We start from the raw sequence: 55938 nt of genomic DNA on the forward strand, positions 1-55938 counted from the left end.
GTCGCGATGGGCTGCAAAGCAGCCCCGGCCATCTCAGCCCCTGAACAGATCCTGCCCCAGCACCAGTGTCTGCCCAACACCCTCCAGCCTTACCCGAGCCCCAGCGGCAAGCACAAATCGCGAACGTCGGGGTAACGCGCCCCTCTGTAGGAGCGGCCTTGTGTCGCGATGGGCTGCAAAGCAGCCCCGGCCATCTCAGCCCCTGAACAGACCCTGCTCCAGCACCAGTGTCTGCCCAACACTATCCAGCCTTACCCGAGCCCCCAGCGGCAAGCACACATTCGGATCACAATGCCCGCTGCGCCACCCGGCCAGCACCGGTACCCCGAGCGGGCCGAAGGTATCCAGCAGCAGTGGCGTCATCGCCGCCACGGTGATCCCGGCAAAGTCCCCCACCAGCACGCCACGCACCCCCTCCAGCTTGCCGGCCAGGCGCAGCTGCGTCAGCAAGCGGTCGACCCGGTACAGCGGCTCGTTGACGTCCTCGATGAACAGGATGCTGTCTTGGGTGTCGACTTGCGCCAGCGTCCCCAGCGTGGAGCCGAGCAACGACAGGTTGCCGCCGACCAGCCTGCCACTGGCCGTGCCCGGCACCACGCAGGTCAGTGGATAAGCCGACGGATGAGCGATCGCGTCTCCCGCCCGCAAGCGCCCGCCCAATTGCTCGAACAATGAGCGAACGGTCGGCTCCTGCTTGCCGCCCAGCAAGTCGGCGTTGAGCATGGCGCCATGAAAGGTGACCAGCCCAGTATGCCGGTTGAGCGCCGAATGCAGAGCGGTGATGTCGCTGTAGCCCACCAGCGGCTTGGGATGGCGACGGATCAGTTCGAAGTCGACCCGGTCCAGCAGGCGCATGCTGCCGTAACCGCCGCGCATGCACAGGATGGCGTCGATGTCCGGGGCACTGAACGCATCGTGCAGGTCACGCAGGCGCTGCTCGTCGCTGCCGGCGAGGTACCCGTCCGCTTGCAGTACGCCGGGGTAGATACGGCATTGCAGGCCACGGCTTTCGAACCACAGCCGCGCCTTGTCAGTATCCAGCCGCGCCGGCCCGGCCGGGGCGATGATGGCGAAGCGGGCGTTGTCAGGCAGGGCCTTGGGCAACAGGTACTCGGCAGTTTCCAGGCAATTCATCACGCCACTCCTTGCAGCTTGTCGCTTGAAACTTCTAGCTCAAAAAAAATGCCGATGCCGCCTTCCAGCGCGCATCGGCATGTCTCGCTCAAGCTCGCTTCAGAGCTTGATCTTGGCTTCGTGAGCCTGCTGGTCGGCGTGGTACGACGAACGCACCAACGGGCCGGAGGCGACGTTCTTGAAGCCCATCTTGTAGCCTTCCTCGGCGAACCAGGCGAAGGTGTCCGGGTGCACGAAGCGCTGCACCGGCAGGTGGTTGCGCGACGGTTGCAGGTACTGGCCCAGGGTCAGCATGTCGATGTCGTGCTCGCGCATGCGCTGCATCACCTCGATCACCTCTTCGTCGGTCTCGCCCAGGCCGAGCATCAGGCCGGACTTGGTCGGCACGTGCGGGACCATCTGCTTGAACTTCTGCAGCAGGTCCAGCGACCAGTCGTAGTCCGAACCCGGGCGCGCGGCCTTGTACAGGCGCGGCACGGTCTCGAGGTTGTGGTTGAACACATCCGGCGGGGTCTGCGCGGTGATTTCCAGCGCCACGTCCATGCGCCCACGGTAGTCCGGCACCAGGGTTTCCAGCTGCACGCCCGGCGACAGCGCGCGAATCTCGCGGATACAGTCGGCGAAGTGCTGGGCACCGCCATCACGCAGGTCGTCGCGGTCCACCGAGGTGATCACCACGTACTTCAGGCGCAGGTCGGCGATGGCCACGGCCAGGTTCTTCGGCTCGTCGAGGTCCAGCGGCTTCGGCCGGCCGTGGCCGACGTCGCAGAACGGGCAGCGACGGGTGCAGATATCGCCCATGATCATGAAGGTGGCGGTACCGCCAGAGAAGCACTCGCCCAGGTTCGGGCAGGAGGCCTCTTCGCAGACGCTGTGCAGCTTGTGCTTGCGCAGCAGTTGCTTGATGCGGTCGACCTCCGGCGAAACCGGGATGCGCACGCGGATCCAGTCGGGTTTCTTCGGCAGTTCTTCGGTGGGGATGATCTTCACCGGGATGCGCGCGACCTTCTCGGCGCCACGCAGCTTCACGCCCGCCTCGACTTTCTTCGGCGCGGGGCGCGGGGTGACGTCTTGCGTCGGGATCAGGTTCGGCACGGCTTCTTGCACAGTTGTCATAATCAGTCGATTCCGCCCGTCAGGGTCGTCTGCTCAGCATAGTCGAGGTGCCTGACCAGCTGTCCGCGCAGCCTTGTCCTGACCTCGTCGAGTTCGATCGGGCCTGCCAGGTCGCGCAGCTGGGTCATGGCCAGCCCCGCATACCCACAGGGGTTGATTCGGCGGAATGGCGCAAGGTCCATGTCCACGTTCAAGGCAAGGCCGTGGAACGAACGGCCGTTGCGAATTCGAAGGCCAAGTGACGCGATCTTCGCGCCATCGACATAGACGCCAGGGGCGTCGGGTTTTGCCAGCGCCTGCACGCCGTAGCTGGCGAGCAGGTCGATGAGGGTCAGCTCGATGCGGCTGACCAGCTCGCGCACGCCGATGCTCAGGCGTCGTACATCCAGCAGCAGGTAGGCCACCAGCTGGCCGGGGCCATGGTAGGTGACCTGGCCGCCGCGGTCGGTCTGCACCACCGGGATCTCGCCAGGCACCAACAAGTGCTCGGCCTTGCCGGCCTGGCCCTGGGTGAACACGGGAGGATGCTCGACCAGCCAGACTTCGTCCAGGCTGTCCGGGCCACGCTGCTCGGTAAAGCGGCGCATGGCCTCCAGCACCGGCTCATAGGGCTGCAGGCCAAGGTCGCGAATACCGAGCACGCCAGGCATCACAGCACCATTTTCACGATGCCGGTAGCACGCAGGGCGCTGTTGATGTCGTGCAACTGGTCCTCACCGGTGGCAACGATATGCAGCTGCACCGTGGTGTACTTGCCTTCCTTGCTCTGGCGTTCGGCCAGGGTCGACAGGTCGACCTTGGCGTACTTGCTGAGGATCTCGATCACCGTGTCCTTGAAGCCGACAACGGTATCGCCGATCACCTTGATCGGGTAATCCTCGCAGGGGAATTCGATCTTGTGCGACTTGACGTCTTCTTCGCTCATGGCGGTAACGGCCTCGTAAGCCGTGGCAGCAACAGCGCCCCCGCCTGGTTCACAGGGGCGTGGCGGTCACGTATCAGTTGAACAAACCGTAGAAGAACAGACGGATGCTGTCCCACATGCGGCCGAAGAAACCCGCTTCCTCGACGCCGTCGAGGGCGATGAGGTCAGCGCTGTGAACCACTTTCTCGTCCAGTTTGACTTCCACTTTGCCGATCACGTCACCTTTGGCGATCGGTGCGGTCAGTTGCGGGTTCATGGTCATCGAAGCCATCAGACGCTTAAGCTGGCCTTTAGGCATGGTCATGGTCAGGTCGTTGGCCAGACCCGCCTTGACCTGGTTGGTCGCGCCTTTCCATACCTGGGCTTGAGTCAGCTCGGTGCCCTTCTGGTAGAAGGTCTGGGTTTCGAAGAAGCGGAAACCGTAGGTCAGCAGCTTCTGGGTCTCGGCGGCGCGGGACTGCTCGCTGTTGGTGCCGAACACCACGGCGATCAGGCGCTGGCCGTCACGCACGGCCGAGGCGACCATGCAGTAGCCGGCTTCGTCGGTGTGGCCGGTCTTCAGGCCGTCGACGGTCTTGTCACGCCACAGCAGCAGGTTGCGGTTGGGCTGCTTGATGTTGTTCCAGAAGAACTCTTTCTGCGAGTAGATGGCGTAGTGCGCCGGGTCTTCGTTGATGATCGCCCGTGCCAGGGTGGCCATGTCGTGGGCCGAGGAGTAGTGCTCCGGGTTCGGCAGGCCGGTCGGGTTCATGAAGTGGCTGTTGGACATGCCAAGGTCGGCGGCAGTCTTGTTCATCATGTCGGCGAAGGCGTCTTCGCTGCCGGCGATGTGCTCGGACAGGGCGACCGAGGCATCGTTGCCCGACTGGATGATGATGCCGTGCAGCAGGTCGCTGACGGTGACCTGGCTGCCGACCTTGATGAACATGCGCGAACCGCCGGTGCGCCAGGCGTTTTCGCTGACGGTGACCGGGTCGTTCTCGCCGATCTGGCCACGACGGATGTCCAGGGTGGCGATGTAGGCGGTCATCAGCTTGGTCAGGCTGGCTGGCGGCAGGCGCTCGTCACCGTTGTTCTCGACCAGCACGTTGCCGCTGGACGCGTCCATGAGTACATAGGACTTGGCGGCCAGTTGTGGTGGTGCTGGCATCATCTGCTCCGCTGCGAAGGCAGCAGGCGTGATCATCAGCAGAACGGGCAGGCAAAGTCGTTTGGCAAGGTTGGTGATGTTCATCCGTCTCTCGTAAATCGCTAATGGTCTGATGTTCCGTGGGCAAGTTCGTTTGCCCAGCGCCCCGTCAGTCTAGTTTTATGGCCGTGGCCTGGCCCGAAAAGTGCGGCGTTATGCCGCTGCGGGCAAAAGCGGCATTGTACATACCTGCGCCCGGCAATTCATGAACAAACCGACAGATCGGCGTGTCGATTCATCGCGGGGCAAGCCCGCTCCCACGCTATCTGCAATGCCGGACGTGGGAGCGGGCTTGCCCCGCGATGGGTCTCAATCAGTGACCACCTTGGCCTGGCCCAGGTTCGCCAGGCGAATGCTGTCCTGGGCCTGCTGGATCTCGCCCTGGCTGTTGATCGGCCCCAGGCGCACGCGGTGCAGGGTCTGCTGGTTGCGCACGATGGAGCTGATGAACACCGGCGCACTGACCATGCTGCTCAACTTCGAGCGCAACAGCTCGGCGGCGTCCGGGTTGGCGAAGGCGCCGACCTGCAGGAAGCTGCCGCCGTTGCCGGCCGGCACGTTGTTGCCCGCCACCTGCACCGGCACCACCGGCGCCGCGTGCTGCTGGGGTGGCGGGGTCCATTGCTCGACCCGGCCGCTGCTGGCCGCGATCGGCTGCGCCTGGGCCACCTGCGGCTCCTTGAGCACCATCGGCGGCTGCTGGCCACGCTGGGCCCACCATTGCTGCGGGTCGATGCCCTCGACGCGCACATGGGCGGTACCGCTCTCGGCGTAGCCGAGCTTCTTCGCCGCCGCGTAGGACAGGTCGATGATGCGGTCGGAGTAGAACGGGCCACGGTCGTTGACCCGCAGGATCACGCTGCGGCCGTTGGCCAGGTTGGTCACCCGCACATAGGCCGGCAGCGGCAGGGTCTTGTGCGCCGCGCTCATGCCATAGAGGTCGTAGAGCTCGCCGTTGGCGGTGTTCTGCCCGTGGAACTTGGTGCCGTACCACGACGCGGTGCCCTCGGCGCGATAGCTGCGCGAGTCCTGCATCGGGTAGTAGGTCTTGCCCAGCACGGTGTAGGGGTTGGCCTTGTAGTTGCCGGTGTGCACCGTCGGGGTGGCGTCGGGGATCTTGTTGACGTCGACGTCCCACCAGGGCGCGCCGTCCTTGTGCGCCCGGTTGATGTCCAGGCCCGGCTGCGCGCGCACGGTATTGCTAGTGCCGCCCTGGGGGCTGCTGGGCCGGCTCGACGAGCAGCTGGCCAGGACCAGGCCGGCGGCGACGCAGGCAAGCAGTTTGAAGCCATTGGCTGTAAAGAGTTCGCGCATTTACTTGACGCCCCGTGCCAGAACCAGCTGTTCGGATAGCTGATGCACCGCCATGGCATACATCACGCTGCGGTTGTAGCGAGTGATCGCGTAGAAATTCTTCAGGCCCATCCAGTATTCCGGGCCGTGCTCGCCCTCCAGACGGAAGGCGGTTACCGCTTGCTCATCGCGCAGCGCATCATCGCCCGACCAGCCCAGCGCCCGCAACTGCGCCACTGTCCTGACCGGCTCGATACCTGTGGTCAGGCCTTCGTCGGCTCGCTCGCCGCGTACCTGGGCGCGACTGACCACAGGCTCCCCGGCAACCCAGCCATGGCGCTTGAAATAGCTGGCAACGCTACCGATGGCGTCGTCCGGGTTGTTCCAGATATTGATGTGGCCGTCGCCGTCGAAGTCCACCGCATAGTTGCGAAAGCTGCTCGGCATGAATTGCGGCAGGCCCATGGCGCCAGCGTACGAGCCCTTGAGGGTCAGCGGGTCGAGCTGCTCCTCGCGCGTCAGCAGGAGGAACTCACGCAGCTCCTTGCGGAAGAATTCGGCGCGCGGCGGGTAGTCGAAGCCCAGGGTCGACAGGGCATCGATGACCCGGTAGTTGCCGGTATTGCGCCCGAAGAACGTCTCCACGCCGATGATCGCCACGATGTACTGCGCCGGCACGCCGTATGCCTGCTCGGCGCGGGCCAGCACCGCCTCGTGCTGGCGCCAGAAGTCCACCCCGCGGGCGATACGCGCGTCGGTGATGAACATCGGCCGGTATTCCTTCCACGGCTTGACCCGCTCGGCCGGCCGCGAGATCGCATCGAGGATCGACTGCTTGCGCTGCACCTCGGCGAACACGCCCAGCAGTTGCTCACTGGCAAAACCGTAGTCGCGGGTCATCTCGCCGACGAACTCGGCCACCTGGGGCGAGCCGTCGTAGTCACCGGCACTGGCCTGCTGGATCGCGCCGCACAGGCTCATCGCGCCGATCCACGGTACCCAACGGGCCGCCCAACCACGTACTGCTTGCATGAAATTCTTCACCTTTTTCAAACCTGTGCAATCCATTTGCGGTGCGTATGGATCGACATCAGAACGCCAAACGCTGACAGCAGCGTCACCAACGAAGTTCCGCCATAGCTGATGAAGGGCAGCGGCACGCCCACCACGGGCAGTAGGCCGCTGACCATACCGATATTGACGAACACATAAACAAAGAAGGTCATGGTCAGGCTGCCGGCGAGCAGCTTGCCGAACAGGGTCTGGGCCTGGGCGGTGATCATCAGCCCACGGCCGATCAACAGCACGTAGATCAGCAGCAGCAGGCAGATGCCCACCAGGCCGAACTCCTCGCCGAGCACGGCGATGATGAAGTCGGTGTGGCTCTCGGGCAGGAAGTCCAGGTGCGACTGGGTACCCAGCAGCCAGCCCTTGCCGAACACCCCGCCGGAACCGATCGCCGCCTTGGACTGGATGATGTTCCAGCCGGTGCCCAGCGGGTCGCTCTCGGGGTCGAGGAAAGTCAGCACGCGCTGCTTCTGGTAGTCGTGCATGACGAAGAACCACATCGCCACCGCCACCGGCACCGCCGCCGCCACCACGCTGACGATCCAGCGCCAGCGCAGGCCGCCCATGAACAGCACGAAGGCGCCGGAGGCGAGGATCAGCAGCGCGGTGCCCAGGTCGGGCTGGCGCACGATGAGGATGAACGGCACGCCGATCATCACCAGGCTGATCGCCACATGCTTGAGGTGCGGCGGCAGGGTGCGCTTGGACAGGTACCAGGCGATGGTCGCCGGCATGATGATCTTGAGGAATTCCGAGGGCTGGAAGCGGATCACCCCGGGGATGTTGATCCAGCGCGTGGCGCCCATGGCGTTATGGCCCATGACGTCCACCACGATCAGCAGCACGACCCCGACCACATAGGCCAGCGGCACCCAGCGCGCCATGAAGCGCGGCTCGAGCTGGGCGATGACGAACATCGACACCAGGCCGATGCCGAACGAGGTGGCCTGCTTCATCAGCAGGTCCCAGTTCTTGCCACTGGCCGAATACAGCACGAACAGGCTGCCGGCGGCCAGGGTCAGGAGGATGAGCAGCAAGGGGCCGTCGATATGGATGCGCTGCAGGAAGCTGGCGCGCCGGCGCATCACGTCCTCGCTGGAGAGCATGCGATCGAAATTGTTCTTCACGGGGCCGATTCCTGGGCAACGGTGGCGGGGGCGAACTCGGGCTTGAGCCGGCCGTTTTCATCGAGCAGCCAGGCATCCATGACCTGGCGGACCACGGGGGCGGCGACGCCGGAGCCGGACTCGCCGTTCTCGACCATCACCGAGACCACGATCTTCGGATCGTCGGCCGGGGCGAAGGCAACGAACAGCGCGTGGTCGCGGTGACGCTCCTGAAGCTTGTTGCGGTCGTACTTCTCGCCCTGCTTGATCGCCACCACCTGGGCCGTGCCGCTCTTGCCGGCGATTCGATACGGCGAGCCGATGGCGGCCTTGCGCGCGGTACCGCGGGCGCCGTGCATCACCTGCTCCATGCCGTGGGTGACCTTGGCCCAGTCGGACTTGTCGCGCAGGACGATGTTCTCCATCGGGTTGTCGTCCACCGGCGGCTGGCCTTCGATGGTCTTGGCCAGGTGCGGGCGGTTCCACACCCCTTTGTTGGCGATCAGCGCGGTGGCCTGGGCCAGTTGCAGCGGCGTGGCCTGCATGTAGCCCTGGCCGATGCCGAGGATCAGGGTTTCGCCGGGGAACCAGGCCTGGCGACGGGTGGCGCGCTTCCATTCGCGCGACGGCATCAGGCCGGGGGATTCCTCGAACATGTCCAGCGCGACCTTTTGCCCGATACCGAACTTGTTCATGTAGGTGGACAACCGATCGATACCCATCTTGTGCGCAAGATCGTAGAAATACGTGTCGTTTGACCGCATGATCGCCACATCGAGGTCTACCCAGCCGTCACCGTAGCGGTTCCAGTTGCGGTACTTGTGGTCGTAGTTGGGCAATTGGTAGTAGCCAGGGTCGAACACCCGGCTCGAGGCAGTGACCACGCCGCTGTCCAGGCCGGCGATGGCCACCGCCGGCTTGATGGTCGAGCCCGGTGGATACAGGCCGCGCAATACCCGGTTGAACAGCGGCCGGTCGATCGAGTCACGCAGTTCGGCATAGGCCTTGAAGCTGATGCCGGTGACGAACAGGTTGGGGTCGAAGCTTGGCTGGCTGACCATCGCCAGCACCTCACCGGTGCGCGGATCGAGGGCGACCAGGGCGCCACGACGCCCGCCCAGGGCCTGCTCGGCGGCTTCCTGCAGCTTGATGTCCAGGCTCAGGACAATGTCCTTGCCCGGTTTCGGGTCGGTGCGCTTGAGCACCCGCAGCACGCGGCCGCGGGCATTGGTCTCGACTTCCTCGTAACCCACCTGGCCATGCAGCTCGTCTTCGTAGAAGCGCTCGATGCCGGTCTTGCCGATATGGTGGGTACCGCTGTAGTTCACCGTGTCGAGGGTCTTGAGCTCCTTCTCGTTGATCCGCCCCACATACCCCACCGAGTGGGCGAAATGCGCGCCCTGGGGGTAATGCCGCACCAGCTGCGCGGCCACTTCCACGCCGGGCAGGCGGAACTGGTTCACGGCGATGCGGGCGATCTGCTCCTCGGTCAGCTCGAACAGGATCGGCACCGGCTCGAACGGCCGGCGCCCCTGCTTCATGCGCTTCTCGAACAGGGCGCGGTCATCCGCGGTAAGCTGCAGCACCTCGACGATCACATCCAGCACGTCCTGCCACTTGCCCGGGTTGCCTGCGCGCTCGCGGGTCATCACCAGGCTGAAGCTTGGCCGGTTATCCGCCACCACCACGCCGTTGCGGTCGAAGATCAGGCCACGGGTCGGCGGAATCGGCTGCACGTGCACCCGGTTGTTCTCCGACAGCGTCGAGTGGTAGTCGTACTGGATGACCTGCAGGTAGTACAGCCGGGCGATCAGCACGCAGACGAGCAGCACCACCGCCACGGCGCCCACGACGACGCGGTTGCGCACCAGGCGGGCGTCTTTCTCGTGGTCCTTGAGGCGGATCTGCTGCGGCATCGGACAGGCTTACAGGTTCATTTGTGGTAGGGATGCCCGGACAACACGGTCCAGGCGCGGTAGATCTGCTCGCCGATGAGTATCCTTACCAACGGGTGCGGCAGTGTCAGCGGCGACAGCGACCAGCGCTGTTCGCTGCGCGCGCAGACTTCCGGCGCCAGCCCTTCCGGGCCGCCCACCATCAGGTTGACCGTGCGCGCGTCCAGGCGCCAACGGTCCAGCTCGCCCGCCAGTTGCTCGGTGCTCCAGGGCTTGCCATGGACCTCGAGGGTGACGATGCGTTCCCCGGGCTGCACCTTGCTCAGCATCGCCTCGCCCTCCTGACGGATCAGGCGGGCGACGTCGGCGTTCTTGCCGCGGGTGTTCAGCGGGATTTCCACCAGCTCCAGCGCAAGCTCCGAGGGCAGGCGCTTGGCATATTCATGCCAGCCTTCCTCGACCCACTTGGGCATGCGCGAGCCGACCGCGATCAGGCGCAGACGCATGGCGCGACCTTACTCGCGACCTTTGAGCTTGTCGGCATACTCGTGGGCATGCTCCGGGCTGTGGTGCTTGCCATCGGCCGAACGGCTCTGCTCGGCGCCCAGCCACAGGCGCTCCAGGTCGTAGAACTGGCGCGCGGCGGCGGTCATCATGTGCACGATGACGTCGTTCAGGTCCAGCAGCACCCAGTCGCTGTCGCCCTTGCCTTCTTCGCCCAGCGGCTGCACGCCCTTGGCCTTGACCGCTTCGCGGACCTTTTCCAGCATCGCGCTGATCTGGCGGTTGGAAGTACCGGTGGCGATGATCATGTAGTCGGTCAGGCTGTGCTTTTCACGCACGTCGATGACCTGGATGTCCTGGGCCTTGACGTCTTCCAGCGCGGCCTTGGTCAGCTCGACCAATTCTTCGCCGCTGATGCCATTGATTTTCTGCTTGGTCATATAAAACTCGTTCAACTCATTGATTGAGGCGCCCATGGGCGCCGTCAGTTGGACGCACGATACAGGTCGTGCGCCTCGATGTAGGCCAGTACTGCGTCCGGCACCAGGAACCGCGCCGACTTGCCGCTGGCCAGCAGCTGTCGGATCTGCGTGGCGGACACCGCGAGCGGGGTCTGCCAGACGAACGAAATGTGCCCCGCCGGGCCGGACATGGCGGTGGGATCGCTCTGCGAACGCGCCGCCAGCAAGTTGCGCAGCGCGTCGGGGGGTTCGACATCGGCATCCGGGCGTTGCAGCACCAGGATGTGACAGTGTTGCAGCAGTTCTTCCCAGCGATGCCAGCTGGGCAGGCCACAGAAGGCGTCCCAGCCCAGCACCAGGAACAACTGGTCATGGGTGTTCAGTTCAGCACGAAGCGACTCGAGGGTGTCGATGGTGTACGACGGCTTGTCGCGGGCCAGCTCACGATCATCGACACTCAGGCAGCCAACCCCGGCCACCGCGCCGCGCACCATGGCCAGCCGGTCCTGGGCCGACACCTGCGGCGTGTCGCGGTGCGGCGGCCGCGCGTTGGGCAACAGGCGCAGTTCGTCCAGGCGCATGAACTCGGCCACTTCCAGCGCGCTGCGCAGGTGACCGATATGCACCGGGTCGAAGGTGCCGCCGAGAATGCCGACGCGGCGGACGGCCACAGGCTCGCTCAACTCAGCACGACTCCTGGCCGCGCAACTGGCCGTCGCCGATCACCACGTACTTCTCGCAAGTCAGGCCTTCCAGGCCGACCGGGCCACGGGCGTGCAGCTTGTCGGTGGAAATACCGATCTCCGCGCCCAGGCCGTACTCGAAACCGTCGGCGAAGCAGGTCGGGGTGTTGAGCATCACCGAGGCCGAGTCGACCTCGGCCATGAAGCGCCGGGCCTGGCCCTGGTGCTCGGTGATGATCGAATCGGTGTGGTGCGAGCCGTAGTGGTTGATGTGCTCGATGGCCTGCTCCAGGCCATCGACGACGCGAATCGACAGGATCGCGTCGAGGTATTCGGTGTGCCAGTCGTCTTCGCTGGCCGGCGTCGCCGCAATGATCGCCCGGGTGCGCTCGCAACCGCGCAGTTCGACGCCTTTTTCCTGGAAGCGGCGGGCCATCTCCGGCAGGAAGCGCTCGGCCACGCGCTGGTCGACCAGCAGCGTTTCCATGGCGCCGCAGATGCCATAGCGGTAGGTCTTGGCGTTGAAGGCGACGCGCCAGGCCTTGTCCAGGTCGGCGTGCGCGTCGACGAAAACGTGGCAGATGCCGTCCAGGTGCTTGATCACCGGCACCCGGGCGTCGCGGCTGATGCGCTCGATCAGGCCGCGGCCGCCACGGGGGACGATGACATCGACGAATTCCGGCATGCTGATCAGCGCGCCCACGGCTTCGCGGTCGGTGGTCTCGACCACCTGCACCACCGCCGGCGGCAAGCCGGCCTCGGCCAGGCCACGCTGGATGCAGGTGGCGATGGCGCGGTTGGAGTGGATGGCCTCGGAGCCGCCACGCAGGATGGTGGCGTTGCCCGACTTCAGGCACAGGCTGGCGGCGTCGATGGTCACATTGGGGCGCGACTCGTAGATGATGCCGATCACCCCCAGCGGCACACGCATCTTGCCAACCTGGATGCCCGACGGGCGGTAGCTCATGTCGCGGATGGCGCCGACCGGGTCCGCCAGGCTGGCCACCTGGCGCAGGCCGGTGATCATGCTGTCGATGCGTGCCGGGGTGAGCGCCAGGCGGTCGAGCAAGGCCGGCTCCAGGCCGTTCTTGCGGCCATTGGCCAGGTCCTGTTCATTGGCTGCGGTGAGCGCGTCGCGGGCCGCGTCGAGGGCGTCGGCGGCGGCCTGCAGGGCGCGGTTCTTCTGCGCGGTGCTGGCACGGCCGATCACCCGCGAGGCCTCACGGGCGGCGCGACCCAGGCGGGTCATGTAGTCAAGAACGGACTCGGTCATGGGTTCGGTGTCTTGGCAAAGGGGAAATCGGCTGATTATAACTGGCGCGCTCCGGTACGCCCAGCGGCGGGTGGCGGATGGTCGAAAATGAGCGCAGCAATGTGCAGGAAAGATGTAACCAATCTTCGCAGCTTCTACCCCGTTCCCGCATCCTCCCTCGAAATCCGGGCAGGCATGGGAACGGGCTTGCCCCACGACAGCATCAGCCTGATTCAGCCTCGCTTCAGCCATTCGTTGCTATCATCCCCGCCTTCACCACCACGAACCCCGCCCGCATGCCCGAACAAGCCCCCTGCCCGGCCCGCGCCCTGCCCGACAGCTTCTTCGACCGCGACGCCCAGACCCTCGCCCGCGACCTGCTGGGCAAGATCATTCGCCATCGCCATGGCGACCTGTGGCTGGCCGCGCGCATCATCGAGACCGAGGCCTACTACCTCACCGACAAAGGCAGCCATGCCTCCCTCGGTTTCACCGAAAAACGCAAGGCGCTGTTCCTCGACGGCGGGCACATCTACATGTATTACGCCCGCGGCGGCGATTCGCTCAATTTCAGCGCCCACGGCCCCGGCAACGCGGTGCTGATCAAGTCGGCGTTCCCCTGGACCGACGCCCTGTCGGGCGACAACAGCCTGGCGCAGATGCAGTTGAACAACCCCGATGCCAGCGGCAACCTGCGCCCGCCCGAGCGCCTGTGCAACGGCCAGACCCTGCTGTGCCGGGCCCTGGGCCTGAAGGTGAGGCAGTGGGACGCCCAGCGCTTCGACCCCGAGCGGCTGTATGTCGAGGATTGCGCCATCGCCGTGCCACGGGTGATCCAGACCACCCGCCTGGGCATTCCCCACGGCCGCGACGAACACCTGCCCTACCGCTTCGTCGATGCCGAGTACGCGCGCTTGTGCACGCGCAACCCCTTGCGCCGCGGCCAGGTCGAAGGCCAGGATTTTTTCATGCTCGAACAAGGAAACTGAACCATGGGCCAATGGCTCGATAGCCTGACCGCCTGGCTTGGCGCTCACCCACAATGGCTCGGCCTGGCGATCTTCGTCATCGCCTGCGTCGAGTGCCTGGCAATTGCCGGCATCATCGTACCCGGTACCGTGCTGCTGTTCGCCGTCGCCGTGCTGGCCGGCAGCGGTGCCTTCAGCCTCGGCGAGACCCTGCTGCTGGGCTTCCTCGGCGGCCTGCTGGGCGATGCGATCTCCTACGGCATCGGCAAGTACTTCCACCAGAACATCCGGCGCCTGCCGCTACTGCGCAGCCACCCGGAGTGGATCGGCAGCGCCGAGGCGTACTTCCAGCGCTACGGCATCGCCAGCCTGCTGGTCGGCCGCTTCATCGGCCCGCTGCGGCCGATGCTGCCGATGGTCGCCGGCATGTTCGACATGCCGCTGCCGCGTTTCATCGCCGTAAGCCTGGTGGCCGGCGCCGGCTGGTCGGTGGCCTACCTGCTGCCGGGCTGGGCCACCGGCGCGGCGATGCGCCTGCCCCTGCCCGAAGGGTTCTGGCTGGACGCAGGGATCGTGGTCGGCACCCTGGCGGTGCTGATCGGCCTGAGCCTGAGCACCAGCATTCGCGACCAGCGCCATGGCACCCGGCTGATCGCCGCCCTCAGCGGCCTGGCCGTGGCCGCGCTGTTCATCGGCTGGCCGTACCTGAGCGAGTTCGACCAGGGCGTGATGACCCTGGTCCAGGAACACCGCAGCCAGGTGATCGACGGCACCGTGGTGCTGGTCACCCGCCTGGGGGATTTTCGCACCCAGTTCTTCCTCGGCGGGCTGCTGACCGGCCTGCTGTTGCTGGCCCGGCAGTGGCGCCATGCGCTGTTCGCCGGCAGCGCGCTGATCGGCACGGCCCTGGCCAACGGCACGCTCAAGTGGCTGTTCGCCCGCGCCCGGCCCGAGGTGCTGGCCGATCCGCTGACCAGCTACAGCATGCCCAGCGGGCACAGCTCGGCATCGTTCGCCTTCTTCCTGGTGCTGGCGCTGCTGGCCGGGCGCGGCCAGCCGCCGCGCATGCGTCTGACCTGGGTGCTGCTGGGGTGCATTCCGGCCCTGGCCATTGCCCTGTCGCGGGTGTACCTGGGGGCGCACTGGCCGACCGATATCCTCGCCGGCGCACTGCTGGCCTGTTGCGTGTGCGCCTTGAGCCTGACCCTGGTGCAATATCGCCAGCCGCTCAGCGCCCTGTCGCAACGGGTGTGGTGGCTGGTGCTGCCGGCGTGCGTCGCGTTGCTGGCGTTCTTTGCCCTGCACGCGCTGCCCAAGGCGTTGCTGCGCTACCAGTACTGATACGGCCTTTTGCAGCACCGCGAATCCCTGTAGGAGCGGCCTTGCGTCGCGAAAGGGCTGCACAGCAGCCCCGGCGATCGCCAATATCGCCAATATCGCCAAAATCCCGGGGCCGCTTCGCGCCCCGTTCGCGACGCAAGGCCGCTCCTACCGGGATCGCATGGGCCGCTGATCAGGCGAACAACTCGCCCTGGATGCGCTCGAGCAACGCCTGGATCGCCTCCAGCTTGAGCTGCGGCGAATCGATCGCCAGCAGGTCGAGCTTGTCCTCTTCCACGAACGGCAGCAGGTACGCCAGCTGGTTGGCCAGCGACTGGCGCCCATCGACATCGCGGGGCATGTCCAGCGCCTCCACCATCGGGTGCTCGCCCAAGGCCAGCAGCAACGCCAGCAGGTCGTCGTCATGCTCCACCAGCGGGCTGTCCGCCAGCTCCGACAGCCACTGCACCTGCGCGACCAGCAACTGGTCCTTCTGCACTTCTGTGCGCTCGACGCGAAACCGCCGCACGCCCTCGACACGAATGCCCAGCAGGCCATTGTCCTGCTGCACGAAATCGCGAATCAGCGCCTCGCAGCCGAACTCGGCCACCAGCGGCGGCGCCTTGCCCACCTGCTCGCCTTCGAGAATGCACACCACGCCAAAGCCTTCGCCCTGCTTCATGCAGCGGCCGATCATGTCCAGGTAGCGCGCCTCGAAGATCTGCAAGTCGAGCAGGCAACCGGGAAACAGCACGGTATTGAGGGGAAACAGCGGTAGCGTCATCTTTGCTCCTCAAGCCACCAGGCTGACCGCCAACGGCAGGAACACCGCCGTGGCCACCCCCATCAGGCTCATCGCCAGCGCGGCGAAGGCGCCGCATTCGTCACTTTCCTGCAAGGCCACCGAAGTGCCCACCGCATGGGCGGTCACGCCCAGGGCCATGCCCCGGGCCTCGGCGCTGAGCACGCCGCAGCGGCTGAGCAACACCGGGCCGAAGATCGCCCCGATCACCCCGGTGATCAGCACGAACACCGCCGCCAGGGCCGCCACGCCGCCGATCTGCTCGGCCACCAGCATGGCGATCGGCGAGGTCACCGACTTCGGCGCCATGGTCATCAGGATCATGTGCTCGGCGCCGAACCACCCGCCCAGCACCAGGCACGCCACGGTGGCGAACAGGCCTCCGACTACCAGCGTAGTAAATGTCGGCCAGAACAGCTGGCGGATGCGCCGCAGGTTGAGGTACAGCGGCACGGCCAAGGCCACGGTGGCAGGGCCCAGGAGGATGTTCATGATCTCGGTGCTCTTGCGGTACTCGGCGTAGTCGATGCCGCAGGCCAGCAGGATGCCGATCACCACCAGCATCGACACCAGCACCGGTTGCAGGAAGATCCAGCGGGTCTTCTCGAATGCGGCCAATACCAGCTGGTAGGCGGCCAGGGTGATGCCGATGCCGAACAGGGGATGGTGGATGACCGCGTCGAGCGCGCCGTGCCAGTCGAGGGTCATGGCTGCTCCTCGCGCTTGCCCTGGCGCTGGATGAGCTTTTCCATCAGCACGCCGACGAACACCAGGGTGAGCAGGCAGGAAATCAGCAGCGCCCCGGCAATGGCCCAGAAGTCGGCGGCGATGTCCCTGGCATAGACCATCACCCCCACCGCTGGCGGCACCAGCAGCAACGGCAGGTAGCGCAGCAGGCTGCTGGCGGCCTCGTTGAGCGGCTTGCCCACCTCGCCGCGCAGCATCAGGTAGGCCAGCAGCAACAGCAGGCCGATGATCGGCCCGGGCAGGATGTGCAGGAACAGGTGGTTGATTGCCGTCCCCAGCAACTGGAACAGCACCAGCCAGGTCAAACCACGCAGCAGCATAAAGACCTCCCTCAGAGCATGGCGGCCATTATAAGCACGCTAAGCAACTGTCTATAAGGCGATATTCGGCGAAATGCTGGCAACTTGACTGAAGCGATTGGCCGTGCTGATCTTGCACACTCGTACCAAATGACCTCATGGAGAAGTCGCGATGCCCTATGTACCCGTTACAGCGCTGTCGCAGTACGTTGGCAAGGAACTGGGACGTTCCGAATGGCTGAAGATCGACCAGCAACGCATCAACCTGTTCGCCGAGGCCACTGGCGATTTCCAGTTCATCCATGTCGATCCGGTGAAGGCGGCCAAGACCCCGTTCGGCACCACCATCGCCCATGGTTTCCTTACCTTGTCGCTGATCCCCAAGTTGATGGAAGACATCCTGGTGCTCCCCGAAGGGCTGAAGATGGTGGTCAACTATGGGCTGGACAGCGTGCGTTTCATCCAGCCGGTGAAGGTCGACAGCAATGTGCGACTGAAGGTGGACCTGGTCGACGCCACCGAGAAGAAGCCCGGCCAGTGGCTGCTCAAGGCCACTGCCACCCTCGAGATCGAAGGTGAGGAGAAACCGGCCTATATCGCCGAACCGCTGTCGCTCTGCTTCGTCTGATCCTGCGCGAGAGCCCACTGGCTGGCGAAGCGGCACCTGGCACCGGCTACGCCGGTGTTCGCCAGCAAGGCCGGCGCCTACACGGGCCTTCGCGGCCCAATTCACGCCTCCTGGCATTCTGCGGCATACTCGGCGCATCGTTTTTTGCGGAAGCCGCCATGCGCCCCCTGCTGCCCTTGACCCTGATCCTGCTGCTCACTGCCTGCGGCGAAGGTGAACCCCTGACACCGCCGGATGCGCGCCTGCCCGACGGCGGCCGCTACCGGGGCCAGGTGGTGAACGGCCTGCTGCAGGGCGAGGGGCGCATCGACTACCCCAACGGCAGTGGCTACGCCGGCAGCTTCAAGGACGGCCAATGGCACGGCCAGGGCGAATGGCACGGCAGCAACGGCGAGGTCTACCGTGGCCAGTTCAGCGAGGGCCTGTTCCACGGCCTGGGCGACCTGACCACCCCCGGCAGCCACTACGCCGGCACGTTCAAGCACGGCCGCCGCGATGGCGAAGGCACCCTCAAGCAACACGACCAGACCTACCGTGGCCAATTCAAGGACGACCAGTACGACGGCGCCGGCCAGCTCGAACTGGCCGACGGCAGCCGCTACCAGGGCCTGTTCGCCCGGGGCAAGCCCAACGGCGCGGGGGTGCGCAGCGACGCCAGCGGCAATCAGTTCAGCGGCCACTTCATCGATGGCCAGCTGCAGGGCGCCGGCACCTACGACAGCGCCGACGGCGAGCAGTACATCGGCGAATTCAAGGACAACCGCCTCGAGGGCCGCGGCCGCTACGAAAGCGCTGACGGCGATGTGTGGATCGGTGACTTCAAGGACGGCTCGCTGGTTGGCGAGGGCGAGCTGCTGGGCAGCGATGGCAGCCGCTACAAAGGCGGCTTTCGCGACTGGCGCTTCAACGGCCTGGGCACCTTGCAACTGGCCGACGGCAGCCAGTACGCCGGCGGCTTCGCCGACGATGCCTACCAGGGCCATGGCCGCCTGAGCCATGCCGACGGCCGCGTCGAGGCCGGCACCTGGGTCAATGGCGTGCGGGTGCGCGACGAGCACGGCACGCTGCTGCCCGACCCTTTGGACCTGGCCCTGCTCAACCAGGGCAAGCTGCTGGAGGATGCCCTGGCCAAGGTGCCACGCACGCTGCCGCCGGTGCAGCTGTACAGCCTGGTGGTGGCCGGCGATGGCCAGCAGAGCGTGTTCCTGCGCGAAGCCGACTATGTCAGCAACATGCTCAAGGTGCGCTTCGGCGCCCATGGCCAGGTCACCCTGGTCAACCATCGCGACCACCTGGCCGACCGGCCCATGGCCACCCGCGAGAACCTCACCCGCGCCGCGCGCACCCTGGCCGAGCGCAGCGGCCCGGAAGACCTGATCTTCATCTACCTGACCAGCCATGGCAGCCAGGATCACCAGCTGGTGCTCGACCAGCCACGCCTGCAACTGGCCGACCTGTCCGCCGACGAGCTGGCCAGCGCCCTGGCACCGCTGAAAGACCGCGACAAGGTGGTGGTCATTTCTGCCTGCTACTCCGGGGGCTACATCGCCCCGCTCAAGGACCAGCGCACCCTGATCATGACCGCCGCACGCCCGGACCGGGTGTCGTTCGGCTGCTCCGAGGAGGCCGACTTCACCTATTTCGGCGATGCCCTGTTCGCCCAGGCGCTGAACCAGACCGACGATCTGAAACAAGCGTTTGAACTGGCGCGACAAAGCGTTGCCGAACGAGAACGAAGGGAAGGCTTCGAAGCCTCGCAGCCGCAGCTCTGGGCGCCGCCTGCGGTAGTCAGCCACTGGCAGCGCCTGCGCCGGCAACAGGCCGAGCAAGCCTTGCGCAATGAAGCCCAGCCAGCTTCGGGGCAACAGGCGAAAACACCTGGCGCCCACTAAGCTCAGTAGTAACAAGGGAGAGACATCATGTACTTGACGCCTCAGCATGTCCTGCTTGCCGGTGCCACGGGTCTGACAGGTGAACACCTGCTCGACCGCCTGCTCAACGAACCCACCATCAGCCGCGTGCTGGCGCCGACCCGTCGGCCGCTGGCCGAGCACCCGCACCTGGAAAACCCGGTGGGCGACCCGGCCGTGTTTCTCCCGCAACTGGCCGGCCGCGTCGATATCGCCTTCTGCTGCCTGGGCACCACGCTCAAGCAGGCCGGCTCGGAAACCGCCTTTCGCGCGGTCGACCTGGACATGGTCGTGGCCTTCAGCAAACGCGCCCGGGAGATGGGCGCGCGCCATCTGCTGGTGATCAGCGCGCTGGGCGCCGATGCCAAGTCGTCGATCTTCTACAACCGGGTCAAGGGCGAAATGGAAGAGGCGCTCAAGCAGCAGGACTGGCCGCAGCTGACCATCGTGCGGCCATCGTTGCTGCTGGGCGAGCGTATCGAGCCGCGCCTGGGCGAGCGCCTGGCGGCGCCGTTCTCGCGACTGATACCGGGCAAGTACCGTGGCATCGAGGCCTGTACCCTGGCCCGGGCGCTGTGGCGCCTGGCACTGGAAGAGGAAGACGGGATCCGCGTGGTCGAGTCGGACGAGTTACGTAAGCTGGGCAAGAAGTAGCCCAGCAGGCCTCATCGCGGGGCAAGCCCGCGATGGCTTTGCTACAGGCCACCCGTGGCGTTGAAGCCGACCCCCGCCGCCGTCAGCAACGACAACGGCAGCAGCACGGTATCCAGCAACGCGCTGCCCGGCAGGTCCAGCCCCGGATAGGCCGGTGCCTCGGCGCCGAAGCGGTCCTGGGGGCAACAACCGCCATTGATCACGTACAGGTCCAGGCGCGTCCCGGCATACACCACCGGCGCCCCCGGCTTGTTGGCATCGAGCGTGCGCAGTGTGGCGCAGCCGCCGAGCTGGGCCAGTATCACCAGCCCCGCCAGCACCCGCCTCAATCATCGACCCCGTAGTGATGCTCGCCCCAGCGCGGCAGCATGTCCTGGGGGATGTTCAACAGGTTGAGAATCCGCGCCACGACGAAGTCGACCAGGTCGTCGATGCTCTGCGGCTGGTGATAGAACCCCGGCGCCGCCGGCAAGATCACCGCGCCCATCTGCGACAGCTTGAGCATGTTCTCCAGGTGGATGGTGGAGAACGGCGCCTCGCGCGGCACCAGGATCAGTTGCCGACGCTCCTTGAGCGTCACGTCGGCCGCCCGCTCGATCAGGTTGTTGCAGGCGCCGGTGGCGATCGCCGACAGGGTGCCGGTGGAACAAGGCACCACCACCATCGCCGCCGGCGCGCCGGAGCCCGAGGCCACCGGCGACATCCAGTCTTCCTTGCCGTACACGCGGATCTGCCCATCGGCGGCGCCGGTGTATTCGGTGAGAAACGCCTGCATCGCCTGGGGCTTGGCCGGCAGCACCACGTCGGTCTCGGTGGCCATCACCAGCTGCGCGGCCTTGGAGATGAGGAAGTGCACCTCGCGGTCCTCACGCACCAGGCAATCGAGCAGGCGCAGGCCATACTGCACCCCCGAGGCGCCGGTCATGGCCAGGGTGATGCGTTCCGGCCCGCTCACTTCAGGGCCTCGGCCAACTTGCCGTGCAGGCCGCCGAAGCCACCATTGCTCATGATCACCACATGGGTGCCGGGGCGGGCCTGGCCCTTGATGCGCTCGATGATCGCCTCGAGGCTGTCGGCGACCACGCTCGGCACCTTGCACTGGGCCGCGGTGCCGGCCAGGTCCCAACCAAGGTTGGGCGGTGCGTACCAGATCACCTGGTCGGCGTCGTTGACGCTTTCCGGCAGGCCATCGCGGTGGGCGCCGAGTTTCATCGAGTTGGAACGCGGCTCGATCACCGCGATCACCGGCGCCTCGCCAACGCGCTTGCGCAGGCCGTCGAGGGTGGTGGCGATGGCGGTCGGGTGGTGGGCGAAATCATCGTAGATGGTCACGCCCTGCACCTCGGCGACCTTCTCCATGCGCCGCTTGACGCTCTTGAACGCGCTCAGGCCTTCGACCGCCATGGCCGGCGCCACCCCGACATGGCGGGCCGCGGCCAGGGTGGCCAGGGCGTTGGCGACGTTGTGCTGGCCAGTCAGGGCCCAGTCCACCACGCCCTGGGCCTGGCCGTCGAACAGCACTTCGAAGCGCGAGCCGTCGGCGCTGAGCAGGCGCGCCTGCCATTGGCCGCCCGCGCCGGTGGTCTGCACCGGGGTCCAGCAGCCCATGCCGATCACCCGCTCCAACGCCTGTTCGGTGGTGGGGTGAATCACCAGGCCTTCGCTGGGGATAGTCCGCACCAGGTGGTGGAACTGCCGCTCGATGGACGCCAGGTCGGGGAAGATGTCCGCGTGATCGAACTCGAGGTTGTTGAGGATCGCGGTGCGCGGGTGGTAGTGCACGAACTTCGAGCGCTTGTCGAAGAAGGCGCTGTCGTATTCGTCGGCCTCGACCACGAAGAACGGCGTGCCGCCAAGACGCGCCGATACCGAGAAGTTCTGCGGCACGCCGCCGATCAGGAAGCCCGGGCTCATGCCAGCGTGTTCCAGCACCCAGGCCAGCATGCTGCTGGTGGTGGTCTTGCCATGGGTACCGGCCACGGCCAGGACCCAGCGGCCCTGCAGCACATGGTCGGCCAGCCACTGCGGGCCGGAGACATAGGGCAGGCCCTTGTTCAACACGTACTCCACCGCCGGGTTACCCCGCGACATGGCGTTGCCGATCACCACCAGGTCCGGTGCCGGCTCCAGCTGGGCCGGGTCGTAGCCCTGGGTCAGTTCGATGCCCTGGGCTTCGAGCTGCGTGCTCATCGGCGGATAGACGTTGGCGTCCGAGCCGGTGACGCGGTGCCCCAGCTCCTTGGCCAGCACCGCCAGCGAACCCATGAAAGTGCCGCAAATACCGAGAATATGAATGTGCATGATCGACCTCGCAAAACGTCGAGGCAGGGTAGCGTAGGCCGAGAAAATTCGCACACGCTGTTTCGTTCAATAAACCCTGGCGATACCGTGCTTGCGCAGTTTTCGATACAAGGTATTGCGGCTGATACCCAGGTGCTCGGCGACACGCGTGAGGTGCCAGTGTTTTGCCTCCAGTACTTCCATGAGCGCCTGATGCTCGGCGTGCAGGAGCGGCCTTGTGTCGCGAAAGGGCTGCGCAGCAGCCCCGGCGGGCTGAGCGTCACCGGTGAGATCCTGGGGCCGCTGCGCGGCCCTTTCGCGACACAAGGCCGCTCCTACAGGGCCCGCGCCGCTTCGAATGATTGCGGGGAGATCCGAGAGCGCTACAAGGGCGTCTTCGCACAGCGCCACCAGGGTCCGCAATACATTGCGCATCTGCCGCACGTTCCCAGGCCAAGCGAAGTCCAACAGCGCCTGGCGCGCCTCTGCCGCCAGCTGAACACGCTGCCCTTGTGCCTCCTGGCGTAACAGGAAGTCCAGCAACGCCGCCTTGTCGCTGCGCTCGCGCACCGCCGGCAACGCCACTTCCAGGCCATTGAGGCGGTAATACAGGTCCTCGCGGAAACTGCCCTGCTCCACCCGTTCCAGGAGATCGCGGTGGGTGGCACTGATGATGCGCACATCCACGGCCTGGGGTTCGCCACCGATCGGCACCACCTGGCGCTCTTCCAGCACGCGCAACAGGCGGGTCTGCAAGGCCAGCGGCATGTCGCCGATCTCGTCCAGCAACAAGGTGCCGCCATCGGCCTGCAGCAGCTTGCCGCGCATGCCTTCCTTGCGAGAGCCGGTGAAGCTGCCGCCGCGATAACCGAACAGCTCGCTCTCGATCAGGCTCTCGGGGATCGAGGCGCAGTTGATCGCCACGAACGGCTTGTGCCGACGGGCACCGGCCTGGTGCACCGCCAGGGCAAAGGCCTCCTTGCCGCAACCGGTCTCGCCGCGCAGCAACAGCGGCACATCACGCTCGAACACGCGCACGGCGCGGCGAAAATCCTCCTGCAAGGTCGGGTCGAGCAGGCAGATCCCCGGCTCGACCGCAGGCCGCGCCTGAGGCAGGGCCGCCGGCACCGACCACACGGGCGCACGGGCCTGCCCCCGCAGGCTGGCGAACACCTGGCGGCCATCGCGGGTATGCAGCGGCCACGCGGTGCTGCCCTGGGGCGTGGCGCGGCTGAACAGTTCGTCGTGGCTGCAGGCAAAGAACCGCTCCAGCGGCTTGCCCAGCACGCCGCCGCGAATGCTGCCCAGCAGGTTCAAGGCGCTCTGGTTGGCGGCGCAGATCCGCCCGTCGCCGTCGAAGGCCAGCAAGCCCTCGCTGAACAAGCCCACCGACTCGGCCTGCAAGTGGAAGCGCAGCAGCCACTGTTGTTCGAAATGGCGCAGGAAATAACAGCTTTCGATCATCTTGGCCGAGAGGTTGACCAGCGCCATGGTATGGAACTGGCTCTGGCGCGACACATCGGGCCGCGCCGAGGATACATCGAGCACCGCGAGCAGTTCGCCGTGTGGATCGAACACTGGGCTGGCCGAGCAGGTCAGCCCGGTGTGCCGGCCACGGAAATGCTCATCCTGGTGAATGGTCAGGGCCTGGCGCTCGACCAGGCAGGTGCCGATGCCGTTGGTGCCCTCGCGGGCCTCGCTCCAGTCGGCGCCCAGCCACAGCCCGGCACGCTCGAAGATGCGCCGCTCACTGGGCGCGGTGACGCAGTTGAGGATCACCCCGCGGGCATCGGTCAGCAACACCGCATGCCCGGCGCCAGACAACTGCTGGTGCAGGCTGTTCATCTCGGTGTCGGCGATCTGCAGCACCTGGTGCAGGCGTTCGCGGCTCTCCAGCAGGCGACCGTGCTCGAGCACCACCGGCGCCTGGGCCCGTGCCGGGTCGAGGTGGTAATCCTCCAGGCAGCGCAGCCAGGAGCGGGCGATGGATGGGTCACTGCCCGGCCCGCTGGGCTGGCCGTGGGCCACCGTGAGCACTTGCTGGGCATGGCGGCTGAACGGGTTGCTCTGCATTTTTGTTGTTCTCCGCAGGTAGAGCGTCCCGCCAGCATCCTCCAGCGGCGAATGCTTTGCAATGGCGCACTGACTCTTGGGTCATGCCTGTGCCATAACCGGTACAAAGTGTCACCCAAGCTGTGCCAGCGGCGGTACAAGGCCCTGCGCGCCCCGCTGACAGCTTGATTCAAGTCATTGATTAAAAAGGGCCTTGAAGCACTGGCCCGACCTTTGCTCTACGCTTGGAAACTCCGCAACAATCACAACGACCAGGAGATACCCCATGCGTTACGCACATCCCGGCACCGACGGCGCGAAGGTTTCCTTCAAGAGCCGCTACGGCAACTACATCGGTGGTGAGTTTGTAGCTCCGGTGAAAGGGCAATATTTCGAAAACACCTCTCCGGTTAACGGCAAGCTGATTGCCGAGTTCCCCCGCTCCACTGCCGAAGACATCGACAAGGCCCTGGACGCCGCCCATGCCGCCGCCGATGCCTGGGGCCGCACCTCGGTGCAGGACCGCTCCAACGTGCTGCTGCGCATCGCCGATCGCATCGAGCAGAACCTCGAACTGCTGGCCATCACCGAAACCTGGGACAACGGCAAGCCGATCCGCGAAACCCTCAACGCCGACATCCCGCTGGCGGTCGATCATTTCCGCTACTTCGCCGGCTGCATCCGCGCCCAGGAAGGCGGCGCCGCCGAGATCAACGAAACCACCGTGGCCTACCACCTGCATGAACCGCTGGGCGTGGTCGGGCAGATCATCCCGTGGAACTTCCCGCTGCTGATGGCCGCCTGGAAACTCGCCCCGGCCCTGGCCGCCGGCAACTGCGTGGTACTCAAGCCCGCCGAGCAGACCCCGCTGGGCATCACCGTGCTGCTGGAGCTGATCGGCGACCTGCTGCCCAAGGGCGTGCTCAACGTGGTGCAGGGCTTCGGTCGCGAAGCCGGCGAGGCGCTGGCCACCAGCAAGCGCATCGCCAAGATCGCCTTCACCGGCTCCACCCCGGTGGGCTCGCACATCATGAAGTGCGCCGCCGAGAACATCATCCCGTCCACCGTCGAACTGGGCGGCAAGTCGCCCAACGTGTATTTCGAAGACATCATGCAGGCCGAACCTGCGTTCATCGACAAGGCTGCCGAGGGCATGGTCCTGGCGTTCTTCAACCAGGGCGAAGTGTGTACCTGCCCTTCCCGCGCCCTGGTGCAGGAGTCGATCTACCCGCAGTTCATGGAAGTGGTGATGAAGAAGGTGCTGCAGATCAAGCGCGGCGACCCGCTGGACACCGACACCATGGTCGGCGCCCAGGCCTCGCAGCAGCAGTTCGAGAAGATCCAGTCCTACCTCAAGATTGCCCAGGAAGAGGGCGCCGAGCTGCTCACCGGCGGCAAGGTGGAGCAGCTCGAAGGGGCGCTGGCCAGCGGCTACTACATCCAGCCGACCCTGCTCAAGGGCAACAACAAGATGCGCGTGTTCCAGGAAGAAATCTTCGGCCCGGTGGTCAGCGTCACCACCTTCAAGGACGAAGCCGAGGCCCTGGCCATCGCCAACGACACCGAGTTCGGCCTCGGCGCCGGCGTGTGGACCCGCGACATCAACCGCGCCTACCGCATGGGCCGCGGCATCAAGGCCGGCCGCGTATGGACCAACTGCTACCACCTGTACCCGGCGCATGCCGCGTTCGGTGGCTACAAGAAATCCGGCGTCGGCCGGGAAACCCACAAGATGATGCTCGACCACTACCAGCAGACCAAGAACCTGCTGGTGAGCTACGACATCAACCCGCTGGGCTTCTTCTAAACAGGCCACTGGGGCTGCTGCGCAGCCCTTTGGCCGGCAAGTCGGCGCCTACAGGTTTCACCTCTGCCTTGTAGGAGCCGGCTTGCCGGCGAAAGGGTCGTAAAGCGGCCCCAAAGGCCCTGGCTCGCTTCCTGCAATTGAAATCACCAAGCGCCGGCAGTCCCTCCGGCAACCTAAGAAAAACAACAGGTGAACACCATGCCAAGCGATCACACCGTCGGCACGCCGGCGAGTTCCTCCGTCGACTTCGAAAAAGTCGGCTCGGACTATTTCCAGCAACGTGAACTGAAAAAAGGCGCCGCCGGCTGGGTCCTGCTGGTGGGCCTGGGCGTGGCCTACGTGATTTCCGGCGACTATGCCGGCTGGAACTTCGGCCTGGCCCAGGGCGGCTGGGGCGGCATGTTCCTCGCCACCCTGCTGATGGCCACCATGTACCTGTGCATGTGCTTCTCCCTGGCCGAACTGTCCTCGATGATCCCCACCGCCGGTGGCGGCTACGGCTTCGCCCGCAGCGCCTTCGGCCCCTGGGGCGGCTTTCTCACCGGCACCGCCATCCTCATCGAATACGCCATCGCCCCAGCGGCCATCGCCACCTTCATCGGCGCCTACTGCCAGTCGCTGTTCGGCATCGGCGGCTGGATGATCTACCTGGCGTTCTACGTGGTGTTCATCGGTATCCACATCTTTGGCGTGGGCGAGGCGCTCAAGCTGATGTTCATCATCACCGCCATCGCCGCCCTGGCCCTGGCGGTGTTCCTGGTGGGCATGGTGCCCCACTTCGATGCCGCCAACCTGTTCGACATCGCCCAAACCGACGCCGTCGGCGCCAGCAGCTTCCTGCCGTTCGGCTATGTCGGCGTGTGGGCGGCGATCCCCTACGCGATCTGGTTCTTCCTGGCCGTCGAAGGCGTGCCGCTGGCCGCCGAAGAAACCAAGAACCCCAAGCGCGACCTGCCCCGTGGCCTGATCGGCGCGATGCTGGTGCTGCTCGCCTTCGCCTTGCTGATCCTGGTGGTCGGCCCCGGCGGCGCCGGCTCCGAGGCGCTCAAGGCCTCGGGCAACCCGCTGGTCGAGGCACTGGCCAAGGCCTACGGCGGCTCCACCTGGATGGGCGGGTTCGTCAACCTGGTCGGCCTGGCCGGGCTGATCGCCAGCTTCTTCTCGATCATCTACGCCTATTCGCGACAGATCTTCGCCTTGTCCCGCGCCGGCTACCTGCCGCGCAAGCTCTCGCAAACCAACAAGAGCAAGGCGCCGGTACTGGCCCTGGTGATCCCCGGGGTCATCGGCTTCGCCCTGTCGCTGACCGGCCAGGGCGACCTGCTGATCCTGGTGGCGGTGTTCGGCGCCACGCTGTCCTACGTGCTGATGATGGCCGCGCACATCACCCTGCGCATTCGCCGGCCGAAGATGGAGCGCCCGTATCGCACACCCGGCGGCATCTTCACCTCGGGCCTGGCCCTGGTACTGGCCTGCATCGCCGTGGTCGCCGGGTTCCTGGTCGACCCGCGGGTGGTGATTGGCGCCGCGGTGATCTATGCGGTATTAATTGCCTACTTTGCTTTCTATAGCCGCCACCACCTGGTGGCCGGGACGCCGGAAGAGGAATTCGCCGCGATCCAGAAGGCCGAAGAGGCCCTGCACTGATCGCCGACTTACGCCGCAGGCCAGCCCTGCGGCGCTCTGGAGATTCTGTATGGCAAGTTTCACCCACACCGTAGGCCACCAGGTCTACCGCTTCGACAGCCTCAAAGAGGTCATGGCCAAGGCCAGCCCGGCGCGCTCCGGCGACTACCTGGCCGGGGTCGCCGCCAGCAACGACGGCGAACGGGTGGCGGCGCAGATGGCCCTGGCCAATATCCCGCTCAAGCACTTCCTCGACGAGGCGCTGATCCCCTATGAAAGCGACGAAGTCACCCGGCTGATCATCGACAGCCACGACAAAGAGGCCTTCGCCGCGGTCAGCCACCTGACCGTCGGCGGGCTGCGCGACTGGCTGCTCGGCGAGCACGCCGACGAACACAGCCTGCGCGCCCTGGCCCCGGGCCTGACCCCGGAGATGGCCGCTGCGGTGTCGAAGCTCATGCGCGTCCAGGACCTGGTGCTGGTGGCGCAGAAGATCCGCGTGGTCACTGCATTCCGCGGCACCATGGGCCTGCGCGGGCGCTTGTCGACGCGCCTGCAGCCCAACCACCCCACCGACGAGCCGGCCGGCATCGCCGCCAGCATCCTCGACGGCCTGCTGTACGGCAACGGCGACGCCATGATCGGCATCAACCCGGCCACCGACAGCATCGCCTCGATCTGCGCGCTGCTGGAGATGCTCGACGCGATCATCCAGCGCTACGACATCCCCACCCAGTCCTGCGTGCTGACCCACGTCACCACCTCGATCGAGGCGATCAACCGCGGCGTGCCGCTGGACCTGGTGTTCCAGTCCATCGCCGGCACCGAGGCGGCCAATGCCGGCTTCGGCATCAACCTCAATGTGCTGCAGGAAGGCTACGAGGCGGGCCTGTCGCTCAAGCGCGGCACGCTCGGGCAGAACCTGATGTACTTCGAGACCGGCCAGGGCAGCGCGCTGTCGGCCAATGCCCACCACGGCGTCGACCAGCAAACCTGTGAAACCCGCGCCTACGCCGTGGCCCGGCACTTCAAGCCGTTCCTGGTCAACACCGTGGTCGGTTTCATCGGCCCCGAGTACCTGTACAACGGCAAGCAGATCATCCGCGCCGGCCTCGAGGACCACTTCTGCGGCAAGCTGCTGGGCGTGCCGATGGGTTGCGACATCTGCTACACCAACCACGCCGAAGCCGACCAGGACGACATGGACACCCTGCTGACCCTGCTGGGGGTGGCCGGAATCAACTTCATCATGGGCATCCCCGGCTCCGACGACATCATGCTCAACTACCAGACCACCTCGTTCCACGACGCGCTGTACGCACGCCAGACCCTGGGCCTGAAGCCCGGGCCGGAATTCGAGGCCTGGCTGGCACGCACCGGCATCTTCACCCAGGCCGATGGCCGCATCCGCTTCGGCGACAACCTGCCGCCGGCCTTCCGCCAGGCCTTGCGGCAACTGGCCTAGAGGTGACCATGGCACAGCACACCCCGACCCCGGACAACCCCTGGCTGGCCTTGCGCAACCTGACCCCCGCGCGCATCGCCCTGGGGCGCACCGGCATCAGCCTGCCCACCAGCGCCCAACTGGACTTCCAGTACGCCCACGCCCAAGCCCGCGATGCCGTGCACCTGCCCTTCGACCACGCCGGCCTGCGCCAGCAGTTGCAGGACCGTGGCCGGCAAAGCCTGCTGCTGCACAGCGCCGCCAGCGACCGCAACCAGTACCTGCAACGCCCCGACCTGGGCCGGCGGCTGCACCAGGACTCGGTGCAGGCCCTGCGCGAGCACGCCCAGGCCAACCCCGGCGGGGTCGACCTGGCGATCGTCGTCGCCGATGGCCTTTCGGCCCTGGCCGTGCACCGTCATACCCTGGCGTTCCTGACCCGCTTCGAGGAGCAGGCCGCTGCCGACGGCTGGACCAGCGCCCCGGTGGTGCTGGTGGAACAAGGCCGGGTGGCGGTGGCCGACGAGGTAGGCGAACTGCTCGGCGCGCGCATGACCGTGATGCTGATCGGCGAACGCCCCGGGCTCAGCTCGCCGGACAGCCTCGGCCTGTACTTCACCTACGCGCCCAAGGTCGGCCTGAGCGACGCCTACCGCAACTGCATCTCCAACGTGCGCCTCGAGGGCCTGAGCTACGGCATGGCCGCGCATCGCCTGCTGTACCTGATGCGCGAAGCGTGCCGGCGCCAGCTGTCGGGGGTGAATTTGAAGGACGAAGCCGAGGTCCATAGCATCGACAGCGAAGGAACTCCCGGCAAAACCGGAAACTTCCTACTCGGTGAGGGGTAAAAAACATGTCACGGAAGGCGGATTGCGCTTCTAGCCTGCATTAGGCAGCATGCCAGAGGACGCTGCTGGCAATCCGCCGTATCCCCAATGGACTCAGAGGCCCGCCCATGCGCATCATCAAGGCAACCCTGGAACACCTCGACCTGCTGACCCCGTTGTTCGTGAAATATCGCGAGTTCTACGGCCAGCTGCCTTATCCAGACAGTTCGCGCAGTTTTCTGGAAAAGCGCCTCAAGCGTGGCGAGTCGCTGATCTACCTGGCCCTGCCGGATGACGGCGACGACCGCCTGCTGGGTTTCTGCCAGCTGTATCCAAGCTTCTCGTCGCTGTCGCTCAAGCGCGTGTGGATCCTCAACGACATCTACGTCGCCGAAGACTCCCGGCGCATGCTGGTGGCCGACCACCTGATGCGCGAAGCCAAGAAGATGGCCAAGGAATCCAACGCCGTGCGCATGCGCGTATCCACCAGCAGCGACAACGAGGTGGCGCGCAAGACCTATGAGTCCATGGGCTTTCGCAAGGACACCGAGTTCGAGAACTACATCCTGCCGATCAGCCAGGATTGATGCCGGGCGGCCTTGTGTCGCGATGGGCCGCACCGCGGCCCCGACATTTTTGCATGATGTCGAAAGGCTGGGCGCCCCATCGCGACACAAGGCCGCCCCCACCCACAGCAGTGCCCGCTGAAAACCCAATTACCCTGTCGTAACCCGCCGCTACAAACTCTCCGGGCATCTTCGTCACTTCGCCGTATAATCCCCGCTCCTGTCATGTGCGAATAATTACCCCTTGCTGGTAAATCTTCCTTTAGCCCATGGCGCTGTCCGTCATTGCGCGCCCGTAGACGCGGGTCAAGAACACAGGTGCTGTACATGGATTTCAACCCGCTGGACCTCATCCTGCATCTCGATGCCTACCTCGACCTGCTGGTCGCCAATTACGGTCCATGGATCTACGCCATCCTCTTTGCCGTGATCTTCTGCGAAACCGGCCTGGTGGTCATGCCCTTCCTGCCGGGTGACTCGCTGCTGTTCATCGCCGGTGCCGTGGCCGCCGGGGGCGGCATGGACCCGGTGCTGCTGGCAGGCCTGCTGATGGCCGCGGCCATCCTCGGCGACAGCACCAACTACGTGATCGGCCGTACCACCGGGGAGCGGCTGTTCCGCAACCCCAACTCGAAGATCTTCCGCCAGGACTACCTGCAGCGTACCCACGAATTCTACGACCGCCATGGCGGCAAGACCGTGACCATGGCGCGTTTCCTGCCGATCCTGCGCACCTTCGCACCGTTCGTCGCCGGCATCGCCCACATGCACTACCCGCGTTTCCTGGCCTTCAGCGTGGCCGGCACGCTGTTGTGGGTCGGCGGCCTGGTGACCCTGGGCTACTTCTTCGGCAACGTGCCGTTCATCAAGCAGCACCTGTCGCTGATGGTGGTGGGCATCATCCTGCTGTCGCTGGTGCCGATGATCCTCGGCCTGTTGCGTGGCCGTTTCAGCCGCGCGGCCAAGGCCCACTGACCGCGGCATGTGGTCGTTCAGCGCCTGGCGCCGCCGGCGCACCCTGGCCCGTTACCCAGTCGGTGCGGCCCTGTGGCAGGGGATCCGCGATCGCCTGCCCCTGCTCGACGGCATCAGCGCCGAAGAAGACCGCTGGCTGCGCGAGGCCAGCGTGCTGTTCCTGCACGACAAGCACCTGACCAGCCTGCCCGGGGTCGAGCTGGACGACGAGCAGCGCCTGTTCCTGGCCGCCCAGGCCCAGCTGCCGTTGCTGCACCTGGGCGACCTCAACTGGTACCAGGGGTTTCACGAGCTGATCCTGTACCCCGATGACTTCGTCAGCCCCCAGCGCCATCGCGACGCCAGCGGCGTGGAGCATGTATGGGATGCCGAGCACAGTGGCGAAGCCTGGCAACAGGGCCCGGTGATCCTGGCCTGGCCGGGGGTGCTGGCCAGCGGCGGCTGGGAAGCCTACAACCTGGTGATCCACGAACTGGCGCACAAGCTCGACATGCTCAACGGCGACGCCAACGGCCTGCCACCGCTGCACAGCGGCATGCGCGTCGAGGATTGGGCCCGGATCATGCAGCAGGCCTACGACGACCTGAACCGCCAGCTCGATGCCGACCCGGACGCCGAAACGGCCATCGACCCCTACGCCGCAGAAAACCCGGCGGAGTTCTTCGCGGTAACCAGCGAGTACTTCTTCAGCGGCCCCGACCTGCTACAGCAGGCCTACCCCGAGGTATACCGGCAACTGGCGTTGTTCTACCGCCAGGACCCGCTGGCACGCCTGAGCCGCCTGCAGGCCGAGCATCCGGATTACCGCCAAAGCCACGCCTGAAGCGCCCGCACATCAGGCCGAGCGTGGCATGCGCCGTGGGAATGTGCCTATAATCGCCGCCACTTTTTTGATCAAACACGGGGGCATTGCCCAATGAGCTACAGCAAGATTCCGGCTGGCAAAGACCTGCCGAACGACATCTACGTCGCTATCGAGATCCCGGCCAACCACGCGCCGATCAAATACGAGATCGACAAGGACAGCGATACCCTGTTCGTCGACCGCTTCATGGCCACCCCGATGTTCTACCCGGCCAACTACGGCTTCATTCCCAACACCCTGGCCGACGACGGTGACCCGCTGGACGTGCTGGTGGTGACCCCGTACCCGGTCGCTCCTGGCTCGGTGATCCGCGCCCGTCCGGTTGGCGTGCTGAACATGACCGACGACGGCGGCGGCGACGCCAAGGTCATCGCCGTTCCTCACGACAAGCTGTCGCAGCTGTATGTTGACGTGAAGGAATACACCGACCTGCCGGCACTGCTGATCCAGCAGATCGAGCACTTCTTCGCGAACTACAAGGATCTGGAGAAGGGCAAGTGGGTCAAGATCGAAGGCTGGGAAGGCGCCGACGCCGCCCGCGCCGCGATCACCAAGTCGGTCGCTGCCTACAAGGGCTGAGACCTGGCTTTGAAAAACCCCGCTTCGGCGGGGTTTTTTATTGGGCCGATCACCTGGCAGGGCTGCCAGGCGTTCGCCGCGGCAGCCTCAGCGCCTATCAGATCGAGCGCCGCCCGCGCGGCGCATCGCGCAAGGCGTTCGCCGCAGCATCCTCAGCGCCTATCAGATCGAGCGCCGCCCGCGCGGCGCATCGCGGATGAATCCGCTCCCACATTTGTTGCAACGTGGCCATACCTGATAGGCCATGGTTGTTAGCCTGGTTGGCATGACGCGGTTTTTGCGTGGGCATTGCTGCCGCCCCATCCCTCTCGCGTCCTGCGCCAAGGCTGGCAACCATGGCCTGACAGGTTCGGCACGTTGCAACAAATGTAGGAGCGGATTCATCCGCGATGCGCCGCGCGGGCGGCGCTCGATTTGTGCGCCAGCGCAAGACTCCAGCCTGGCACCTGCCCGCCCCACCTCAAATCGCCGCCCGAACATTTCCCACGCCCCCCTCATCCTCAACCTACAAAAACCACCCCTTCCTACAAAACGTCTCCACACCAGGTTGATACCCACACAAATCCCGGGTCGATAGACTCGCCCCATGAACACTTCCGGTGACCGCCTCAAAGCCCTCCTGCTGGAGTGCAACCTGACCCCCTCCGATTTCGCTGCCCAACGCAACGTCACGCCCCAGCACGTCAACAACTGGTTCAAGCGCGGGGTCCCCCTGTCACGCCTGGACGAACTCGCCGATCTGTTCTGCGTGAACAGGCGCTGGCTGCGCAGCGGCGAAGGCTCCAAGCACCCGGCCCCGCTCGCCGCCACCTTGCCCCCCACGCCCGCCAACGGCTCGCTCCCGCCGTTGCTGGCGCACGGCAGCGAACACACCAGGCTGCCCTTCCATCGCCTCCAGGAGAGCACGCTGCAAGCGCTGCCCGGGCATTGCCAGGTCATCCCCCGTCATGCCCTGGAGGCCTTGCAGGTTGCGCCACACGCCGCGATCTGTATGAGCATGCCCGGCAACAACATGGCCCCCCTGTTCCCGCGCGGCAGCCTGCTGGGCATCGACCGCAGCTTCACCCGGGTCATCGACGGCGAGTGCTACGCCCTGCTGCACAACGGCAGGCTACGGGTGAACTACCTCAGCCTGGGGCACAACGGCACCCTGTGCCTGCACAGCCATGATCGGCTCAATCACCCCAGCGAACGCTACACCGCCTACCAGCGGCGGATTCAGGGCCTGGAAATCCTCGGCTGGGTATTCTGGTGGTCGTGCCTGCGCCCCAACCGCCCAGGCTGAAGCATCTCGCAGCATTTTTTGCTGGGCATCGCCAAGCGGCCCGAGTATGCTACGCCGCACACCCGCCCAAGCGGATGCAAGCCGCATCCCAGAGGGCCTGGCGACGCCTCACTCAGCCGTCTGCCATCTTTTCATGGCCATGTTGCCAACCTTTAAGGCGGTTGCGGTTTATCAAAAATAAACCAAGACCGTCCCCAAGAAGCCGGCCACAAGCCGGCTTTTTAATGCCCGCGATTACCCTCAACCACTCTGCGCCAACACCACGCACTGGCGGGCCTGAGCGTGTATGGCCCGGGCCATCGGGCAATGCAGCTGCAACGGGCTGTCGGCGAAGCCACGCTGCAACAACCAATACCATTGCCGGCCCGGCCCCAGCGCAAGGCCGGTGTCGGCGAACCCGGCACGATGCAGCCCAGGCAGCACGCAGGGCAAGCTGGCATCCAGCCGTACCCGAAGATGAATCAAGCGGCGGGTGGACAGGCGCATGACTTCGCGGACATCCGCCTCGCAGGGGTGTTCCAGGGTCAAGTCCAGGCGATTTTCCTCGAGGGCGATCCGGGTGGGCTCGATGCGATGCTGGCAGATTCCCGCAGGCACCCTGCCGAAACGCTCAAGCAATTGCGCAAGCCACTGGGGCCGACCGCCCTCCAGGCCGGGCATGGGTATGGGTTGGGCCTGCAGCGCCAGCACTCCCAGAATGGCGCTTTCCCGGGAATGCGCGGACAACCCTGACTCAACGTAGTCCAGCAGCAGCCCGGTCGCCTGGAACCCCAGCGACATCCCCAGCCGCTGTGACCACAGATGGCTGGCCACCATCTTGATCGTCAGCAGCGACATGCCCTGGCGCCGCGCGTGATCGCACAGGTAGCGGCTCATCCGCCCGGCAATGCCTCGCCCCCTGAGCTGTGGGTCGACCACGATCATGGCCAGTTCCGCGCAACTGGCGTCCTCGGATGATCGCCACAACAGCGCATGCCCGACGATACGCTCCCCACGCAACGCCACCACCGACTGCCAGTGCTGGCTGCGGTTATGGTGGCGGATGACCGACGGCAGGTAGATCTGTGGGTAGAAGTAACGCTCCCCGTACACCCGCGTGAACAACTCGCTGATCGGCTCGGCGTCCGGAGCCTCGAACCCCCGCACGACGATCATGGCTGCGCCCGTCCAACAAGGCCGCGGTAGTTGCGCCGGTCGACGACACGTTGCAGTTTGCCGGTGCGTTGGTGGGTCAGCAGGTCCGCCGGCTGGCACCAATCGACCGCAACCTCCAGCGCCCCCTCGGCCATCAGTTCCGCGACCATCGGGTCCTTGCCCTGGATCGCCTGCAGCAACGCGCTGGCCGCCGCCGGATCATGGCGGTGGGCAATGCGCAGCAGGATGTCGTCGACACCGTTTTCCTGGTCGATGATCAACTGCCAACGACAATTGCCCAGCCGCGCCTGAATGGTCGCCGCCAGCTCATCCGGGAACAAGGTGGCATACCCTACCCGCAGCCGATTGCCGAGGCTGCTGCGCCCCATCAGGCGAAACTTTCGCCCCGGGGTTCCCGCCGCTTCGGTCCATTCGGCCAGATCGCCCACCGGGTAGCGAATGATCGGCATCAAGGTCCGGGCCAGGTTGGTCAGCACCAGCAGGCCGGTTCGGTGAGGCTCGGTTATCACCACCCCGGACGCCTCGTCGACGATCTCGACGATGGTCTCGGGCTCGAAGGCGCGATGCTCGCCGGGCAGACAATCGGGCGCGCTGGCACCGATCAGGCCGGCATCGACACTGGCACAGCCAATCGAGACGACTCGCGCGCAGGGGAAAACCGCCTTGAACAACTGCAACTGCTCGACGAACACACTTTCACCGCCGTACAGCACCGTCTTGATCCCTGGCAGTTGCACGCCCTGTTGCTCGAGCGACGCCACGTACTGCAACAGTTTTCCCGGAACCCCTGTCAGCACGTTGATCCGGTGTTGCTCAAGTTGGACAGTCAGGGTTTGTGGATCGACCGTGCCGGTGAAGGGGAACACGCACAGCGGCACTGGCACATGCCCCAGCGCACCCTGGATGAACAGGAAGCTGGCGTAGAGGTCGCCGGCAAAGAACAGGTTGGCCACCCGGTCCCCAGGCTCGAGCCAGCCGGCAAGGCTACGCCCGAATGTCGTGACGAACTGCTGCCATTCTGCCTGGGTGAACACCGAGTGCTTGGCGCCGCCGGTTGTTCCTCCCGTCTTGTAGACGATCGCGTCGGTGACCGGTGCGGTCAGTACCGGCCAATCCTCCAGCTGGGTGCCTGAGGCCCAGTAGCGGTGAAGCTCGACCAGAGGCAGGTCGGCAAGCGTCCAGCCGGCCTGGGGCACGTTGCGCCACAGCTGGGCGTAGTAAGGCGAATGGGCACGGACATGGTTGACCAGCCGTGTCAGCTCAAGGGGGGCTTGGCAGTTGTGATTCATGCTTCACTTCCTCTTCCTGCAAACGGACTCAAGGCGTTTATCCCGTAACAGCGGCGTTTTTCCCGACTGTGGGTGGCGCTCGAAATGCGCCTGCGCCCTCTGCGACACCTGCAGGTCCAGCAGGCCAAGTTCCACGGCCATGCTCAGCTCCGTGTCGCCGCATAGCCTGGCCTTGACGGTGTCTGGGTCGGCGTCGACCCATACCCGGATGCGTTCGAGGCCGTTGTCGGGATCGTGTTCCAGGTGCAGTTGCAGCGGGGCATCGGCCAGCTCGGCCAAGCGCTGCGGCTGGATGAACATTGTGCCGATCCGCACCAGGCCACCGTGGCGCCCCAACAACTCGAAACGTGGCGCCGGGGAGCCACAGGTGCAAGGCCCAGGCAGCCAGCGCCCGGTGTCACCGATTTCATAGCGCCTCAGGCGCTGGCCTTCCCGGGCCAGGGACGTGACCAGAAAACGCCCGACCTCGCCGCTCGCCACTGGCTCATCACGTTCCAGGTCGACGATTTCCAGGCATTGGATCTCGCTCATCAGGTGGAACACCCCATCCGGGCTGGCAGCGCAGCTATGGCCCAAGGGGCCGGCATCCACCGTGCCATAGAGCACCGAGCGTAGGGTCTGCACGCCAAAGCCCTGGATGAACGAGCGCTGGGCCTGGCCGAGATGCTCCCCCCCCAGCAAGACCTTGCGGATCCCGCCATAGCCGCGCAGGGTGTGCGCCTCGCGCAGGAACAACTGATGCACAGTGGTCGGCATGCCGATCAGCGTGTCGATCCGCTGGCTGACGATGAACCGGGCGATTTCGCTGTAATCGTCGTCCTGGGGCCCGGCCATGGGGTAGTGCCTGGCCCCCAGCTTGTCCAGCACGGTGAAGAAACTCAGCAAACCGCCATAGAGGTTGCCGCCGTACATCAGGTTGAGCACGCTGTCGGTCGCAGGGTCGAGTCCGGCGGCGAACAATCCGTCGGCTGCCGCCTGCATCTGCCGGTGATAGTCGCGATAGCTGAAACCCGCCAGCTTCGGTGCGCCACTGCTGCCGCCGGAGCGGAAAAACAACTGCGCGCGCTCGCTCATCGAGCTGTTCAGAAACGCCCCGCGATCCATGATCGGGTGGTCGACGACATTCATCGGTGGCGGCCGCACAGGGTCGAGGGTCGCCTGCCTGGCCAGGCAATCGGCCCCCAGGCTTACCGACACCCGACGCGCCAGCATGCTCAGGGCATAGACACCGTCGTGAGGCTCACCGCTGTAGCCGGCCTGCATCTGCGCGATGTGGGTCACCCGGTCGACCCCGGCCGCCAGCAGCAGTTGGCTGAGCGCGGCGAACTCCCGGGCCGTGCTGATCAGGCCGCAGCTTTGCAGGTGGCTGCGCCACGGCCGCAGGACCTCTATCGCCGCATCACGGGGCAGCGGGCGCAGCAGCAGGGTGCGAAACAACGGCGAGGGCGCGATGGCCATCGCCGGCTCCAGGACCAGCTGCCAGCCCTCGCCCCGCCAGACCTGCCCAGGCCTGTCGGCAAAGGCCTGGTCCAGCTCGGCAAGGGCCAGGGTGGTGGTGATCTGCGCCGCCTCCTGCAGGTTGGGCCGTAGCGCCGGCCAGCAGGCTTGACGACGTTGCAGCGCCGCTGCCAGCTGCTCACCGATGGCGTGCAGCGTGGCGCTGTCCTCGCTGTCGACGAACACCACCTGGGGGCTGGAGCAAGCCTGTTGATCCAGGCGGCAGACCTCATCGGCCAGCGCCTCCAGCGCCGAGCGATCCACGGCATCGGGCACCAACCAGGCAAAGCTGATCTTGTGCCCCCAGGGTATCCAGCGGCAGCCATCGGGCAGTTGCTCGCGAATGGCTTTCAAAGTCGCGTTCGAACCCCAGGCGCAGACCCCGTCGGCATGCGCCAGCAACCTGGGCAGTTCAGCCTTGGACACCGGCAGCACGGCGACATGGCGGGCCAGCTGGCCAGACGCGTCACAGGCGAGGAAAGCCTGCAGCAACCGGGTGTTCAAACCTTGCTCGCGCGCACTCGGGCGCAACCAGTTGATGTTGCCCACCAGCAAGCTTTCGAGCATCGCGAAAAAGGGCAGTAGCGGCGCATTGGCTGGGGTGATGTGCACCACCACCCCCAGGGGCCGCCAACTTTCGAAATGGCCGGCCTGATAGTCGATACGGCGCAGGGAGAACGGGTTCTCCCCCAGCTCGTGCTCCAACTTGCCGCGCAGCGTATCGGGCTGGCAGAACGCCCGGAGCTCTTCGCGGCTGGCGGTATCGAGTTCGGCCAGCAAGCCTTCGTCCAGCAACCGCTCGGCGAACCGCTCGGCACAGGCGAGCAGGCTATCCAGGGCACAAGGCTGGCTCAACGTCCGGGCCAGGCCTTCGCTCAGTCGTTGCAAGGCCTGGTCCAGCGTAAGGTCTGCCAGGCACTGTCCGTGTATGAGGTACATATCAGGGCTCCCTTATCAGTTCGGAGGCGGCCAGCGCGCAACTGCGGCTCTTGCCGGTGCCGGCGCGCCCAAGGATCTCGAACCACTCGGTGGCGAGGCCGCATCCACACTCGGCAGCGCGGTGCAGCACCGCCAGGTCGCTCATCACGATGCTGTGGGCCGGGCTCGAGGTGATGTAGGGCGACACGAACTGAAGCAGCCCCGGCAACCCATGTTCCTGCAAGGCAAAGGTGCGCGGATCGCGGGTAAAGGCCCGGGCATAGGTGGGAACATGCAAGTGGTGGTGCGCACATTCGATGTAGGGCACGCAATGTTCCACGGCGCCATAGCCATCCCGGCACCGCGATATCGGAATGCCCAGTTGCTCGTTGATGCGGGCATACAGGTGCGACTTGGGCACCTGCTGGTCGGCATGGGTTTTCCAGCCACCACCAAACAGCACCAGCGAGCTGGCATCGAACGACAAGGCGGGCAATTTCATTGCCCGCATGCGCTCGAGGACGAACCACATGAACGCCGGAAACCCCAGGATGCGCAGGGGCGCGCCGTCGTCGGCAAAACGCTGCAACGCGCCGATCACGCCGAACGGATCGAACTCGCTGCCCTTGCCGTTATGGCGCAGGGCATAGAAGGCCTGCTTGACCGGTGCGTACTTGCACAGGAAGTTGTCGGTATAGGCCGTACCGAGCGTGGCGTGCTCGCCAGGCTCATAGCCCAGGAGCACGTAATTGCAGGGCGTCTGCGCGGTTTGCCAGCCGTAATGCCGGAAGATCCGGTCGATCATGCCCTGGGCCGCCCCCAGGCTCCGTGCGTCATAGCGCATCCGGCTTTTTTGCCCGGTAGTGCCCGAGGACGTCAGTTCCAGCGCATCACGCCCCGCTTCGCTGAGCAACAGGTTCTGCTTCAGGTAGTTGGCGAATATCGGTGGCAACTGCCCCCAATTGCGGATATCCAGGGCAGTCGGGTCGAATCGCTGCTGTTCGAGCCAACGCGCATAACCTGGCGTGTGTTGCAGGTGATAGGTAGTGATTTCGCGCATCGCCATATCGAACAGATGATCGGCGTGCGCATCGACGCGATAGGGATCGCCAAGCGCGCAGAGTGCTTCGACATGCGTAAGAGCCATTGAGCACCTCGAGTAGGTTTTTAACCCTGAGAGGGGAAAAACTCTATGCCGATGTGCATCAAACTTTGATAGGAAGAATCCCACACCCATACGGATGGTTTCGCCCGTCCGCGTAGGGTTTGCCGCGAGATGTAGCCAGCGTCAGCCGCAAGCCCCGGCGCCGTTGCGGCCCCGGGGCCTGTCATGGCCCTAGAAGCGCGTCACCATCCCCACGCGCCAGGTGCGCCCAGGTGCAGGCATGAAGCTCTGGGCCAAGGGGTCCAGGTAATAGCGGTCGGTCAGGTTCTGCACCGACAGGTTCACCTCGGTGTGTTCAAGCAGCTTGTAGCGGGCGAACAGGTCGAACAACGCCACCGAGCGGTAATCGATCTGCGGGGTGGTTGCGCCGGTCTGCCAGGGCTTGTCCATCTGCGCGGTCGGGCCTGAGGTGTAGGTCATGCGCCCGCCCACGGTCAACGCCTTGTCGAAAAAGCGCAGGCCACTGACCAGGTTGGCCGAGAAACGCGGTGGGTTCTGCGTGTTGGTGTAAGAACCCATGTAGCTGCCCGAGGTGCAGTCGGGGGTGTCCTGGGTACGCTGGTAGCTATTGGCGGTGCTGCGCAGCGTGCTGGCGAATGCCGCGTCGCAGGTTTCGGTTTTCAGGTAGTAGGTGGCCGACAGGTCGGCGAACACCCGCCCGGCGTCATAGTGCGACTGCAACTCCAGCCCTCGGGTGCTGAAGCTGTCGGTGTTGCTGAAGGTCATCTGCCCCCACCGGCCGGGGCTGGGGTCGTAGTAGCGGGTGATGTAGTGCTTGATCTGGTTGTCGAAGTACGCCAGCTTGATCGACGCCTCGTCACCCGTGCGCAGCAGGTTGTCGCGCAAGGCGCTGACCCCGAACTCCCAGCTGCGCGAACGCTCGGGCTTGAGGTGCTTGCCCGGGGTCACCTGCTGGGTGCCCTGGCTGGTCTCGAACAGCGATGGCAGGCGCAAGCCCTGGGTGTAGGAGGCATACACGAACGTGTCGGGGAGGAACTCGACGTTGATGCCGAACGCCGGCGAGAAACCACCGCCGCTGCTCTTGCCCTGGGGCGTGTAGTCGTAGCCGGTGACCACATTGCTGGTGCTTTCCGGGTGCACCGTCACGTTGGTCGCGCCAGCCTCGTTGAGCGGCACGCCATTGAACGGCTCGTTGCTGTTGGCGAAGACGATGCCGTTGTTCAGGCGCGGGTCGGTGGCGTCGGTGTATTGCCCGTTCTGGTCCGGGAACCAGGTCATGCTGCCCCAGTTGCCCGGGCTGCTGGCAGTGATCCAGCGCAGCTTGCGGTCCTCGCGCCGGGCCTCGGCGAGCACTGTGTTGTCCTTGGTCCGGTAGTGGGCATAGCGCCCGCCGCCCCACAGGGTCACCTGCTCGATGGGCTGGTACTCCAGCTTGCCGTTGACACTGAACTCCTGGCGCGAAGCATCCCGCAGCATGCGGTTGGCGTTGATGTCGTGCTGGGTGGTCAGCACGCCTTTCTGCGGCTGCAGGTCTTCCAGCTGGAAGGCGCCGCCTAGGTCGAGCTTGAAGTCGCCGTGGGCGGTGCTCAAGCGCGACACGTTGTTCAGGTCGCCACCGATGCGGCGGTTGTCCTGGCGGGTCCAGCCGCGGTCGGTGCGAAACAGCTGCGACTTGGGCGCCATCCAGGCAGCGGTCAGGGTGCTGGTCTCGGTGTCGGTCAGCCACAGGGTGCTGGTCAGGTCCACCAGCGGGTTGCCCTCGGGCAAGTAGTGATAACGGGCGGTATAGGCATCGAGCCGCACCTCGCTCGTGGGGTACTGGTAGATCCCGGCGGTACCGTAGCGGAAGATATCCGACGGCATGATCTCGCCCATGTGGCCGTCGAAGCGACGGTAGCCCAGGTCGAGGGTGTGCGCGTCGGCCAGGCGCCAGGTGCTCTTGAACAGGTAGGAGTCGGTTTGCGACGACGAATTGAGCACCTCTTCGCCGGCGTTGTAGGTGTTGGCCACGCTGGGTTGCTCATCGCCCCAACGGTCGTACAGGCGATAGCGCTCCTGGCCTTTCTTGCCAGAAAAATAATTGCCCTGGTTACGGTGCGCATAGGCGGCCACCAGGTCGAAGCGCTCGTTGCTGTAGGCGAAGGCGGCACTGCCGGCCTCGGCCTGCGAACCGAACAGGCCCGCGCGGCTGTCGCGCGGCACGGTGCTCAGGTCCTGGTCCTTGGAATGGCGGCTGCGCTGGGCCGGTTCGACACCGTTGTTCCACAGGTTGCCGGTCAGGCGCACGCCCACGCTGTTGCCATCCACCAGGATGTCGTCGACGCCCAGGGTCTTCATCTCCACCGAGCCGCCGATCGCCCCGGAACGGGTGCTGGGCCCCTTGTTCACGGTCACGCTGCTGAGCAGGTCTGGGTCGATGTAGCTGCGCTGCTGGGTCCCGCCATAGCCGCGGTAGACATCCACCGCCTGTTCGGAGCCATCGACCCGCACCGCCACCCGGCTCTGGCCCTGGATGCCGCGAATGTTCACGTCCAGCGCGCCGCCGTTGCGGCTGTCGCCCACCTGGACCCCGGCCACGCCCTTGAGTATGTCGCCCACCGAGACCGTGGCGAAACGATCGAGGTCCGCACGGGTCAGGTGCACGGTGGAGCGCGGCGCCCGGTAGCTGTCACGCTGCGGATCGTCCAGCACGGCGGCGTCGACCACGGTGGCCGACAACTCGGTCGCGGTCGAGGCCTTGCCCTGCGGGGCCAGGATGTAGGCACCGCGCGTACTGGGCAACAACTGCAGGCCAGTGTTCAGCAGTAGCCGCCGCGCCGCCTCGAGCACCGTGTAGCGCCCCTTGAGCGCGGGCGCGTTGCGCCCACGGGTCAGCTCGGAGTCGTACGACAGCAGCAGGCCGGACTGCTGGGCGAACAGCCCCAGCGAGGTGCCCAGCCCACCCTGGGCGATGTCGTAGTCGCGCAGCGTGGCGTCATCCAGCCGGGTGGCCGCACCGGGCACCGCGCTGGCGGCCTGGGCCAGGTTAAGGCCAGCGCCGATCAGGCAGCCGACCAACGTGCATTGCACGGCCAGGCGCAGCGGGGACAAACGCGGCATGGGGCGCGAAACAGGGGAAAGCCGATGGGGTGCGGACATGCTTCTCTCGCTCGTAAGGTTGGCGCCCGGCACTCGCGGCGGGCTGTCATTGCCTCTGTCGCTCGAGATCGAAAAAGGTATATGCAATCGATTCGTATTTTCACATCATCTTGTGATCTGCGCAAAACCGTTGATAATGGTTTTCATTTGCGACCTGCCCTGCCGACCCGACTGCCCATGACCGCCCTTGAAACACCCCCGCGCTGCGCCGTGACCACGCTGTACATCGAGAACCACGCCTGGCTGCGCAGCTGGTTGGCCTATCGCCTGCGCTCATGGGGGCACGGGGTGGCCGACGACCTGGCCCACGACATCTTCCTGCGGGTGCTGGTCAGCCGCGAAGCCGTCCAACCCGAGGCTATCCGCCAGCCGCGGGCGTATCTCACGCGCATCGCCAAGTGCGTGCTGGTCAGCTGGCGCCGGCGCCATTCCCTGGAGCAGGCCTGGCTCGAGGCGCTGGCCGCGCTACCGCCAGCCGCCCATCCGTCGCCGGAACTGCAGAGCGTCATCCTCGAAACCCTGCACGAGATCGACGCCGTGCTCGACACCCTGCGTCCCCGCGTGCGCCAGGCATTTCTGCTGGCGACCCTGGACGGCATGAAGCAGAAGGACATCGCCCAGGCCCTGAACATCGCCCTGCCCACCGTGAAGAAGTACATCCACGAGGGTTACATCGCCTGCCTGAGCCAGATGCCCGATGAATGACCAGCCTATTGCCCAGGCGGTGCTCGCCCAGGCCGCCGCATGGTTGCTGTTGCTGCAGGAAGGGCCGCTGACCCCGGCCCAGCGCCTTGAGCTCGAGCACTGGCGCAGCAGCGACCCCCAGCATGAACGCGCCTGGAAGCGCGCGCAGCGCCTGTTGGTACGCCTTGGCAGCCTGCCCCCCACCCTCGCCAGGCAAACCCTGGAACGCCCGGGCGGCAACAGCCGCCGCGCGGTGCTGCGCGGCCTGGCGCTGTTGCTCGCAGTCGCGCCGCTGGGCTGGTGGCTGTCGCGGCGCGGCGTCTACCACGCCGACTACCAGACCGGCGTGGGCGAGCGCCGCGATGTGCTGCTGGCCGATGGCAGCCAGGTCTCGCTCAACAGCGCCACCACCCTGGCGCTGCGCTTCGATGCCGAGCAGCGCCTGCTGCACCTGGAACAGGGCGAGGTCTACATCGTCACCGCGCCAGACCCACGTCCGCTCAGAGTCCGCACCGAACAAGGGCTCATGCAGGCGCTGGGTACCCGCTTCAGCGTGCGCCAGCTAGCGCAGCAAACCTTGCTGACGGTCTACGAAGGTGCCGTGCAGGTGCAAGGCTCGGCCCCGACCATCGTCCATGCCGGCCAACAAGTGCGCTTCAGCCAGACGCAGGTCAGCCCACCGGCGCCGGCCAGCGCTGGCCAACTGGCCTGGCGCAATGGCCTGCTGCTGGCCCAGGACATGCCGTTGTGGCAATGGATACAGGAACTACTGCGCCACACCGACCAGGCCCTGGCCTGCGATCCTGCGCTGGCTGACCTGGCGGTGTCCGGTACCTATCCGCTGGATGACCTGGCGCTCGCGTTGGCGATGCTGGCGCAGACCTACGGGGTGCAGGTGCGCCACGAGGGGCGGCAGGTATTCGTCAGGCCCTGAGCGCCAGCCTTACCGGTGGCGGTGCCGGTGTTCGCCGGCAAGGCCGGCTCCTACAGCGTTACCACCGCCAGCCTGGTATCGACCAAAGTCGTAGGGGGTTGCCAGCATCCAGCCACTGTGTTGTATGCTTGCCGGGTCTTCAGGGCGGGGTGAAAGTCCCCACCGGCGGTAAATCGAAAGATGAGCCCGCGAGCGCCCCGGCCATGCCGGGGGTCAGCAGACCTGGTGAGATTCCAGGGCCGACGGTCATAGTCCGGATGAAAGAAGGCGTCAGGCAGGGGCCATTCGGGTGCCTCTGCGCGCGCATTTTGTTCGCCCCGAGACGTTCATCGATCATTCACGAGGAGCGTTTCATGTCCACCCCACTGCACAAGCAATTCCCCAACGTCGCCGCTGCCATCGCCGCCTACCAGGCTGGGCGCCCCGTGCTGCTGCTCGACGACAACGACCGCGAGGACGAAGCCGATATCGTCGCGGCGGCCGAAAACCTCTCGCTGCAAACCATGGCCATGATGATCCGCGATTGCAGCGGCATCGTCTGCCTGTGCCTGGACGAAGCCACCGTCGACGCCCTGGAGCTGGCACCTATGGTGCAAAACAACCAGGCCCGCCACGGCACCGGCTTCACCGTCACCATCGAAGCGGCGCAAGGCGTCAGCACCGGCGTGTCGGCCCAGGACCGCATCACCACCATCGAGGCCGCGCTGCGCTCCACCGCGCAGGAGCGCCACATCGTCAGCCCTGGCCATGTGTTCCCGCTGCGTGCCCGTGATGGCGGCGTGTTGACCCGCCGTGGCCACACCGAAGGTTCGGTCGACCTGGCACGCCTGGCCGGCCTACGCCCGGCGGCGGTGCTGTGCGAGCTGATGAACCCCGACGGCAGCATGGCCCGTGGCGAGCAGGTGGCGGTGTATGCCCGCCAGTACAACCTGCCGATGCTGACCATCGAGGAACTGGCGCGCTATCGCGAGGCGATGGTCGAGCTCGAAGCCGAGCCCGCCTGACCCGAACCCAGGCCCGTAGGAGCCCGCCTTGCTGGCGAACCAAGCACCGCGGTGCATGACACCGGCTGCGCCGGTGTTCGCCGGCAAGGCTCCTACAACGCTCAACGCAAGCCCAGCGGCCCCTTCAAGAACGCATACAACCCCGCCGCGCTCTTGCGATAGCCATCGGCCGTCAGGTGCACCAGGTCCGGGCGCGCCAGCCCGTTGGCCTGCCAGCCGGCAATCGCGCACGGCCCGCCCATGAAGGCCTGCCAATCCCAGAACAGCGCCTTGTGCTTGTGCGCCATCTGCTTCTGCACCCGGATCACCGCCGCCAACGGTTGCGGCTGACGCGCCGCGCAGGTGCGCGCCTTGCGCTGCTTGATCGAATCCGGTGGCCCGACCAGCAGGATCGCCGTGCGCGGCAAATCCTTGCGCAGCCCGCTGAGGGTGGCATCCAGCTGCGCCTGGTACAGCGCCAGGTCGAGCTTGTCGTCGAACGCCTCGTTGGTGCCATAGGCAAGGATCACCAGGTCCGGGCGCACCGCCTTGAGGCTGTCGCGCCAACCGGCCTGCCACTTGTCCACCACCTCCAGCCGCGCGCCATTGATGCCCAGCGTCGAATAGGTCACGCCGGCATGCTTCTGGCCCTGCAGGTACCAGCCGCCAAGGGCGACCCCGCGTCCCCCTTCCACGCTCAATTGCACCGGCAAGCCGAGGTTGCTGAACGCCGGGCTGAAGCGCCATTGGCCATTGCTCGCCGGCAGCATGCGGCGTTGGCCGCCATTGGCCAGCAAGGTGGCATTGCCGCTGGCCTGGTAAAGCGCCGAGATCTTGTAGCGCTGGCGATCCTCGTCACGCGCCTGCAGCAGCACGCTGGCACGGTTGGCCTGCGGCAACGACAGGTAACCGCCTAGCGGAAACTGCTGGCTCTGCTGGTTGCGCGCCGACACCAGCTGCCACTGGCGCGGCTCGCTCTTGATGATCACCCGGTCGTTGCGAATCCCCGGCACTGGCGAGGCCGGCACCAGGCCAATGCCGCCATCGCCATAGCGCGCTTGCAACAGGCGACGCAACTCGCCGCTGAACAGGTCGGCGGCGGTGTGCGAATCGCCCAGCTGAACGATGGCGACGGGGGCACGGCCGGCATTGCGCAACTTGCCGGCCAGCAGCGCAATGTTGCCGTCCTGGCCCATGGCCGGCGCGGCGACGGGCCGCGCCGCAGGCTGGGTGACCACGCTGTTGGCGCCGGTGCTGCAACCGGGCACGGCGCTGATCAGCAGGGCCAGGCCCAGCAGGTGATGCCATTGGCGCATCTTAATGTCCTGTAACGGTCAGGCCAGGGAAGCTGATCAGCGACAATACCTGTTCGGCGATCAGTTTCTGGCCGGTGATGGTGAAATGGATGCCGTCATCGACCCGCACCTTGACCCGCTTGCCTTGCGGCGTCTGGGTGGTATACGAGAAGCCGTCGTCGGTATAGCCAAGGATCGGGTTGGCCGACACATAGTGCTGGCCATACAGCGCGGTCTGCGCCTGGTACAGGCCACTGAGATAGCCCATGGCGCTGGAAAGCCGCGCCTTCTCCATGTTCGGCGGGCCGACCCAGAGCACCTGCACATCGTGCGTGCGGGCCTGTTCGAGGATCGCGTCGATGCGGGCGCGGTAGGCCGCTTCCCATTCCGGCGACTTGAAGCGCAGGAACGGCTTGCCCTTGCCCTGGGGCATGTCCCAGGGGTCGTTGGGACCGAGGAACACCACCATCAGGCGGATGTTCGGCCCGTGGTCGAGGGTCTCGGCCACGGTCTTCGGCCAGTTGAAGAAACCCGGGTAAGCGAGCCCGGTGCTCTGCTTGCTGAGGTTGACGGTGCGGATCTGGTAGCGCTTGCGCAGGCTGTTGGCCAGGTGCGGGGCGACGCCCTGCATCAGCGAATCGCCCACCAGGAACACTTCGTCGCCCGCTGCCAGGGCCGCGACGGTACCTGGCTGCAGCAGTGCCGGGGCGGCCGGCACGGGTTGCGCCACGGCTGCCGGAGCAGGCTGCGGCTGCGGGGCGGGCGCCTGATGCACCGGTTGGGGTGTGGCCGCCAGCGGTTTGGCCAGCACCGCCGGAGTCTCCAGGTTGACCGCCAGCACCGGCATCGGCTCAGGCAGTACCACGGGCGCCTGGGCCAGTTGCGCGGCCGGCTGCAGGCGCTCGAACAGGCTGTCGCGCTGCTGTTCCAAGGCCAGGGTCAACTGGGCGCCGAAGCGCCAGGCCGGCGCCTGGCCGAGCAACGGGATCTCGCAGCCCTGGTGGTATTTCTGCTGGCAGTACAGCTTGATCGAGTCCTGGTTCAGCCAGAACAGCAACGCCGTGGTCACCACGATCGCATACAACGCGCGGGCCGCGCCCACCTGCACCTGGAACAGCTGTTTGCTATCAGAAGCTTGCATAGATGAACCCCGGCACGCCCGACTGCGAAGCGAAAATCACCAACGACACGCCAACCCCGAGCGGGATCGGATACAACTGCCAGGGCAAGCGCTGGAACGCCGCGCCACTGCCACGCAGCAACGCCAGCCACTGTGGATAACTGGCCACGAACAGCACGCAGGCCAGCAGCATCAGGCCGGTGGCGCTGTTCAGCCCGGCCAGGCTCAACTCGGCGATGTCGCCAAGCATCTCGACAGCGCCGTCCAGGGTCGGGCTGCGGAAGAAGATCCAGGCGAAGGCCACGTAGTGAAAGGTCATCAGGCGCGCCAGCAAGCCGGCCCCCGGCACCCGGGCAAAACCCGGCAGCCATTGGCTGAACAGCTTGGAGAGGGCCAGGCCGACGCCATGCAGCGCGCCCCAGATGATGAAGTTGACACTCGCGCCATGCCACAGCCCCGACACCAGCATGGCCAGCAGCATGTTCAGGTTGCCGCGCCACACGCCCTTGCGGTTGCCGCCCAGCGGGATATAGACGTAGTCGCGAATGAAGCGCGACAGGCTGATATGCCAGCGCCCCCAGAATTCCTTGAGGTTGTGCGCAGCGTAGGGCGCATCGAAGTTGTCCGGCAGGCGAAAGCCCAGCAGCAAGGCGATGCCGGTCACCAGGTTGGTGTAGCCGCTGAAATTGAAATAAATGAGGAAGCTGTAGCCGTACACGCTCAGCAACACCTGCTCGGGCGTGGCGCTGCCCGGGGTGTCGAACACCGGGTCGACCCACTCGCTGCCCAGCCAGGCGCTGAGGAAGAACAGCTTGACCACCGCCATGCCGATCAACCCCAGCGCCCGCTGCGGCTCCAGCACCTGGCGCATGGCCGGTGGGCGGATCTGCGCCAGCATGGGCAGGGCGCGGTTGACCGGGCCGGCCACCAGGCTGGGGAAGAACGCCAGGTACAGGGCCAGGTCCAGCGGCGCCGCCGGCGCCAGTTCGCGGCGGTTGATCGACACCAGGTAGCTGACCGAATGGAAGGTGTAGAACGACAGGCCGATCGGCACCAGCACTTCCAGCAGCGGCAACGACACCTCGAGCCCCGCCGCCGCCAGGGCGCCCTGCACCCCGCCGACGAAGAATTCCTGGTACTTGAACAGGTAGAAGCAGCCCAGCACCAGCGCCAGCAGCAGCACACGGCTGAACCAGCGCCCCGGATAACGCCCCGCCAGCAGGCCCAGCAGGTACACCAGCAGGCTGTAGCCGAGCAGGATGTACAGTGATTGCAGGCTGAAACTGGCCACCAGGCCATAGCTGGCCGCCAGCAGCAGGGCATTCTGCAGCCGCACGCTCCAGCACAGGCTCCAGTACACAACGAAGAAAAGCGTGAAGCACAGGCCGAATTCGATCGAGAGGAAGCTCACAACGTAGTCCATTACATGACGTTGGGGAGGGCTGGCCCGCGGGCCAGAGCGCGCGGATTATGGCAGAGGGCTCTACCCCCCACAATCCGAGCGCTGCGCAGAATGCAAGACGGCTGCAGCCGAACAAGTGCAACAAAATAAGACGAATGACGCCACCCGCCAATTTGCTCCCCCTGCCCCGCTCTGCTAGTGTCGCGCCGTTCTGAACACCACCGAGACAGTCGCCATGGCCCGCAAAAAAGCCTCCATCGATTTCGAACAATCCCTCGCCGACCTGCAAGCCCTGGTCGAGCGCCTGGAGAACGGCGAGTTGTCGCTGGAAGAGTCGCTGGCCGCCTTCGAGCAAGGCATCGCCCTGACCCGCGACTGCCAGGGTGCCCTGGCCCAGGCCGAGCAGAAGGTGCAGATCCTGCTGGAGCGCGACGGCGAACTGGCCGCGCAGCCCTTCGACGCGGAGCCAGAGGCATGATCGCCGCGTACCAGGCCAGTGCCCAGGCCCGCGTCGACGCTGCCCTCGAACCGCTGTTCCAGGCCCCGTCCAAGGAACTCGAACGGCTCTACGCCGCCATGCGCTACAGCGTGATGAACGGCGGCAAGCGCGTGCGCCCGCTGCTGGCCTACGCCGCCTGCGAAGCCTTTGGCGTCGCGGCCGCGCAGGCCAACGGCGCAGCCTGCGCGGTAGAGCTGATCCACGCCTACTCGCTGGTGCATGACGACCTGCCGGCCATGGACGACGACGACCTGCGCCGCGGCCTGCCGACCACCCACAAGGCCTTCGACGAAGCCTGCGCGATCCTGGCCGGCGACGGCTTGCAGAGCCTGGCCTTCAGCGCCCTGCTCGACCCGCAGCTGAGCCCGCAGGCCGATGCCATCCGCCTGCAGATGGTCCAGGCCCTGGCCAAGGCCGCCGGCCCCGCCGGCATGGTCGGCGGCCAGGCCATCGACCTGGGCTCGGTGGGGGTCAAGCTCGACCAACAGGCCCTGGAGTACATGCACCGGCACAAGACCGGCGCGCTGATCGAAGCCAGCGTGCGCCTCGGCGCCCTGGCCAGCGCCCGCGCCAGCCAGGCCCAGCTCGAGGCCCTGCAGACTTATGCACAGGCCATCGGCCTGGCTTTCCAGGTGCAGGACGACATTCTCGACGTCGAGAGCGACACCGCCACCCTGGGCAAGCGCCAGGGCGCCGACATCGCCCGCGACAAGCCGACCTACCCGGCGCTGCTTGGGCTGGAAGCGGCCAAGGCCTACGCCCTGGAGCTGCGCGACCAGGCCCTGGGCGCGCTGCAAGGTTTCGACGACAACGCCGAGCCACTGCGGGCGCTGGCCCGCTACATCGTCGAGCGCCGCCACTAAGACCTGACACATCCCCTGTAGGCGCGGCCTTGTGTCGCGATAGGGCTGCGTAGCGGCCCCAGGATTTCAGCGTTGACACAATGATTGCCGGGGCCGCTGTGCGGCCCTTTCGCGACACAAGGCCGCTCCTACAGGATCCGTGTCGCATTGAGCTTTCTGCACACCCGTCCAAATGGGCAGCTTTTCCCACAATGGGGTAAACTGCCGCGTCTTCACACCTATAACGACACGCCTGATGCCCACGACGTTTCAAGAGATCCCCCGCGAACGCCCGGTCACGCCGTTGCTGGACCGCGCCGACACGCCCGCCGGCCTGCGCCGGCTGGCCGAAGCCGACCTGGAGACCCTGGCCGACGAGCTGCGCCAGGAGCTGCTCTATACCGTTGGTCAGACCGGTGGGCATTTTGGTGCTGGCCTGGGCGTCATCGAGCTGACGATCGCCCTGCACTACGTCTTCGATACCCCGGATGATCGGCTGGTGTGGGACGTCGGCCACCAGGCCTACCCGCACAAGATCCTCACCGGGCGCCGTGAGCGCATGCTCAGCCTGCGCCAGAAAGACGGCATCGCTGCCTTCCCGCGCCGCAGCGAGAGCGAGTACGACACCTTCGGCGTCGGCCATTCCAGCACCTCGATCAGCGCCGCCCTGGGCATGGCCATCGCCGCCCGCCTGCAAAACGACCCGCGCAAATCCATCGCGGTGATCGGCGACGGCGCACTGACCGCCGGCATGGCCTTCGAAGCGCTGAACCACGCGCAGGAAGTGGACGCCGACATGCTGGTGATCCTCAACGACAACGACATGTCGATTTCGCGCAACGTCGGCGGCCTGTCCAACTACCTGGCCAAGATCCTCTCCAGCCGCACCTACGCCAGCATGCGCGAGGGCAGCAAGAAGGTCCTGTCGCGCCTGCCCGGTGCCTGGGAAATCGCCCGCCGCACCGAGGAATACGCCAAGGGTATGCTGGTTCCCGGCACCCTGTTCGAGGAGCTGGGCTGGAACTACATCGGCCCGATCGACGGCCACGACCTGCCGACCCTGATCGCCACCCTGCGCAACATGCGCGACCTCAAGGGCCCGCAGTTCCTGCACGTGGTGACCAAGAAGGGCAAGGGCTTCGCCCCGGCCGAGATCGACCCGATCGGCTACCACGCCATCACCAAGCTGGAACCGGCCGACAAGCCGGTCGCGCCAAAAAAGCCCAGCGGGCCGAAGTACGCCTCGGTGTTCGGCCAATGGCTGTGCGACATGGCCGCCGCCGACAACCGCCTGGTGGGCATCACCCCGGCGATGAAGGAAGGCTCGGACCTGATCGACTTCAGCGAACGCTACCCCGAGCGCTACTTCGACGTGGCCATTGCCGAGCAGCACGCGGTGACCCTGGCCGCAGGCATGGCCTGCGAAGGCGCCAAGCCGGTGGTGGCGATCTACTCCACCTTCCTGCAGCGCGCCTATGACCAACTGATCCACGACGTCGCGGTGCAGGACCTCGACGTGCTGTTCGCCATCGACCGCGCCGGCCTGGTTGGCGAGGACGGCCCGACCCACGCCGGGGCCTACGACCTGTCGTACCTGCGCTGCATCCCCGGCATGCTGGTGATGACCCCGAGCGACGAGAACGAGCTGCGCAAGATGCTCAGCACCGGCCACCACTACAAGGGCCCGGCGGCAGTGCGCTACCCGCGCGGCACTGGCCCCAACGCGCCGATCAGCGGCGACCTGGAGCCCCTGGAGATCGGCAAGGGCGTGCTCCGCCGCCAAGGCAGCAAGGTCGCCCTGCTGGTGTTCGGCGTGCAGTTGGCCGAAGCCCTGCAAGTGGCCGAGAAGCTCGACGCCACGGTGGTCGACATGCGTTTCGTCAAACCGCTCGACGAGGCCCTGATCCTCGAAGTCGCCGCCGGCCATGAACTGCTGGTGACCATCGAAGAGAACGCCGTCATGGGCGGCGCCGGCGCGGCCGTGGGCGAGTTCCTGGCGCGCGAGGCAGTGCTCAAGCCGTTGCTGCACCTGGGGCTGCCGGACATCTACGTCGAGCACGCCAAGCCTGCGCAGATGCTCGCCGAGTGCGGGCTGGATGCGGCCGGGATCGAAGCCTCGGTCAAGGCCCGCATGGCCAAGCTCGGTCTGTAAATCTGCGGCCGCCATGCGGCCCATCGCCGGCAAAGCCGGCTCCTACAGGGATATGCGCGGTATCTGTAGGAGCCGGCTTTGCCGGCGAACACAATCGAACGCCCGATGAAGATTCCAACCCTCACCACCCTGCTCTGCCTGCCCGCCGCCGCGCTGGCTGGCGAACCCTCCCGCGACGACGCCCTCAAGCTCCCCGACGTGCTGATCAGCGCCAGCCGCCAGGTCGAGTCGCGCACCGCCACCAGCGCCGCCAACACGGTGTTCACCCGCGCCGACATCGACCGCCTGCAACCAAGCGGCGTCACCGACCTGCTGGCCCGCGTCCCCGGCGTGCAAGTGGCCCCGAGCGGTGGCCGCGGCAGCCTGCCCGGCATCTTCATCCGTGGCACCAAGGCCGCCCAGACCCTGGTGCTGGTGGACGGCGTGCGTATCGCCAATGCCACCTCCGGCGACAGCGGCCTGCAGTTCCTCGACGTCGACCAGATCGAACGGGTGGAAGTACTGCGTGGTTCGCGCTCGGCGGTGTACGGCAGCGATGCCATCGGTGGGGTGATCCAGATCTTCACCCGCCGCGGCACTGGCCAGGGCTTGCAACCGCGCCTGCGCCTGGCCGCCGGTAGCCAGCAGACCTGGCAACGCAGCCTGGGGCTGTCCGGTGGCAATGGCGCGACCCGTTTCAACCTTGGCGCGAGCCTGGACGAGACCGCTGGCATCGACTCGACCCGGGCGTCTTACCCCAGCGACGGCGACCATGACGCCTACCGCAACCGCGCGCTGAACCTGAGCCTGAGCCATGCCTTCAATGAACGCTTCGAGGCCGGGTTGAACCTGCTCGACAGCCGTGGCCGTCGTGAGTTCGACGAGCCTCGTGGCAGCAGCCCCCAGCAACCCTACTCGAACTACGCTGTCAGCAGCCTGGGCACTTACCTCGACGCCCAACTCGCCGAGCAGTGGCATTCGCGACTGGAGGTGGCCCACAGCGAGAACCGCGACGACAGCCGTGACAAGCTCACGCGGCAAAGCTCGCCATTCAACACCTACCGCGACCAGGCCAGCTGGCAGAACGACCTGGCCCTGGATGACGCTAACAACCTGGCGCTGGGGGGCGAGTGGTATGAGGATCGGGTGCACGCAAGCACCGACTTCAACGAGGACAGCCGCTGGAATCGCGCGGTGTTCGCCCAGCATCGCTTCCAGGGCGAGCACTTCTCGACCGAGCTTGGCGTGCGCCACGACAAGAACCAGCAGTTCGGCGGCCAGACCACCTGGAGCGGCAGCCTGACCCTGCCGCTAGACACCCGCAATGACTTGCTGCTGTCCTACAGCGAGGGCTTTCGTGCCCCGACATTCAACGACCTCTACTACCCCAACTTCAGCAACCCCGACCTCAAGCCGGAGCACGCCAAGTCCTATGAAGTGCAATGGCGCAGCCAGCTGACCGACAGCAGCCGCCTGGAAACCTCGCTCTATCGCACCGACTTGCGAAATGCCATCAGCTACGACACAGAGGCCAACAACATGGGCAATGTCGCCCAGGCCCGTATCAATGGCTTCGAGATGGCGCTGGCCCAGCAATGGGGCGCCTGGACCTCTGAACTGGGGTTGGCGTTGATCGACCCGCGTGACAAAAAAAGCGGTCACACCCTTGCCCGGCGTGCACGCCGCACCCTGAGCCTGGATATCGACCGTCAATTCGAGCGTTTCAATGTCGGTGCCAGTTGGCAGGCCGTTAGCGGCAGCTACAACGACGAAACCAACAATGCCCCCATCGCTGGTTACGGGCTACTGGGCATTCGCGGCGGCTGGGCGGCCAGCAGCGAACTGAAGCTCGACCTGAAGCTCGACAACCTGTTGGACCAGCGCTACAGCCGCACCCTCTACAGCTACCAGGGCAGCAACCACGGCTACCGCGAGGAAGGTCGCACCTGGCTGCTGAGCCTCACCTGGACACCGGCGCTTTAGCCGCGAGCAATTCGCACAGGCGGGCGGTGGCCTCGATCATCTGCCCGCTGGGCCGCTCCAGGCCCTTGTCCGGCACGACCAGCAATCCCCCGTTCACCACGGCACTGAGCTGTCGCCAGCGCCGCCAACTGGCCAATTGCGCCGCGTCAGCGGCCAGGATCACCTCGGGATCGCGCAGCAGCACCGACTCGACACTCACCTGCGGCGCCGGCTGGGCCAGGTCATCGAATACGTTGCGCGCGCCGCAGACGCGCAGGGCATCGCTGACCACCTGGCGCCCGCCGAGGGTATACAGCGGCTGGTCCCAGACCTGATAGAACACCCGCAGCGGCACCTCCCGCCGGTAGCGCTCGCGCAGCCCTTGCAGGCGCTGGCGCAAGGCGGCCGTGTACACCCGCCCCTGTTCGGCGCGCCCCAGGCGCTGGGCGATGGCATCGATCTGCGCGAGCAACTGGTCGAGGTCAGCCGGCTCGCCACTGAAGGTCGCGATGCCCAGGCGCCGCAACTGCTCGCGCTGGGCCGGCGCCACGCTGCCGGGCCATAGCAGCAACAGCTCGGGCTTGAGGCTGAGCAGGCGCTCCATGTCGAGCTGGCCTTGGCGCCCGACCGACGGCAGCGCCGACAACGCCGCGGGGCGCTCCCCCCCGTCGAGCAGGCCCACCAGCAGGTCGCCGGCGTCCAG

51 protein-coding genes and 1 riboswitch (1 of these 52 only partly in view) are annotated in these 55938 nt (G+C 66.0%); of the genes, 21 read left to right on the forward strand and 30 right to left on the reverse strand.

Annotation, left to right across the window (positions count from 1 at the left end; all coding sequences use genetic code 11):
* Nucleotides 1–195 precede the first annotated feature (195 nt).
* The 13 genes from KSS95_RS00005 to KSS95_RS00065 form a co-directional block, all read right to left on the reverse strand.
* Complete coding sequence (locus KSS95_RS00005) at nt 196–1134, reverse strand: S66 peptidase family protein (RefSeq protein WP_217850483.1); 939 nt, start codon at nt 1132–1134, stop codon at nt 196–198.
* Between the two features lie 99 nt (nt 1135–1233).
* Entirely contained in the window at nt 1234–2250 is a 1017-nt protein-coding gene (lipA, locus tag KSS95_RS00010) for a lipoyl synthase (RefSeq protein WP_225935547.1), read from the reverse strand.
* A 2-nt stretch (nt 2251–2252) separates the two neighbouring features.
* Nucleotides 2253–2900: a lipoyl(octanoyl) transferase LipB gene (gene lipB / locus KSS95_RS00015; protein WP_217850485.1), complete on the reverse strand. Its 648-nt coding sequence runs from the start codon at nt 2898–2900 to the stop codon at nt 2253–2255.
* Complete coding sequence (locus KSS95_RS00020) at nt 2900–3175, reverse strand: DUF493 domain-containing protein (protein ID WP_023630272.1); 276 nt, start codon at nt 3173–3175, stop codon at nt 2900–2902. The genes lipB and KSS95_RS00020 overlap by 1 nt, the downstream gene beginning before the upstream one ends.
* A 73-nt stretch (nt 3176–3248) precedes the next feature.
* A complete protein-coding gene (locus tag KSS95_RS00025) occupies nt 3249–4409 on the reverse strand; it encodes a D-alanyl-D-alanine carboxypeptidase family protein (protein WP_217850486.1) in 1161 nt (386 codons plus the stop codon).
* Nucleotides 4410–4673: 264 nt separating this feature from the next.
* Complete coding sequence (locus KSS95_RS00030; protein ID WP_217850488.1) at nt 4674–5678, reverse strand: septal ring lytic transglycosylase RlpA family protein; 1005 nt, start codon at nt 5676–5678, stop codon at nt 4674–4676.
* Nucleotides 5679–6689 carry a lytic murein transglycosylase B gene (gene mltB, locus KSS95_RS00035; RefSeq protein ID WP_217850489.1) on the reverse strand — a complete coding sequence of 337 codons (1011 nt, stop codon included), beginning with the start codon at nt 6687–6689 and terminating at the stop codon, nt 5679–5681. It lies immediately after the preceding gene.
* Nucleotides 6690–6706: 17 nt separating this feature from the next.
* Nucleotides 6707–7810 carry a rod shape-determining protein RodA gene (rodA, locus tag KSS95_RS00040; protein WP_167659498.1) on the reverse strand — a complete coding sequence of 368 codons (1104 nt, stop codon included), beginning with the start codon at nt 7808–7810 and terminating at the stop codon, nt 6707–6709.
* 38 nt (nt 7811–7848) lie between these two features.
* The gene (mrdA, locus tag KSS95_RS00045) at nt 7849–9747 is read right to left on the reverse strand and encodes a penicillin-binding protein 2 (RefSeq protein WP_217850490.1); all 1899 of its coding nucleotides are present in this window, start codon (nt 9745–9747) and stop codon (nt 7849–7851) included.
* Nucleotides 9748–9764: 17 nt separating this feature from the next.
* Nucleotides 9765–10232 (reverse strand): 23S rRNA (pseudouridine(1915)-N(3))-methyltransferase RlmH, encoded by a 468-nt coding sequence (gene rlmH, locus KSS95_RS00050; RefSeq protein ID WP_011535845.1) that lies wholly within the window; start codon nt 10230–10232, stop codon nt 9765–9767.
* Between the two features lie 9 nt (nt 10233–10241).
* Nucleotides 10242–10670: a ribosome silencing factor gene (gene rsfS / locus KSS95_RS00055; protein WP_217850491.1), complete on the reverse strand. Its 429-nt coding sequence runs from the start codon at nt 10668–10670 to the stop codon at nt 10242–10244.
* A gap of 44 nt (nt 10671–10714) precedes the next feature.
* Nucleotides 10715–11374, reverse strand: coding sequence for a nicotinate-nucleotide adenylyltransferase (gene nadD / locus KSS95_RS00060; RefSeq protein WP_217850492.1), 660 nt, complete (start codon nt 11372–11374; stop codon nt 10715–10717).
* 1 nt (nt 11375) lies between these two features.
* A complete protein-coding gene (locus tag KSS95_RS00065) occupies nt 11376–12647 on the reverse strand; it encodes a glutamate-5-semialdehyde dehydrogenase (RefSeq protein WP_217850493.1) in 1272 nt (423 codons plus the stop codon).
* Nucleotides 12648–12922: 275 nt separating this feature from the next.
* On the opposite strand from KSS95_RS00065, the gene KSS95_RS00070 reads away from it, so the two are divergent.
* Nucleotides 12923–13615 (forward strand): DNA-3-methyladenine glycosylase, encoded by a 693-nt coding sequence (locus KSS95_RS00070; protein ID WP_217850495.1) that lies wholly within the window; start codon nt 12923–12925, stop codon nt 13613–13615.
* 3 nt (nt 13616–13618) lie between these two features.
* Nucleotides 13619–14935 carry a bifunctional DedA family/phosphatase PAP2 family protein gene (locus KSS95_RS00075; protein ID WP_217850497.1) on the forward strand — a complete coding sequence of 439 codons (1317 nt, stop codon included), beginning with the start codon at nt 13619–13621 and terminating at the stop codon, nt 14933–14935.
* A 172-nt stretch (nt 14936–15107) separates the two neighbouring features.
* Here the strand turns inward: KSS95_RS00075 and KSS95_RS00080 are convergent, their stop codons facing one another.
* Genes KSS95_RS00080 through KSS95_RS00090 form a run of 3 tightly spaced genes read right to left on the reverse strand, consistent with a single transcriptional unit; the run spans nt 15108 to nt 16783 of the window.
* Nucleotides 15108–15698 carry an LON peptidase substrate-binding domain-containing protein gene (locus KSS95_RS00080; RefSeq protein ID WP_217850499.1) on the reverse strand — a complete coding sequence of 197 codons (591 nt, stop codon included), beginning with the start codon at nt 15696–15698 and terminating at the stop codon, nt 15108–15110.
* A 9-nt stretch (nt 15699–15707) separates the two neighbouring features.
* Entirely contained in the window at nt 15708–16424 is a 717-nt protein-coding gene (locus KSS95_RS00085) for an LrgB family protein (protein ID WP_217850501.1), read from the reverse strand.
* Nucleotides 16421–16783, reverse strand: a complete 363-nt coding sequence (locus tag KSS95_RS00090; RefSeq protein ID WP_217850509.1) for a CidA/LrgA family protein — start codon at nt 16781–16783, stop codon at nt 16421–16423. The genes KSS95_RS00085 and KSS95_RS00090 overlap by 4 nt, the downstream gene beginning before the upstream one ends.
* 151 nt (nt 16784–16934) lie before the next feature.
* Between KSS95_RS00090 and KSS95_RS00095 the strand changes: the two genes are divergently transcribed.
* The 3 genes from KSS95_RS00095 to KSS95_RS00105 all read left to right on the forward strand — a co-directional run bounded on the left by KSS95_RS00095 (nt 16935) and on the right by KSS95_RS00105 (nt 19954).
* Nucleotides 16935–17390, forward strand: coding sequence for a MaoC family dehydratase (locus KSS95_RS00095; protein WP_217850517.1), 456 nt, complete (start codon nt 16935–16937; stop codon nt 17388–17390).
* A gap of 158 nt (nt 17391–17548) precedes the next feature.
* Complete coding sequence (locus tag KSS95_RS00100) at nt 17549–19282, forward strand: C13 family peptidase (protein WP_217850519.1); 1734 nt, start codon at nt 17549–17551, stop codon at nt 19280–19282.
* 27 nt (nt 19283–19309) lie between these two features.
* The gene (locus KSS95_RS00105; RefSeq protein WP_217850524.1) at nt 19310–19954 is read left to right on the forward strand and encodes an oxidoreductase; all 645 of its coding nucleotides are present in this window, start codon (nt 19310–19312) and stop codon (nt 19952–19954) included.
* Nucleotides 19955–19995: 41 nt separating this feature from the next.
* Here KSS95_RS00105 and KSS95_RS00110 read toward each other — a convergent pair whose 3' ends face one another.
* The 4 genes from KSS95_RS00110 to KSS95_RS00125 all read right to left on the reverse strand — a co-directional run bounded on the left by KSS95_RS00110 (nt 19996) and on the right by KSS95_RS00125 (nt 24307).
* A complete protein-coding gene (locus tag KSS95_RS00110) occupies nt 19996–20283 on the reverse strand; it encodes a YceK/YidQ family lipoprotein (protein ID WP_217850525.1) in 288 nt (95 codons plus the stop codon).
* Entirely contained in the window at nt 20280–20909 is a 630-nt protein-coding gene (gene ubiX / locus KSS95_RS00115; RefSeq protein ID WP_217850526.1) for a flavin prenyltransferase UbiX, read from the reverse strand. The genes KSS95_RS00110 and ubiX overlap by 4 nt, the downstream gene beginning before the upstream one ends.
* Complete coding sequence (gene mpl, locus KSS95_RS00120) at nt 20906–22255, reverse strand: UDP-N-acetylmuramate:L-alanyl-gamma-D-glutamyl-meso-diaminopimelate ligase (RefSeq protein ID WP_217850527.1); 1350 nt, start codon at nt 22253–22255, stop codon at nt 20906–20908. Before mpl ends, ubiX begins: the two co-directional genes overlap by 4 nt.
* 66 nt (nt 22256–22321) lie before the next feature.
* A complete protein-coding gene (locus KSS95_RS00125; RefSeq protein WP_217850528.1) occupies nt 22322–24307 on the reverse strand; it encodes a sigma-54-dependent Fis family transcriptional regulator in 1986 nt (661 codons plus the stop codon).
* 265 nt (nt 24308–24572) lie between these two features.
* Here KSS95_RS00125 and exaC point away from each other — a divergent pair, with 265 nt between their 5' ends.
* The 8 genes from exaC (at nt 24573) to ppa (ending at nt 32975) form a co-directional block, all read left to right on the forward strand.
* Nucleotides 24573–26093, forward strand: coding sequence for an acetaldehyde dehydrogenase ExaC (gene exaC / locus KSS95_RS00130; RefSeq protein WP_217850537.1), 1521 nt, complete (start codon nt 24573–24575; stop codon nt 26091–26093).
* Between the two features lie 198 nt (nt 26094–26291).
* Entirely contained in the window at nt 26292–27740 is a 1449-nt protein-coding gene (eat, locus tag KSS95_RS00135; protein WP_217850539.1) for an ethanolamine permease, read from the forward strand.
* A 49-nt stretch (nt 27741–27789) separates the two neighbouring features.
* Entirely contained in the window at nt 27790–29184 is a 1395-nt protein-coding gene (locus KSS95_RS00140; protein WP_217850541.1) for an ethanolamine ammonia-lyase subunit EutB, read from the forward strand.
* Between the two features lie 8 nt (nt 29185–29192).
* Nucleotides 29193–30011 (forward strand): ethanolamine ammonia-lyase subunit EutC, encoded by an 819-nt coding sequence (gene eutC / locus KSS95_RS00145; RefSeq protein WP_217850543.1) that lies wholly within the window; start codon nt 29193–29195, stop codon nt 30009–30011.
* A gap of 107 nt (nt 30012–30118) precedes the next feature.
* The gene (locus KSS95_RS00150; RefSeq protein ID WP_217850545.1) at nt 30119–30577 is read left to right on the forward strand and encodes a GNAT family N-acetyltransferase; all 459 of its coding nucleotides are present in this window, start codon (nt 30119–30121) and stop codon (nt 30575–30577) included.
* 306 nt (nt 30578–30883) lie between these two features.
* Entirely contained in the window at nt 30884–31531 is a 648-nt protein-coding gene (locus tag KSS95_RS00155; RefSeq protein ID WP_217850547.1) for a DedA family protein, read from the forward strand.
* 7 nt (nt 31532–31538) lie between these two features.
* Nucleotides 31539–32354 carry a M90 family metallopeptidase gene (locus tag KSS95_RS00160; protein ID WP_217850553.1) on the forward strand — a complete coding sequence of 272 codons (816 nt, stop codon included), beginning with the start codon at nt 31539–31541 and terminating at the stop codon, nt 32352–32354.
* Between the two features lie 93 nt (nt 32355–32447).
* The gene (gene ppa / locus KSS95_RS00165) at nt 32448–32975 is read left to right on the forward strand and encodes an inorganic diphosphatase (protein ID WP_003255365.1); all 528 of its coding nucleotides are present in this window, start codon (nt 32448–32450) and stop codon (nt 32973–32975) included.
* A gap of 97 nt (nt 32976–33072) precedes the next feature.
* Here ppa and KSS95_RS00170 read toward each other — a convergent pair whose 3' ends face one another.
* Entirely contained in the window at nt 33073–33264 is a 192-nt protein-coding gene (locus KSS95_RS00170; protein ID WP_217850555.1) for a hypothetical protein, read from the reverse strand.
* A gap of 297 nt (nt 33265–33561) precedes the next feature.
* Here KSS95_RS00170 and KSS95_RS00175 point away from each other — a divergent pair, with 297 nt between their 5' ends.
* Nucleotides 33562–34260: a LexA family transcriptional regulator gene (locus tag KSS95_RS00175; protein ID WP_217850557.1), complete on the forward strand. Its 699-nt coding sequence runs from the start codon at nt 33562–33564 to the stop codon at nt 34258–34260.
* A 240-nt stretch (nt 34261–34500) separates the two neighbouring features.
* Here the strand turns inward: KSS95_RS00175 and KSS95_RS00180 are convergent, their stop codons facing one another.
* From KSS95_RS00180 to KSS95_RS00200, 5 genes are all read right to left on the reverse strand, one after another.
* A complete protein-coding gene (locus KSS95_RS00180; protein ID WP_217850559.1) occupies nt 34501–35415 on the reverse strand; it encodes a GNAT family N-acetyltransferase in 915 nt (304 codons plus the stop codon).
* Nucleotides 35412–36704: a phenylacetate--CoA ligase family protein gene (locus tag KSS95_RS00185; RefSeq protein ID WP_217850561.1), complete on the reverse strand. Its 1293-nt coding sequence runs from the start codon at nt 36702–36704 to the stop codon at nt 35412–35414. Before KSS95_RS00185 ends, KSS95_RS00180 begins: the two co-directional genes overlap by 4 nt.
* A 3-nt stretch (nt 36705–36707) precedes the next feature.
* A complete protein-coding gene (locus tag KSS95_RS00190) occupies nt 36708–39140 on the reverse strand; it encodes an aldehyde dehydrogenase family protein (protein ID WP_217850563.1) in 2433 nt (810 codons plus the stop codon).
* Nucleotide 39141: 1 nt separating this feature from the next.
* Nucleotides 39142–40266 carry a LuxE/PaaK family acyltransferase gene (locus KSS95_RS00195; RefSeq protein WP_217853910.1) on the reverse strand — a complete coding sequence of 375 codons (1125 nt, stop codon included), beginning with the start codon at nt 40264–40266 and terminating at the stop codon, nt 39142–39144.
* A 189-nt stretch (nt 40267–40455) separates the two neighbouring features.
* The gene (locus KSS95_RS00200) at nt 40456–43383 is read right to left on the reverse strand and encodes a TonB-dependent receptor domain-containing protein (RefSeq protein WP_217850565.1); all 2928 of its coding nucleotides are present in this window, start codon (nt 43381–43383) and stop codon (nt 40456–40458) included.
* A 177-nt stretch (nt 43384–43560) separates the two neighbouring features.
* Between KSS95_RS00200 and KSS95_RS00205 the strand changes: the two genes are divergently transcribed.
* The 3 genes from KSS95_RS00205 (at nt 43561) to ribB (ending at nt 46005) form a co-directional block, all read left to right on the forward strand.
* Nucleotides 43561–44088, forward strand: a complete 528-nt coding sequence (locus tag KSS95_RS00205) for a sigma-70 family RNA polymerase sigma factor (RefSeq protein WP_217850573.1) — start codon at nt 43561–43563, stop codon at nt 44086–44088.
* A complete protein-coding gene (locus KSS95_RS00210; RefSeq protein WP_217850575.1) occupies nt 44081–45001 on the forward strand; it encodes a FecR family protein in 921 nt (306 codons plus the stop codon). The genes KSS95_RS00205 and KSS95_RS00210 overlap by 8 nt, the downstream gene beginning before the upstream one ends.
* Before the next feature lie 131 nt (nt 45002–45132).
* Nucleotides 45133–45274, forward strand: a riboswitch (FMN riboswitch).
* Nucleotides 45275–45354: 80 nt separating this feature from the next.
* On the forward strand, nt 45355–46005 hold the full coding sequence (gene ribB, locus KSS95_RS00215; RefSeq protein ID WP_217850577.1) for a 3,4-dihydroxy-2-butanone-4-phosphate synthase: 651 nt from the start codon (nt 45355–45357) through the stop codon (nt 46003–46005).
* Between the two features lie 101 nt (nt 46006–46106).
* On the opposite strand, the gene KSS95_RS00220 is transcribed toward ribB, so the two are convergent.
* Genes KSS95_RS00220 through KSS95_RS00230 form a run of 3 tightly spaced genes read right to left on the reverse strand, consistent with a single transcriptional unit; the run spans nt 46107 to nt 49822 of the window.
* Nucleotides 46107–47300: an SGNH/GDSL hydrolase family protein gene (locus tag KSS95_RS00220; RefSeq protein ID WP_217850579.1), complete on the reverse strand. Its 1194-nt coding sequence runs from the start codon at nt 47298–47300 to the stop codon at nt 46107–46109.
* A gap of 1 nt (nt 47301) precedes the next feature.
* Nucleotides 47302–48420, reverse strand: coding sequence for an SGNH/GDSL hydrolase family protein (locus KSS95_RS00225; RefSeq protein ID WP_217850581.1), 1119 nt, complete (start codon nt 48418–48420; stop codon nt 47302–47304).
* On the reverse strand, nt 48407–49822 hold the full coding sequence (locus tag KSS95_RS00230) for an MBOAT family O-acyltransferase (RefSeq protein ID WP_217850583.1): 1416 nt from the start codon (nt 49820–49822) through the stop codon (nt 48407–48409). Before KSS95_RS00230 ends, KSS95_RS00225 begins: the two co-directional genes overlap by 14 nt.
* Before the next feature lie 214 nt (nt 49823–50036).
* Between KSS95_RS00230 and KSS95_RS00235 the strand changes: the two genes are divergently transcribed.
* From KSS95_RS00235 to KSS95_RS00250, 4 genes are all read left to right on the forward strand, one after another.
* On the forward strand, nt 50037–50279 hold the full coding sequence (locus tag KSS95_RS00235; protein ID WP_011531978.1) for an exodeoxyribonuclease VII small subunit: 243 nt from the start codon (nt 50037–50039) through the stop codon (nt 50277–50279).
* A complete protein-coding gene (ispA, locus tag KSS95_RS00240) occupies nt 50276–51163 on the forward strand; it encodes a (2E,6E)-farnesyl diphosphate synthase (protein ID WP_217850585.1) in 888 nt (295 codons plus the stop codon). Before KSS95_RS00235 ends, ispA begins: the two co-directional genes overlap by 4 nt.
* A gap of 235 nt (nt 51164–51398) precedes the next feature.
* A complete protein-coding gene (dxs, locus tag KSS95_RS00245; protein ID WP_217850587.1) occupies nt 51399–53294 on the forward strand; it encodes a 1-deoxy-D-xylulose-5-phosphate synthase in 1896 nt (631 codons plus the stop codon).
* A gap of 105 nt (nt 53295–53399) precedes the next feature.
* A complete protein-coding gene (locus KSS95_RS00250; protein ID WP_217850589.1) occupies nt 53400–55256 on the forward strand; it encodes a TonB-dependent receptor domain-containing protein in 1857 nt (618 codons plus the stop codon).
* On the opposite strand, the gene KSS95_RS00255 is transcribed toward KSS95_RS00250, so the two are convergent.
* Nucleotides 55234–55938, reverse strand: partial view of a cobalamin-binding protein gene (locus tag KSS95_RS00255; protein WP_217850591.1) — the 3' portion only. 105 nt of this gene lie beyond the right edge of the window; only the last 705 of its 810 coding nucleotides appear in the window; its start codon lies beyond the right edge, outside the window — the gene reads right to left on this strand; its stop codon occupies nt 55234–55236. The two genes, KSS95_RS00250 and KSS95_RS00255, sit on opposite strands and share 23 nt — an antisense overlap.

It is taken from the genome of Pseudomonas muyukensis, assembly GCF_019139535.1.
Taxonomy (GTDB): domain Bacteria; phylum Pseudomonadota; class Gammaproteobacteria; order Pseudomonadales; family Pseudomonadaceae; genus Aquipseudomonas; species Aquipseudomonas muyukensis.

What these genes read in the sequence shown, in the direction of transcription:
- KSS95_RS00005 (WP_217850483.1), bottom strand. Translation starts at nt 1,134, where the DNA reads ATGAATTGCCTGGAAACTGCCGAGTACCTGTTGCCCAAGGCCCTGCCT.
- lipA (WP_225935547.1), bottom strand. Translation starts at nt 2,250, where the DNA reads ATGACAACTGTGCAAGAAGCCGTGCCGAACCTGATCCCGACGCAAGAC.
- lipB (WP_217850485.1), bottom strand. Translation starts at nt 2,900, where the DNA reads ATGCCTGGCGTGCTCGGTATTCGCGACCTTGGCCTGCAGCCCTATGAG.
- KSS95_RS00020 (WP_023630272.1), bottom strand. Translation starts at nt 3,175, where the DNA reads ATGAGCGAAGAAGACGTCAAGTCGCACAAGATCGAATTCCCCTGCGAG.
- KSS95_RS00025 (WP_217850486.1), bottom strand. Translation starts at nt 4,409, where the DNA reads ATGAACATCACCAACCTTGCCAAACGACTTTGCCTGCCCGTTCTGCTG.
- KSS95_RS00030 (WP_217850488.1), bottom strand. Translation starts at nt 5,678, where the DNA reads ATGCGCGAACTCTTTACAGCCAATGGCTTCAAACTGCTTGCCTGCGTC.
- mltB (WP_217850489.1), bottom strand. Translation starts at nt 6,689, where the DNA reads ATGCAAGCAGTACGTGGTTGGGCGGCCCGTTGGGTACCGTGGATCGGC.
- rodA (WP_167659498.1), bottom strand. Translation starts at nt 7,810, where the DNA reads ATGCGCCGGCGCGCCAGCTTCCTGCAGCGCATCCATATCGACGGCCCC.
- mrdA (WP_217850490.1), bottom strand. Translation starts at nt 9,747, where the DNA reads ATGCCGCAGCAGATCCGCCTCAAGGACCACGAGAAAGACGCCCGCCTG.
- rlmH (WP_011535845.1), bottom strand. Translation starts at nt 10,232, where the DNA reads ATGCGTCTGCGCCTGATCGCGGTCGGCTCGCGCATGCCCAAGTGGGTC.
- rsfS (WP_217850491.1), bottom strand. Translation starts at nt 10,670, where the DNA reads ATGACCAAGCAGAAAATCAATGGCATCAGCGGCGAAGAATTGGTCGAG.
- KSS95_RS00065 (WP_217850493.1), bottom strand. Translation starts at nt 12,647, where the DNA reads ATGACCGAGTCCGTTCTTGACTACATGACCCGCCTGGGTCGCGCCGCC.
- KSS95_RS00070 (WP_217850495.1), top strand. Translation starts at nt 12,923, where the DNA reads ATGCCCGAACAAGCCCCCTGCCCGGCCCGCGCCCTGCCCGACAGCTTC.
- KSS95_RS00075 (WP_217850497.1), top strand. Translation starts at nt 13,619, where the DNA reads ATGGGCCAATGGCTCGATAGCCTGACCGCCTGGCTTGGCGCTCACCCA.
- KSS95_RS00080 (WP_217850499.1), bottom strand. Translation starts at nt 15,698, where the DNA reads ATGACGCTACCGCTGTTTCCCCTCAATACCGTGCTGTTTCCCGGTTGC.
- KSS95_RS00085 (WP_217850501.1), bottom strand. Translation starts at nt 16,424, where the DNA reads ATGACCCTCGACTGGCACGGCGCGCTCGACGCGGTCATCCACCATCCC.
- KSS95_RS00090 (WP_217850509.1), bottom strand. Translation starts at nt 16,783, where the DNA reads ATGCTGCTGCGTGGTTTGACCTGGCTGGTGCTGTTCCAGTTGCTGGGG.
- KSS95_RS00095 (WP_217850517.1), top strand. Translation starts at nt 16,935, where the DNA reads ATGCCCTATGTACCCGTTACAGCGCTGTCGCAGTACGTTGGCAAGGAA.
- KSS95_RS00100 (WP_217850519.1), top strand. Translation starts at nt 17,549, where the DNA reads ATGCGCCCCCTGCTGCCCTTGACCCTGATCCTGCTGCTCACTGCCTGC.
- KSS95_RS00105 (WP_217850524.1), top strand. Translation starts at nt 19,310, where the DNA reads ATGTACTTGACGCCTCAGCATGTCCTGCTTGCCGGTGCCACGGGTCTG.
- mpl (WP_217850527.1), bottom strand. Translation starts at nt 22,255, where the DNA reads ATGCACATTCATATTCTCGGTATTTGCGGCACTTTCATGGGTTCGCTG.
- KSS95_RS00125 (WP_217850528.1), bottom strand. Translation starts at nt 24,307, where the DNA reads ATGCAGAGCAACCCGTTCAGCCGCCATGCCCAGCAAGTGCTCACGGTG.
- exaC (WP_217850537.1), top strand. Translation starts at nt 24,573, where the DNA reads ATGCGTTACGCACATCCCGGCACCGACGGCGCGAAGGTTTCCTTCAAG.
- eat (WP_217850539.1), top strand. Translation starts at nt 26,292, where the DNA reads ATGCCAAGCGATCACACCGTCGGCACGCCGGCGAGTTCCTCCGTCGAC.
- KSS95_RS00140 (WP_217850541.1), top strand. Translation starts at nt 27,790, where the DNA reads ATGGCAAGTTTCACCCACACCGTAGGCCACCAGGTCTACCGCTTCGAC.
- eutC (WP_217850543.1), top strand. Translation starts at nt 29,193, where the DNA reads ATGGCACAGCACACCCCGACCCCGGACAACCCCTGGCTGGCCTTGCGC.
- KSS95_RS00150 (WP_217850545.1), top strand. Translation starts at nt 30,119, where the DNA reads ATGCGCATCATCAAGGCAACCCTGGAACACCTCGACCTGCTGACCCCG.
- KSS95_RS00155 (WP_217850547.1), top strand. Translation starts at nt 30,884, where the DNA reads ATGGATTTCAACCCGCTGGACCTCATCCTGCATCTCGATGCCTACCTC.
- KSS95_RS00160 (WP_217850553.1), top strand. Translation starts at nt 31,539, where the DNA reads ATGTGGTCGTTCAGCGCCTGGCGCCGCCGGCGCACCCTGGCCCGTTAC.
- ppa (WP_003255365.1), top strand. Translation starts at nt 32,448, where the DNA reads ATGAGCTACAGCAAGATTCCGGCTGGCAAAGACCTGCCGAACGACATC.
- KSS95_RS00170 (WP_217850555.1), bottom strand. Translation starts at nt 33,264, where the DNA reads ATGCCCACGCAAAAACCGCGTCATGCCAACCAGGCTAACAACCATGGC.
- KSS95_RS00175 (WP_217850557.1), top strand. Translation starts at nt 33,562, where the DNA reads ATGAACACTTCCGGTGACCGCCTCAAAGCCCTCCTGCTGGAGTGCAAC.
- KSS95_RS00180 (WP_217850559.1), bottom strand. Translation starts at nt 35,415, where the DNA reads ATGATCGTCGTGCGGGGGTTCGAGGCTCCGGACGCCGAGCCGATCAGC.
- KSS95_RS00185 (WP_217850561.1), bottom strand. Translation starts at nt 36,704, where the DNA reads ATGAATCACAACTGCCAAGCCCCCCTTGAGCTGACACGGCTGGTCAAC.
- KSS95_RS00190 (WP_217850563.1), bottom strand. Translation starts at nt 39,140, where the DNA reads ATGTACCTCATACACGGACAGTGCCTGGCAGACCTTACGCTGGACCAG.
- KSS95_RS00195 (WP_217853910.1), bottom strand. Translation starts at nt 40,266, where the DNA reads ATGGCTCTTACGCATGTCGAAGCACTCTGCGCGCTTGGCGATCCCTAT.
- KSS95_RS00200 (WP_217850565.1), bottom strand. Translation starts at nt 43,383, where the DNA reads ATGTCCGCACCCCATCGGCTTTCCCCTGTTTCGCGCCCCATGCCGCGT.
- KSS95_RS00205 (WP_217850573.1), top strand. Translation starts at nt 43,561, where the DNA reads ATGACCGCCCTTGAAACACCCCCGCGCTGCGCCGTGACCACGCTGTAC.
- KSS95_RS00210 (WP_217850575.1), top strand. Translation starts at nt 44,081, where the DNA reads ATGAATGACCAGCCTATTGCCCAGGCGGTGCTCGCCCAGGCCGCCGCA.
- ribB (WP_217850577.1), top strand. Translation starts at nt 45,355, where the DNA reads ATGTCCACCCCACTGCACAAGCAATTCCCCAACGTCGCCGCTGCCATC.
- KSS95_RS00220 (WP_217850579.1), bottom strand. Translation starts at nt 47,300, where the DNA reads ATGCGCCAATGGCATCACCTGCTGGGCCTGGCCCTGCTGATCAGCGCC.
- KSS95_RS00225 (WP_217850581.1), bottom strand. Translation starts at nt 48,420, where the DNA reads ATGCAAGCTTCTGATAGCAAACAGCTGTTCCAGGTGCAGGTGGGCGCG.
- KSS95_RS00230 (WP_217850583.1), bottom strand. Translation starts at nt 49,822, where the DNA reads ATGGACTACGTTGTGAGCTTCCTCTCGATCGAATTCGGCCTGTGCTTC.
- KSS95_RS00235 (WP_011531978.1), top strand. Translation starts at nt 50,037, where the DNA reads ATGGCCCGCAAAAAAGCCTCCATCGATTTCGAACAATCCCTCGCCGAC.
- ispA (WP_217850585.1), top strand. Translation starts at nt 50,276, where the DNA reads ATGATCGCCGCGTACCAGGCCAGTGCCCAGGCCCGCGTCGACGCTGCC.
- dxs (WP_217850587.1), top strand. Translation starts at nt 51,399, where the DNA reads ATGCCCACGACGTTTCAAGAGATCCCCCGCGAACGCCCGGTCACGCCG.
- KSS95_RS00250 (WP_217850589.1), top strand. Translation starts at nt 53,400, where the DNA reads ATGAAGATTCCAACCCTCACCACCCTGCTCTGCCTGCCCGCCGCCGCG.